Origin of the sequence: Salegentibacter sp. (assembly GCF_036568425.1) — a bacterium.
Classification (GTDB): Bacteria; Bacteroidota; Bacteroidia; order Flavobacteriales; family Flavobacteriaceae; genus Salegentibacter.
Genome location: NZ_DATCSO010000122.1, coordinates 1 through 57,252, shown reverse-complemented (window position 1 = coordinate 57,252; position 57,252 = coordinate 1). Strand labels below are relative to the sequence as shown.

General features: G+C 39.6%; 60 protein-coding genes and 1 tRNA gene (1 of these 61 only partly in view). 26 read left to right on the top strand and 35 right to left on the bottom strand.

Going from position 1 to position 57,252, the window contains the following annotated elements:
• The 4 genes from aceE to VIM94_RS12480 form a co-directional block, all read right to left on the bottom strand.
• On the bottom strand, nt 1-1,466 hold the 5' portion of the coding sequence (aceE, locus tag VIM94_RS12495; RefSeq protein ID WP_332039634.1) for a pyruvate dehydrogenase (acetyl-transferring), homodimeric type. It extends 1,195 nt beyond the left edge of the window; the window shows 1,466 of its 2,661 coding nt (coding positions 1-1,466); the start codon lies at nt 1,464-1,466; its stop codon lies beyond the left edge, outside the window.
• Nucleotides 1,467-1,582: 116 nt separating this feature from the next.
• Nucleotides 1,583-1,786, bottom strand: coding sequence for a dodecin family protein (locus tag VIM94_RS12490; RefSeq protein ID WP_332039633.1), 204 nt, complete (start codon nt 1,784-1,786; stop codon nt 1,583-1,585).
• Between the two features lie 242 nt (nt 1,787-2,028).
• Entirely contained in the window at nt 2,029-2,694 is a 666-nt protein-coding gene (locus VIM94_RS12485) for a hypothetical protein (RefSeq protein ID WP_332039632.1), read from the bottom strand.
• 242 nt (nt 2,695-2,936) lie between these two features.
• Nucleotides 2,937-3,008: transfer RNA gene (locus VIM94_RS12480), tRNA-Arg, on the bottom strand.
• A 114-nt stretch (nt 3,009-3,122) separates the two neighbouring features.
• Here VIM94_RS12480 and VIM94_RS12475 point away from each other — a divergent pair.
• From VIM94_RS12475 to VIM94_RS12465, 3 genes are all read left to right on the top strand, one after another.
• Nucleotides 3,123-3,428: a hypothetical protein gene (locus VIM94_RS12475; protein WP_332039631.1), complete on the top strand. Its 306-nt coding sequence runs from the start codon at nt 3,123-3,125 to the stop codon at nt 3,426-3,428.
• A 102-nt stretch (nt 3,429-3,530) separates the two neighbouring features.
• Nucleotides 3,531-4,517, top strand: coding sequence for a DUF1028 domain-containing protein (locus VIM94_RS12470; protein ID WP_332039630.1), 987 nt, complete (start codon nt 3,531-3,533; stop codon nt 4,515-4,517).
• A gap of 57 nt (nt 4,518-4,574) precedes the next feature.
• Nucleotides 4,575-4,940: a hypothetical protein gene (locus VIM94_RS12465; protein ID WP_332039629.1), complete on the top strand. Its 366-nt coding sequence runs from the start codon at nt 4,575-4,577 to the stop codon at nt 4,938-4,940.
• Between the two features lie 70 nt (nt 4,941-5,010).
• Here VIM94_RS12465 and VIM94_RS12460 read toward each other — a convergent pair whose 3' ends face one another.
• The gene (locus VIM94_RS12460) at nt 5,011-6,552 is read right to left on the bottom strand and encodes a M20/M25/M40 family metallo-hydrolase (protein ID WP_332039628.1); all 1,542 of its coding nucleotides are present in this window, start codon (nt 6,550-6,552) and stop codon (nt 5,011-5,013) included.
• Nucleotides 6,553-6,744: 192 nt separating this feature from the next.
• Here VIM94_RS12460 and VIM94_RS12455 point away from each other — a divergent pair, with 192 nt between their 5' ends.
• Complete coding sequence (locus VIM94_RS12455; protein WP_332039627.1) at nt 6,745-9,111, top strand: S9 family peptidase; 2,367 nt, start codon at nt 6,745-6,747, stop codon at nt 9,109-9,111.
• Entirely contained in the window at nt 9,111-10,337 is a 1,227-nt protein-coding gene (locus tag VIM94_RS12450) for a cysteine desulfurase-like protein (protein WP_332039626.1), read from the top strand. Before VIM94_RS12455 ends, VIM94_RS12450 begins: the two co-directional genes overlap by 1 nt.
• Before the next feature lie 60 nt (nt 10,338-10,397).
• Here VIM94_RS12450 and VIM94_RS12445 read toward each other — a convergent pair whose 3' ends face one another.
• Nucleotides 10,398-11,540, bottom strand: coding sequence for a cystathionine gamma-synthase (locus VIM94_RS12445; RefSeq protein WP_332039625.1), 1,143 nt, complete (start codon nt 11,538-11,540; stop codon nt 10,398-10,400).
• Nucleotides 11,541-11,629: 89 nt separating this feature from the next.
• On the opposite strand from VIM94_RS12445, the gene VIM94_RS12440 reads away from it, so the two are divergent.
• The 3 genes from VIM94_RS12440 to VIM94_RS12430 are packed head-to-tail and all read left to right on the top strand — an operon-like array spanning nt 11,630 to nt 13,636.
• A complete protein-coding gene (locus tag VIM94_RS12440) occupies nt 11,630-12,382 on the top strand; it encodes a DUF3298 and DUF4163 domain-containing protein (protein ID WP_332039624.1) in 753 nt (250 codons plus the stop codon).
• A gap of 11 nt (nt 12,383-12,393) precedes the next feature.
• Nucleotides 12,394-12,747: an arsenate reductase family protein gene (locus VIM94_RS12435; protein ID WP_332039623.1), complete on the top strand. Its 354-nt coding sequence runs from the start codon at nt 12,394-12,396 to the stop codon at nt 12,745-12,747.
• Nucleotides 12,740-13,636, top strand: a complete 897-nt coding sequence (locus VIM94_RS12430; protein ID WP_332039622.1) for a DMT family transporter — start codon at nt 12,740-12,742, stop codon at nt 13,634-13,636. The genes VIM94_RS12435 and VIM94_RS12430 overlap by 8 nt, the downstream gene beginning before the upstream one ends.
• Here VIM94_RS12430 and VIM94_RS12425 read toward each other — a convergent pair whose 3' ends face one another.
• Nucleotides 13,637-14,125 carry an acyl-CoA thioesterase gene (locus VIM94_RS12425; RefSeq protein ID WP_332039621.1) on the bottom strand — a complete coding sequence of 163 codons (489 nt, stop codon included), beginning with the start codon at nt 14,123-14,125 and terminating at the stop codon, nt 13,637-13,639.
• Between the two features lie 85 nt (nt 14,126-14,210).
• On the opposite strand from VIM94_RS12425, the gene VIM94_RS12420 reads away from it, so the two are divergent.
• From VIM94_RS12420 to nadD, 4 genes are all read left to right on the top strand, one after another.
• A complete protein-coding gene (locus VIM94_RS12420; RefSeq protein WP_332039620.1) occupies nt 14,211-15,179 on the top strand; it encodes a YheT family hydrolase in 969 nt (322 codons plus the stop codon).
• Nucleotides 15,180-15,290: 111 nt separating this feature from the next.
• Nucleotides 15,291-16,148 carry a YicC/YloC family endoribonuclease gene (locus VIM94_RS12415; RefSeq protein WP_332039619.1) on the top strand — a complete coding sequence of 286 codons (858 nt, stop codon included), beginning with the start codon at nt 15,291-15,293 and terminating at the stop codon, nt 16,146-16,148.
• Nucleotides 16,149-16,742: a guanylate kinase gene (gmk, locus tag VIM94_RS12410; protein WP_332039618.1), complete on the top strand. Its 594-nt coding sequence runs from the start codon at nt 16,149-16,151 to the stop codon at nt 16,740-16,742.
• Entirely contained in the window at nt 16,735-17,319 is a 585-nt protein-coding gene (gene nadD, locus VIM94_RS12405) for a nicotinate (nicotinamide) nucleotide adenylyltransferase (RefSeq protein ID WP_332039617.1), read from the top strand. The genes gmk and nadD overlap by 8 nt, the downstream gene beginning before the upstream one ends.
• 4 nt (nt 17,320-17,323) lie before the next feature.
• Here nadD and VIM94_RS12400 read toward each other — a convergent pair whose 3' ends face one another.
• The 3 genes from VIM94_RS12400 to lysM all read right to left on the bottom strand — a co-directional run bounded on the left by VIM94_RS12400 (nt 17,324) and on the right by lysM (nt 20,093).
• A complete protein-coding gene (locus VIM94_RS12400; RefSeq protein WP_332039616.1) occupies nt 17,324-17,899 on the bottom strand; it encodes a hypothetical protein in 576 nt (191 codons plus the stop codon).
• Complete coding sequence (locus VIM94_RS12395) at nt 17,892-18,971, bottom strand: hypothetical protein (RefSeq protein WP_332039615.1); 1,080 nt, start codon at nt 18,969-18,971, stop codon at nt 17,892-17,894. The genes VIM94_RS12400 and VIM94_RS12395 overlap by 8 nt, the downstream gene beginning before the upstream one ends.
• Nucleotides 18,972-19,589: 618 nt before the next feature.
• Nucleotides 19,590-20,093 carry a peptidoglycan-binding protein LysM gene (gene lysM, locus VIM94_RS12390; protein WP_332039614.1) on the bottom strand — a complete coding sequence of 168 codons (504 nt, stop codon included), beginning with the start codon at nt 20,091-20,093 and terminating at the stop codon, nt 19,590-19,592.
• A gap of 348 nt (nt 20,094-20,441) precedes the next feature.
• Here lysM and VIM94_RS12385 point away from each other — a divergent pair, with 348 nt between their 5' ends.
• Nucleotides 20,442-21,437 carry an NAD(P)H-dependent glycerol-3-phosphate dehydrogenase gene (locus VIM94_RS12385; protein WP_332039613.1) on the top strand — a complete coding sequence of 332 codons (996 nt, stop codon included), beginning with the start codon at nt 20,442-20,444 and terminating at the stop codon, nt 21,435-21,437.
• 52 nt (nt 21,438-21,489) lie between these two features.
• Here VIM94_RS12385 and VIM94_RS12380 read toward each other — a convergent pair whose 3' ends face one another.
• Genes VIM94_RS12380 through VIM94_RS12365 form a run of 4 tightly spaced genes read right to left on the bottom strand, consistent with a single transcriptional unit; the run spans nt 21,490 to nt 23,541 of the window.
• Nucleotides 21,490-21,885: a hypothetical protein gene (locus VIM94_RS12380; protein ID WP_332039612.1), complete on the bottom strand. Its 396-nt coding sequence runs from the start codon at nt 21,883-21,885 to the stop codon at nt 21,490-21,492.
• Nucleotides 21,885-22,052, bottom strand: a complete 168-nt coding sequence (locus tag VIM94_RS12375; RefSeq protein ID WP_332039611.1) for a hypothetical protein — start codon at nt 22,050-22,052, stop codon at nt 21,885-21,887. The genes VIM94_RS12380 and VIM94_RS12375 overlap by 1 nt, the downstream gene beginning before the upstream one ends.
• Before the next feature lie 55 nt (nt 22,053-22,107).
• On the bottom strand, nt 22,108-23,127 hold the full coding sequence (gene pheS / locus VIM94_RS12370) for a phenylalanine--tRNA ligase subunit alpha (protein ID WP_332039610.1): 1,020 nt from the start codon (nt 23,125-23,127) through the stop codon (nt 22,108-22,110).
• A gap of 57 nt (nt 23,128-23,184) precedes the next feature.
• Complete coding sequence (locus tag VIM94_RS12365) at nt 23,185-23,541, bottom strand: hypothetical protein (RefSeq protein WP_332039609.1); 357 nt, start codon at nt 23,539-23,541, stop codon at nt 23,185-23,187.
• Nucleotides 23,542-23,587: 46 nt separating this feature from the next.
• Between VIM94_RS12365 and VIM94_RS12360 the strand changes: the two genes are divergently transcribed.
• Nucleotides 23,588-24,133 carry a CvpA family protein gene (locus VIM94_RS12360; protein WP_332039608.1) on the top strand — a complete coding sequence of 182 codons (546 nt, stop codon included), beginning with the start codon at nt 23,588-23,590 and terminating at the stop codon, nt 24,131-24,133.
• A gap of 30 nt (nt 24,134-24,163) precedes the next feature.
• On the opposite strand, the gene can is transcribed toward VIM94_RS12360, so the two are convergent.
• The 12 genes from can to VIM94_RS12300 form a co-directional block, all read right to left on the bottom strand.
• Nucleotides 24,164-24,799: a carbonate dehydratase gene (gene can / locus VIM94_RS12355; protein WP_332039607.1), complete on the bottom strand. Its 636-nt coding sequence runs from the start codon at nt 24,797-24,799 to the stop codon at nt 24,164-24,166.
• 42 nt (nt 24,800-24,841) lie between these two features.
• Nucleotides 24,842-26,404 (bottom strand): SulP family inorganic anion transporter, encoded by a 1,563-nt coding sequence (locus tag VIM94_RS12350; protein WP_332039606.1) that lies wholly within the window; start codon nt 26,402-26,404, stop codon nt 24,842-24,844.
• A gap of 165 nt (nt 26,405-26,569) precedes the next feature.
• Entirely contained in the window at nt 26,570-26,857 is a 288-nt protein-coding gene (locus VIM94_RS12345; protein WP_332039605.1) for a hypothetical protein, read from the bottom strand.
• A gap of 79 nt (nt 26,858-26,936) precedes the next feature.
• Nucleotides 26,937-27,683, bottom strand: a complete 747-nt coding sequence (locus tag VIM94_RS12340) for a tetratricopeptide repeat protein (RefSeq protein ID WP_332039604.1) — start codon at nt 27,681-27,683, stop codon at nt 26,937-26,939.
• Nucleotide 27,684: 1 nt separating this feature from the next.
• Nucleotides 27,685-29,439: a BatD family protein gene (locus VIM94_RS12335; RefSeq protein ID WP_332039603.1), complete on the bottom strand. Its 1,755-nt coding sequence runs from the start codon at nt 29,437-29,439 to the stop codon at nt 27,685-27,687.
• A 46-nt stretch (nt 29,440-29,485) separates the two neighbouring features.
• Nucleotides 29,486-30,337: a tetratricopeptide repeat protein gene (locus VIM94_RS12330; protein WP_332039602.1), complete on the bottom strand. Its 852-nt coding sequence runs from the start codon at nt 30,335-30,337 to the stop codon at nt 29,486-29,488.
• A 13-nt stretch (nt 30,338-30,350) separates the two neighbouring features.
• On the bottom strand, nt 30,351-31,400 hold the full coding sequence (locus VIM94_RS12325; RefSeq protein ID WP_414707182.1) for a VWA domain-containing protein: 1,050 nt from the start codon (nt 31,398-31,400) through the stop codon (nt 30,351-30,353).
• Nucleotides 31,401-31,405: 5 nt separating this feature from the next.
• Nucleotides 31,406-32,410, bottom strand: a complete 1,005-nt coding sequence (locus VIM94_RS12320) for a VWA domain-containing protein (protein WP_332039600.1) — start codon at nt 32,408-32,410, stop codon at nt 31,406-31,408.
• On the bottom strand, nt 32,410-34,059 hold the full coding sequence (locus VIM94_RS12315; RefSeq protein WP_332039599.1) for a DUF4381 domain-containing protein: 1,650 nt from the start codon (nt 34,057-34,059) through the stop codon (nt 32,410-32,412). Before VIM94_RS12315 ends, VIM94_RS12320 begins: the two co-directional genes overlap by 1 nt.
• A gap of 6 nt (nt 34,060-34,065) precedes the next feature.
• Entirely contained in the window at nt 34,066-34,932 is an 867-nt protein-coding gene (locus VIM94_RS12310) for a DUF58 domain-containing protein (RefSeq protein ID WP_332039598.1), read from the bottom strand.
• A gap of 93 nt (nt 34,933-35,025) precedes the next feature.
• Nucleotides 35,026-36,030 (bottom strand): MoxR family ATPase, encoded by a 1,005-nt coding sequence (locus VIM94_RS12305; RefSeq protein WP_332039597.1) that lies wholly within the window; start codon nt 36,028-36,030, stop codon nt 35,026-35,028.
• A 152-nt stretch (nt 36,031-36,182) separates the two neighbouring features.
• Nucleotides 36,183-37,016: a DUF4382 domain-containing protein gene (locus VIM94_RS12300; protein WP_332039596.1), complete on the bottom strand. Its 834-nt coding sequence runs from the start codon at nt 37,014-37,016 to the stop codon at nt 36,183-36,185.
• Between the two features lie 162 nt (nt 37,017-37,178).
• Between VIM94_RS12300 and VIM94_RS12295 the strand changes: the two genes are divergently transcribed.
• The 7 genes from VIM94_RS12295 to VIM94_RS12265 all read left to right on the top strand — a co-directional run bounded on the left by VIM94_RS12295 (nt 37,179) and on the right by VIM94_RS12265 (nt 43,943).
• Entirely contained in the window at nt 37,179-37,928 is a 750-nt protein-coding gene (locus tag VIM94_RS12295) for an SDR family NAD(P)-dependent oxidoreductase (protein ID WP_332039595.1), read from the top strand.
• 58 nt (nt 37,929-37,986) lie between these two features.
• The gene (locus tag VIM94_RS12290) at nt 37,987-39,123 is read left to right on the top strand and encodes an ATP-binding protein (protein ID WP_332039594.1); all 1,137 of its coding nucleotides are present in this window, start codon (nt 37,987-37,989) and stop codon (nt 39,121-39,123) included.
• Between the two features lies 1 nt (nt 39,124).
• Nucleotides 39,125-39,853 (top strand): metallophosphoesterase family protein, encoded by a 729-nt coding sequence (locus VIM94_RS12285; protein WP_332039593.1) that lies wholly within the window; start codon nt 39,125-39,127, stop codon nt 39,851-39,853.
• 163 nt (nt 39,854-40,016) lie between these two features.
• Nucleotides 40,017-41,021 carry an acyl-ACP desaturase gene (locus VIM94_RS12280; RefSeq protein ID WP_332039592.1) on the top strand — a complete coding sequence of 335 codons (1,005 nt, stop codon included), beginning with the start codon at nt 40,017-40,019 and terminating at the stop codon, nt 41,019-41,021.
• A 109-nt stretch (nt 41,022-41,130) separates the two neighbouring features.
• Complete coding sequence (locus VIM94_RS12275) at nt 41,131-42,072, top strand: EamA family transporter (RefSeq protein WP_332039591.1); 942 nt, start codon at nt 41,131-41,133, stop codon at nt 42,070-42,072.
• Between the two features lie 30 nt (nt 42,073-42,102).
• Nucleotides 42,103-42,675: a Crp/Fnr family transcriptional regulator gene (locus VIM94_RS12270; protein ID WP_332039590.1), complete on the top strand. Its 573-nt coding sequence runs from the start codon at nt 42,103-42,105 to the stop codon at nt 42,673-42,675.
• A 149-nt stretch (nt 42,676-42,824) separates the two neighbouring features.
• Entirely contained in the window at nt 42,825-43,943 is a 1,119-nt protein-coding gene (locus VIM94_RS12265; protein ID WP_332039589.1) for an alkene reductase, read from the top strand.
• Between the two features lie 80 nt (nt 43,944-44,023).
• Here the strand turns inward: VIM94_RS12265 and VIM94_RS12260 are convergent, their stop codons facing one another.
• Both VIM94_RS12260 and VIM94_RS12255 read right to left on the bottom strand, forming a co-directional pair.
• A complete protein-coding gene (locus VIM94_RS12260; RefSeq protein WP_332039588.1) occupies nt 44,024-45,577 on the bottom strand; it encodes an aldehyde dehydrogenase family protein in 1,554 nt (517 codons plus the stop codon).
• A gap of 61 nt (nt 45,578-45,638) precedes the next feature.
• A complete protein-coding gene (locus VIM94_RS12255) occupies nt 45,639-46,181 on the bottom strand; it encodes a 3-hydroxyanthranilate 3,4-dioxygenase (protein WP_332039587.1) in 543 nt (180 codons plus the stop codon).
• 176 nt (nt 46,182-46,357) lie between these two features.
• Here VIM94_RS12255 and VIM94_RS12250 point away from each other — a divergent pair, with 176 nt between their 5' ends.
• From VIM94_RS12250 to VIM94_RS12235, 4 genes are all read left to right on the top strand, one after another.
• Complete coding sequence (locus tag VIM94_RS12250) at nt 46,358-47,431, top strand: isoaspartyl peptidase/L-asparaginase (protein ID WP_332039586.1); 1,074 nt, start codon at nt 46,358-46,360, stop codon at nt 47,429-47,431.
• A 371-nt stretch (nt 47,432-47,802) separates the two neighbouring features.
• On the top strand, nt 47,803-48,102 hold the full coding sequence (trxA, locus tag VIM94_RS12245) for a thioredoxin (protein ID WP_332039585.1): 300 nt from the start codon (nt 47,803-47,805) through the stop codon (nt 48,100-48,102).
• A gap of 191 nt (nt 48,103-48,293) precedes the next feature.
• Entirely contained in the window at nt 48,294-49,421 is a 1,128-nt protein-coding gene (locus VIM94_RS12240) for an adenylate/guanylate cyclase domain-containing protein (protein ID WP_332039584.1), read from the top strand.
• Between the two features lie 18 nt (nt 49,422-49,439).
• Nucleotides 49,440-50,297 carry a phosphatase PAP2 family protein gene (locus VIM94_RS12235; RefSeq protein ID WP_332039583.1) on the top strand — a complete coding sequence of 286 codons (858 nt, stop codon included), beginning with the start codon at nt 49,440-49,442 and terminating at the stop codon, nt 50,295-50,297.
• A 240-nt stretch (nt 50,298-50,537) separates the two neighbouring features.
• Here VIM94_RS12235 and VIM94_RS12230 read toward each other — a convergent pair whose 3' ends face one another.
• Together VIM94_RS12230 and VIM94_RS12225 are read right to left on the bottom strand one after the other, a co-directional pair.
• A complete protein-coding gene (locus VIM94_RS12230) occupies nt 50,538-51,005 on the bottom strand; it encodes a CYTH domain-containing protein (RefSeq protein ID WP_332039582.1) in 468 nt (155 codons plus the stop codon).
• Nucleotides 50,998-51,663 carry an NAD-dependent epimerase/dehydratase family protein gene (locus tag VIM94_RS12225; protein WP_332039581.1) on the bottom strand — a complete coding sequence of 222 codons (666 nt, stop codon included), beginning with the start codon at nt 51,661-51,663 and terminating at the stop codon, nt 50,998-51,000. Before VIM94_RS12225 ends, VIM94_RS12230 begins: the two co-directional genes overlap by 8 nt.
• A gap of 144 nt (nt 51,664-51,807) precedes the next feature.
• Here VIM94_RS12225 and dinB point away from each other — a divergent pair, with 144 nt between their 5' ends.
• Complete coding sequence (dinB, locus tag VIM94_RS12220) at nt 51,808-52,896, top strand: DNA polymerase IV (RefSeq protein WP_332039580.1); 1,089 nt, start codon at nt 51,808-51,810, stop codon at nt 52,894-52,896.
• Nucleotides 52,897-52,954: 58 nt separating this feature from the next.
• On the opposite strand, the gene pyk is transcribed toward dinB, so the two are convergent.
• The 5 genes from pyk to VIM94_RS12195 all read right to left on the bottom strand — a co-directional run bounded on the left by pyk (nt 52,955) and on the right by VIM94_RS12195 (nt 57,236).
• A complete protein-coding gene (gene pyk, locus VIM94_RS12215) occupies nt 52,955-54,385 on the bottom strand; it encodes a pyruvate kinase (protein ID WP_332039579.1) in 1,431 nt (476 codons plus the stop codon).
• A complete protein-coding gene (locus tag VIM94_RS12210; RefSeq protein WP_332039578.1) occupies nt 54,385-54,873 on the bottom strand; it encodes an IPExxxVDY family protein in 489 nt (162 codons plus the stop codon). The genes pyk and VIM94_RS12210 overlap by 1 nt, the downstream gene beginning before the upstream one ends.
• A gap of 115 nt (nt 54,874-54,988) precedes the next feature.
• Nucleotides 54,989-55,720 (bottom strand): ribonuclease III, encoded by a 732-nt coding sequence (gene rnc / locus VIM94_RS12205; protein ID WP_332039577.1) that lies wholly within the window; start codon nt 55,718-55,720, stop codon nt 54,989-54,991.
• Nucleotides 55,721-55,731: 11 nt separating this feature from the next.
• A complete protein-coding gene (gene fabF / locus VIM94_RS12200; protein ID WP_332039576.1) occupies nt 55,732-56,985 on the bottom strand; it encodes a beta-ketoacyl-ACP synthase II in 1,254 nt (417 codons plus the stop codon).
• A gap of 14 nt (nt 56,986-56,999) precedes the next feature.
• Nucleotides 57,000-57,236, bottom strand: a complete 237-nt coding sequence (locus tag VIM94_RS12195) for an acyl carrier protein (RefSeq protein WP_013069791.1) — start codon at nt 57,234-57,236, stop codon at nt 57,000-57,002.
• Between the last annotated feature and the right edge of the window lie 16 nt (nt 57,237-57,252).

The following is a 57,252-nucleotide window of genomic DNA, read 5'->3' as shown; positions in this document are numbered from 1 at the left end:
ACTTCATCTTCGCCCGATCCTTCTAAAAAACTTTCAAAAATTTTCACATCAGGAGCCTTTAATTTTGAGCTTCTGTCTTTTCGCTGCGGAATATAACCCCCAAGATTTTTTCTTTTTTCCTCAAGGTATTTTAACTCTTCACTATCCTTCTTTGGTTTTATAAAAGGAATTTTTTCCAGGTCTTTATCTGAAACCGGGACTTTGAAAAAATCTCTAAATTGCTCGAGTTGCTCTTTGTTGAATTTTTTAGTTTTATGCGATACATTACTGGCCTCGCCTGCACTGCCCTGCCCATAGCCCTTAATGGTTTGTGCCAACACGATACTGGGTTTTGCTTTGGTATCTAATGCAACTTTATAGGCATTGTATATTTTCTCTGAATCGTGACCGCCGCGTTTAAAGTTTCCTAATTCTTCATCAGAATAGTCTTCAACCAGCTTCTTCAAATCCTTATCACTTTCAAATAAATCCTTCCGCAGAAATCCTCCGCCGCTATAAGCATATTTTTGAAGTTGTCCGTCAGTAAGTTCATCTAGTTTCTTTTGGAGTTTTCCGGTTTTATCCCTTTCAATAAGTTTGTCCCACTCTTTACCCCAAAGCAGTTTGATTACATTCCAGCCGGCACCTTTAAATAGCCCCTCCAATTCCTGGATAACCTTAGCATTACCACGAACGGGGCCGTCTAATCGTTGTAAATTACAATCTACTACGAAAATAAGGTTGTCTAATTCATCTCTGGAGGCAATATTAATAGCTCCACGGGCTTCAACTTCGTCCAACTCACCATCTCCTAGAAACGCCCAGACTTTACTCTTATCTTCGTCTATTAGCCCGCGGTTATGTAGGTATTTATTAAAGCGGGCACGGTAAATCGCCTGGATGGGACCTAAGCCCATAGAAACCGTAGGATTACTCCAAAAATTCGGCATTAAGTGCGGGTGCGGATAAGAAGTTAGACCTTTTTCAGATTGTACTTCGTGCCGAAAATTCTCCAGGTTCTTTTTTGTTAAGCGTCCTTCCATATAAGCCCTCGCGTAAATACCCGGAGATGCATGGCCCTGAAAATACACCTGGTCTGCTATATCATCTTCAATTTTAAAAAAATGATGGAAACCTACTTCCCAGAGTTGAGCTATAGATGCATAAGTAGAAATATGCCCTCCAATACCACTATCGGCTTTATTGGCTTTTACCACCATAGCCATGGCGTTCCACCTGATATAAGCCAGGATTTTTGCTTCCAGCTCTAAGTTGCCCGGATATTCCTTCTCTTCGTTTTTGGAAATGGTGTTCAGGTAAGGAGTTTTGAGGGTATTGGGAAGTTGAACATTATGTTTCTTCGCTTCTTCCTCCAGGATACTCAGCAACTCCTCTGCTCGTTTTGTAGAATTATTCTCAATGATCCAGGTAAGGGAATCTATCCATTCCTGATTTTCCTGTTGGATGCTATCTTTACTATTGGCCATAATTTAAATTATAAATTTTAAAAGTGACATTTAAAGCCCGAAGCGGCCATAAAAAAAGGAAGATAAACCCAAAAAAATTCATCTCCCTCTATCAATAATTTTCCATTTAAACGAAACTATTTTTTAACAGTGAATGAGACTTTCGCGTTTACCGCATAGGACGTTATTTGATTATTATCAACATGGGCATGCATCTCTTTAACAAAAATAGATTTTATGTTTTTCACCGATTTACTTGCTTCTTTAAGGGCGTTTTTAACAGCATCATCGAAACTTGTTTCTGAAGAGGCAATTACCTCAATTATTTTCACAGTACTCATAATTTTATTTTTGGTTCAACTACATCCTTAATTTAAAAAATAATAAGCTTATCCTCAATTGATTAACACAAGATTATAGTGAGGTGTTAAATAAATAAAATTTCAGTCTATTGTATTTTTCAAATTTTCGTTTACACTGAAAAATTGGGGATGAAATTTTACCGAATAAAAATCAAAAAAAAATGCTGTCTATTTACAGGCAGCATTTGGTATTCTAGGCATTTTTCACTTCAGTGGTTTATCTAATCTGTCTCATCATCTATTTCCTTTTCCCATTCTGAAGCTATCACCTCTTCTTTTTTAATGAGGTTCCCGGAAGTTGTTATTTTGAAATGATTATTTTCTGAACTTTCCAGGCTCCAGATAATATTTTCAGCCTCCGGAAATTCAGCATCACCATTCATTTGCTCTTCAAACAATCTTTTAACGATATTCCTGTCTGAAAGCCCATCATTCAGCAACCTCAACACTGATTTTTTACTTAAATTAAAATCGGTATCCGTATTTGCGGGAGTAATAGAACAATGGATAATTGTGGCACTAGAACTGGGAAATTTGCCATTGAAGGCTTTAAAAAGCAATTGATTTACGTGGAATAAAGTAGATTGCAATTCCATCTCTGGATATTCTTCACAAACCGTATCAATAAGCATATCGTTGGATATCTGGTCAATTTGTCCTTCAGATAATAGTTCTCCCAGCTTGTACTCTAAAACTAATTTAGCCGCTTCAGAAGGCTCAAAATCTGATATAGCCATAAATAATAACTCTCTTAAATTTTCAGGATCGGAATCTTCCGCATCTGGAAAATCGAATTTTTTCAGCAATTGGATGTAATCTTCGTTCGTCCAATAATCCCTGATTTCATCTACATTATGAACTTCTTCTATGTTTATTTTATATTTCATCTCAATATTTTATTCGGTTATTAAACCCTATTATAACACATTTAGCATGATAATCAATTTTAGCTCGTGAAAATATGATACCATATTGCCGAACATTCTTAAAATAAATCTCTTTTATAAATTTTTATGCAGTAAGGAAAGCCTCTTAAAAGAAACGAGAAAGAGAAATTAGAAGATAGGAACCAATTATTCTATAGAGTTCCGGTTAAGATTTTTCGAAATTAAACTGAGAATTAAAAAAGTAGCCTCGCCAGGAATCGAACCTGGATCTAAAGTTTAGGAAACTTCTATTCTATCCATTGAACTACGAGGCCGTACAAGGGCAACAAAAATAATAATGTTTTGAGAAAAAAATCAAATTACCTCTTAAAACTTCGCAAAGCATCTGGAAACTTTGTAATTTCAGGTTGAAACCTAATTTTTACAATATGAAATTACTCGCAACATTAAGCAGCTTAATATTTTTATTTGCCAACACCTGTAATTCTCCCGAAGGTCAGGAGGAACTGCTTCAGCTTACCGGAACCCTTAAAGCAACAGGGATCACATCTTACCAATACGGTAGTCACACGCTCACCACCAAAGATACTTTTTACGCACTTCGAAGTAATAAGGTAGACCTTAGTCAATTTGAAGGAAAAACTGTAAACATTGAAGGTGAAAAAGTAGAAGGGTATCCTGTAGATGGAGGACCCGATTATATTGAAGTAAAAACTATTGAAGAGAAAAAATAGCAATCTTCTATATTTCTCATCTTTTTTAAGAGAAGCATTTTTCTATACTCCGGCAAGGCATCTAATAAGATTGCATATCTTTAATATCTAAATACTTAAATAATGAAAACAATTTTATTATTAGCTCTGACTGTTTTTTTAAGCCTGACGGTTTTTTCTCAAAATCCAGGAATTGAAAAAGAGGCATTTGCCCATACTTATTCTATCGTAGCCCGGGATACTGTTACCGGAGAAATGGCGGTAGGTGTACAGAGTCATTGGTTTTCAGTAGGGCCATTGGTGGCCTGGGGTAAAAGCGGCGTTGGGGTGGTTGCCACCCAGTCTTTTGTAAACCCGGAATACGGGCCTCGAGGCCTGGAATTAATGGAAGAAGGGAAAACTGCTGTAGAAGCTTTAGAAGAAATCGCCAATTCAGACAGTGGACGGGAATACAGGCAGGTGGCTTTTTTGGACAGCCGCGGAAATACTGCCGCATTCACCGGCCAGAATTGTGTAGAAGCCGCCAGCCATATCACCGATGAAAATTTTTCGGTACAAGCTAATATGATGCTAAACGAAGAGACTGTGCCAGCAATGGCAGAGAGTTTCAGTAGGAACTCCCATCTGCCGCTGGCAGAAAGAGTTCTGGAGGCCCTAAGAGCCGCCCAGGAAACAGGTGGGGATATCCGCGGAAAGCAGTCGGCAGCTTTAATAGTAGTAGGAGCGAATAAAGTTGATGAAAGCTGGAAAGATAAAAAAATAGACCTTCGGGTAGATGATCATGCTGAACCTATCAAAGAACTAGAACGACTCTTAAAAACTGCCCGGGCTTATGAATATATGAATCGTGGTGACCTTGCCATGGAAGATGGAAACGTAGACAAAGCACTTGAAGAGTATGGTGCAGCCGAGAAAATGTTTCCCGATAACCTGGAGATGCAATTCTGGAAGGCTGTGGCCCTGGCCAATGCAGGTGAAATCAAAGAAGCAAAGCCTGTGTTTGATAAAATCTTTAACAAGGATGAAAACTGGCGTGAAATGTTAAGAAGATTGCCAAAAGCCGGTCTCTTAGAGGTTAGTGACGAGGAATTAAAGCAACTTACCGAATAGATTATTAATTCATTGTCTTTCTTCTTATCTTGGCAATTCAGGAAAAAATCAAGCATTATGAAAAAAAGAGCAACAAAAATAATACTATCTGTCCTGGTGATAAGCCTCGGGTTCCTTACCTCATGTAAGGATGAAGAAAAAACATCTGAGACCACTAAAGAGACACCAGCAGTAAATTCCACCACCCAGCAGAGCAGTACCAGTAACTCTGAAGCTCCTGAATTAAATCCGAAACATGGAGAACCTTACCACCGTTGTGATCTACCCGTAGGAGCACCTTTGAGCCAGGCAGCCTCTACCCAGCAAAGTACGAGTACACAATCTCCAGTAAGATTGAAAAGTTCAACCCCAAAGATTAATCCGCCACACGGGGAACCAGGTCATTCCTGTTCAGTTCCGGTAGGAGCACCTTTGGACGGTTAGAAAGAATTTCAGAACAAAAAAATCCGTAGCTCTATAGAACTACGGATTTTTTTTGTTCAATTTTATATAATTAATCTAATCCTCCTCTTCGGGTTGCGTCTCTTGGCTCGGGCCAGGTCATTTGCTCTCCTGTTCTTCTGCTAACGGGAAGCACACTTTTTTCACGGGAAGTTGTTTCAGGATCTTCACTCGCCATATAGGTCATAATCGCGGTTAAGATCACGTTGCTGCGCACATCATCGAAAACAATCTTATCATAAGTATCTAAATTGGTATGCCAGGTGTAATTCCAGTAATTCCAGCTAAGAGAACTCAGCATAAAACCCGGGGCACCTGCGGCTACAAAAGAAGAATGATCTGATCCTCCTCCGGAAGGAGTTCCGGGGAAAGTAGTTTCGATATCATACTTGATCTCATCGGGCACCGGTTCCATCCATCTTCCAAGATAGTCGTATGAATGGAGAAAGCCCTGTCCATTAATCCTGGCAACTCTTCCGGTTCCGTTATCCTGATTGAAAAGCGCCTGAACATTATTCACGATCCCGGGATTATCTTTAACGAAGGCTCGCGAACCGTTTAAACCTTGTTCTTCACTTCCCCAATGCCCGGCAATAATAGTTCGCTTAGGATTAGGATAAAGTTTTTTGAGAATCCTCATCGTTTCCATCATTACCATGGTTCCTGTCCCATTATCGGTAGCGCCGGTTCCACCATCCCAGGAGTCGAAATGAGCGGAAAGGATAATATATTCTTCCGGTTTTTCGGTTCCTTCAATTCTCGCGATGGTATTAAAAGTCGGCACTTCACCAAGATCCTCCGATTCAGCTACAATTCTCAATTCCGGTTTATCCCCATATTCCGCAAGACGGTAAACCAAACCGTAATCTTCCAGGTTCATATCTATGGTAGGAATATTTTTGGTGTAAGCTCCAAAAATTTTGTTTGCTCCAAACCCGCGTGACCAGTAAGAAGTCACAATACCTACTGCACCTGCTTCTTCAAGAGCAAGGTGAAGGCTTTTATTATTATGGCCTGTTTTCTCAATTTTTTCTCTCCAGGCCTCTTCCTGTTCATCGCGCTCATCTTTCATTTTCTGAAAAGACTCCTCCGTGGCCCATTCTTCCCAGTTTTCATCGGGTCTTCCGGTGGCCTGGTATATGGAGGCCAGGACAATCTTCCCTTTTACTAAAGACAATTTATTCACAAAATCAAGAGAATCTGAAGCTTCCGGAAGCAAAACCACCTCTGCAGTAACCCCTTTCTTTTTAGTGGAAGGACTCCAGGCCAGTTGGCGTGCCTGCAAGCTCTGCACTCTTGGTTCGATAAGGTCTACGTGGGTTATCCCTCGCTCCCAGCCTTTCCAGGTTCCCCATTGCTGCTTTTCAGCAGAAATGCCCCAACTCTCATATTTTTCAACTGCCCAATCATGAGCATTTCCCATTTGCGGAGTTCCCACCAGGCGCGGCCCAACCACATCCATTAACTCATGCCCAAGTTGCTCAAGTTGTGAATTTTCATTGGCTTCCTTAATAATATTTTCAACAATCTGATCCTGGGCGGTAACAGATATAGAAACCAGAAGAAAGCAGACTAATAGTAAATTATACTTCATGGTAAAGTTTTAGATTGTTAATAATTTATGCTCAAATATATTCTATTTAGCTTAAAAACCTGCCCAGCTACTCTGCCGGAAAAAGGAAAATCCAGGCTTCAGGAAAGTTTTTTCAGAATTTGAGTATCTTGCCTATCAGCAAAACAACCCTCTAAGGTTTCATATTATTTAACCTGACAATAAATATTACTTATGAGAAAAACTTTACTTCTTTTATTCATTTTCAGCCTCATCTCTACAAATGGATTTACTCAGGAGAGCAAACTATCCGTAGAAAAAATAATGCAGGACCCCTCCTGGATGGGGACCTTTCCCGAAAATATAAAATGGGGTTACGATAGCCGGAATATCTATTTTGACTATAATCCGAATGCTAATCCGGGCGATTCCCTTTATAAGATCAATGTTCAGAATAAATCTGAAATTCAGAAAGTGAGGCTCGAAGAACGCCAAAAAATGATTCCTGGCGCCGGCGATTTCAATAAAAAAAGAACAAAAAAGCTCATTATAAAGAACGAAAATCTAGCCATAGTCGATCTAAGATCAGGCAAGATTACCCAGTTGATCGATCTTTCTGAAAGAATCGAAGATCCACAATTCCTGGCCGATGAGAATCTGGTAACTTTTACTTCAGGAAATAACGCCTATCTCTTCGACTTAAAAAATGCAAGACTAGATCAGCTCACTAAGATTCAAAAAGGAAAAAAGAAGGAAGAAAAAGCTGAGGACATTTCTGAAAAGGATGAATGGATAAAGGAAGAAAACCTCGAACTTCTCGGGGTGGTGAATGAAAGGAAAATAAAAAAGGAAGAAACAGAAGCTCACCGCAAAGCGGTAGGTGAAAAAGAAGATTTCACTTTTTATCTCGAAGACCGCAGCATAAGCAATCTGCAGGTGGCGCCCAATGCTAAATACGCCACTTTTAACCTGATCTCCCGTAAAAACGGAAAAAGCACCGATGTACCTAATTATGTAGATGAATCTGGTTACACGGTTAATTTACCCGCCCGATCCAAAGTAGGAGAAAATGAAACTACGATTGAAATGGCCATTTATAATTTTGAGAAAGACACTGTAATCATGCTTAATACAGCAAGTCTTCCGGGTCTGGAAGACCTGCCAGATTATACCGAAGATTATCCCGATCGCAACTGGGAAGAGATGGAAAGGGAAGTGATTCCTTCCAGGGCCTACTTTTCTGATAACGGAGAGAAGGCCGTAGTAAATATCCGTTCTAAAGATAATAAGGACCGCTGGATCGCGGCAATAGACCTTGAAAACGCTGAAGTAAAAAACCTGGACCGCCAGCGTGATGAAGCCTGGATCGCAGGTCCCGGCGTGGGTTATACCTTTTACGGTGGAGGCACCTTCGGCTGGCTTCCCGATAACAAGCACATTTATTTTCAAAGTGAAGAAACAGGATATTCTCACCTTTATTTACTCAACGTAGAAACCGGAAATAAAAAAGCCCTTACCAGTGGGGAATTTGAAGTTTTTGATCCCGAATTGTCCAATGATAAAAAACACTGGTATTTAACCACTTCTGAAGTCGGTCCCGGAGAACGTCATTTTTACAAGATGCCGGTAATGGGTGGAAAAATGGAAAAATTAACCCAGATGGTTGGAAATAATCAGGTTTACCTCTCTCCGGATGAAAAGTACATGGCTATCAGGTATTCCTACAGCAACCAGCCCTGGGAGTTATACCTTAAGAGAACCCGTGCCAATGCTGAAGCTGAAAAATTAACCGAAGGACAATCAGAAGACTTTGCCTCCTATCAATGGCGCGAACCTGAAATGATCAAGTTTGAAGCCGAAGATGGGGCAATGGTTCCTGCCAGACTTTACACTCCAACCGAGGAAGCTAAAAACAATGCTGCCGTAGTTTTTGTGCATGGTGCAGGTTACCTCCAGAATGTCCATAAATGGTGGAGCAGCTATTTCAGGGAATATATGTTCCACAATCTTTTAACCGATCTTGGTTACACCGTGATAGATATCGATTACCGGGGAAGTGCAGGTTATGGCCGTGACTGGAGAACCGGGATCTATCGTCATATGGGCGGAAAGGATTTGAGTGACCAGGTAGACGGAGTTAAGTATCTCATCGAAAACCACGACATCGACCCTGATAAAGTTGGGATATATGGAGGAAGCTATGGAGGTTTCATCACTTTAATGGGAATGTTCAATGAACCTGAAACTTTCAAAGCTGGAGCGGCTTTACGCTCGGTAACGGATTGGGCTCACTACAATCACGGATACACTTCCAATATTCTTAACGAACCTTCCAAAGACCCAATCGCCTATCGCAGATCCTCGCCTATTTATTTTGCTGAAGGTCTGGAAGGCCACCTCCTTATCGCTCACGGAATGCTTGATGTAAATGTTCATTTTCAGGATGTGGTAAGACTTGCTCAACGTCTTATTGAACTCGAGAAAGACAACTGGGAAATGGCCGTTTACCCTGTAGAAGATCACGGTTTTGTAGAACCGAGTAGCTGGACCGATGAATATAAGCGTATTTTGAAACTATTTAACCAAAGCCTTCTGGAATAATGGAAATAAATTTTGTGCGCCGGCAATTTCCGGCACTGGAACAGGACTTCACTTATATGGATAATGCAGGCGGCTCCCAGACCCTTGCCAAAGTAGCCGAAAGAATAAGTGGTTATCTTTTACATCATAATGTACAATTGGGAGCTTCTTATAAAGTTTCCAGGGAAGCCGGAGAAAAACTGAAATACGCAACCAACGGAGTCTCAAAATTCATTAATGCCTCGCGACCGGAAGAGGTAGTGATAGGTCCATCTTCGAGTATGCTTCTTCGAATTTTAAGCCTGTGTATAAGCAAACAATGGCAGGAAGGTGACGAAGTGATTGTCACCAACACTGATCATGAAGCCAATGTTTCTCCCTGGACCGATCTGGAAGAAAAAGGTATTAAGATAAAGATCTGGAAAGTAAACCCCGAAACCCTGGAACTGGAGCTTTCCCAACTTGAAAAATTGCTTTCTAAGCGTACCAGGCTGGTTGCAGTAACTCACGTTTCAAATGTACTTGGGACGATAAATCCAATAAAAGAAATCACTGAAATCGCTCACAAAGCCGGAGCCCTGATTTGTGTTGACGGAGTAGCTTATGCGCCTCACAGACAGGTAAACGTAAAAGAATTGGATGTAGATTTTTATGTTTTTAGCTGGTACAAAACCTATGGCCCTCACCTTGCTGTGATGTTCGGAAAATATGACTTGCTATACGAAATGGACGGGATAAACCATTATTTTTTTGGCAAGAAGGATGTGCCTTATAAGTTTCAGCCGGGAAATTTCAATTTTGAGCTTACCTACAGTCTCCTGGGAATCACCGAATACTTCGAGGAATTCTACCGGGAACATTTCCGCAGTTCAAAAAAATTAGACACTTCGGAAAAACTGGCCAAAAGTTTCGATCTTATAGCACGATATGAAGAAAGGATAAGCACACCACTCTTGGCTTTCTTGAGGGATAATCCTAATATAAGAATTATAGGACATCCTGAAGCCGATAAAAATAAAAGGGTGCCTACCATTTCCTTTGTCCATTCCAGGATGAAAAGCGATCAGATCGTAAAAAAAGTAGATGAACATCGCATCGGCATCAGGTTTGGGGATTTTTATGCAAAAAAAATCATCCAGGACCTGGAGCTGGCAGAAAAGAATGGAGTAGTAAGAATAAGCCTGGTACATTACAATACCACCGAGGAGATAAAAAAACTGATTGGAGTATTGAGAACGATACTTTAAAAATATTAGCCACGAATTCTTTTTCAGAATTTGTGGCTAATAGTTTATAAAAGCTGGAATCTAATCCAAAGCTTGTTTTAAATCTTCAATGAGATCTTCCTCATCTTCTACACCTACACTAAGGCGAATAAGGGAGTCTACAACCCCGGTTTTTACCCTTTCTTCTTTTGGAATGGAAGCATGGGTCATACTCGCCGGATGTCCCGCAAGAGATTCAACTCCACCAAGGGATTCTGCCAGAGTAAACACTTTAAGATTCTCCACCATTTTAATCGCACTTTCCAAGGTATTTTTTTTAGTAGTAAAAGAGATCATTCCGCCAAAACCTGTCATCTGTTTTTTGGCGACATCATGATTGGGGTGATCTTCAAACCCAGGCCAGTAAACCTTTTCGATTTTTGGATGATTCCTCAGAAATTTAGCCACTGCTTCTCCGTTCTCACAATGTCTTTGCATACGCAAGTGAAGCGTTTTAATTCCGCGTAACACCAGAAAACTATCCTGCGGGCCACAAACCGCACCACTGGCTTTCTGAATAAAATATAGTTTTTCAGCCAGCTTTTCATCATTTACCACAAGAGCGCCCAATACCACATCACTATGACCGCCAAGATATTTTGTCGCGCTGTGCATCACGATATCAGCACCCAGCTCCATAGGTTGCTGTAAATATGGAGTAGCAAATGTATTATCTACCCCGAGCAACAACTCATGTTTTTTGGCAATTTTGGAAACCGCTTCAATATCGATGATATTCATCATGGGATTTGTTGGTGTCTCTACCCAAATTAGTTTTGTCTTCTCATTAATATATTTCTCGATTTTCGAAGCATCCTGCATCCCGATAAAATGAAATTTTATCCCGAAATTCTCGAAGATTGAAGTAAAAAGCCTGTAAGAACCACCATAAAGATCGCTGGTAGAAATAATTTCATCACCAGTTTTGAACAGTTTTATCACAGCATCTATCGCCGCAAGACCGGAGCCAAACGCCAATCCAAACTTTGCATTTTCAATACTGGCAAGTGACTTTTCTAAAGCCGTTCTGGTGGGATTAGCGCTTCGTGAATATTCAAAACCTTTGTGTTCCCCAGGGGAGCTTTGCGAATAGGTGCTGGTTTGATAAATTGGCGGCATCACCGAGCCATAGGCAGGGTCGGTATTTTCCTGCCCCCCGTGAATTGTTTTGGTATTGAATTTCATATCAGCTGAGTTTAAAGCAAATCTAGGATACCTGTTGGGCAATAGCAAAATTGGCTGTACCTTTATATTTCAATTTAACAGCCAAAAAATTGAAAAAATTACTTTCTATTTTCAGTCTAATCCTTCTTTTTTCTGCCTGCGAGCAGGAACCGGAAAGTCTCAAATTTTCAAATTTTTCTGTAGAAAAAAGTGCAGATAATTGTGACCCCGAAACAGAAAAATGCAGCTTTATAGACCTGAACTTCCCTGAAGCTTCGGGTGATGGAACCCGGGAGAAAAGGATAAATGAAGAGATCGAGAATCATCTTAGTTATATTTTGGGTTATGAAGATGACCCCAATATCGAATCGGTGGAAGATATGGGAGATATCTTCATCAGGAATTACGAAAAAACCACAAAAGATTTTCCGGGATATAATACTCCCTGGGAAGCCACGATTTATGGTGAAATTAGTTATGAGTCTGATAAACTTGTTTCTATCCAGTTTAATTCTGAAGTTTTTGAAGGTGGAGCCCATGGCTACAGTAGTATTACCTGGCTTAATTTTAATCCTGAGACGGGAGCGATCTATTCTCAGGATGAACTTTTCACTGAAGATTTCAAGAACTTCATAGAGAAAAGATTCAGGAAAGAACAGGGAATTCCTGAAGGCGAATCTATAAACAGTACAGGATTATTTTTCGAAAATGATGAATTTCACCTTCCACAGAACATAGGTTTCAGCAGCACTAAAGTTATTCTCTACTACAATGCCTACGAGATTGCGGCCTACGCCGATGGCCCTTACCGGATGGAGCTCTCTCAAACTGAAATTTCAGAATATATAAAGATTGAATTATAAAGTATTTCAATATGAAAAAGATTTATCACCTCTCAACCTGCGATACAAATAAAAGAATCCTTAAAGAACTGAATCCTCCTGCGGCTTTTAAACTTCAGGATATAAAAACGGAAGGGATCACCGAAGAGCAGATCGAAGAAATGAAGGAGCTTGCCGGTAGTTATGAAGCACTTTTCAGTAAACGGGCACGGCTCTACAGAGAAAAAGAGCTCCACCTGGAAGAACTCACCGAAGACCAATATAGAAATCTTATTCTGGAACACTATACTTTCCTGAAACGGCCTGTGATTATTAACAACGATGATATCTTTATTGGGAATTCCAAAAAAATGGTGGAGGCTGCAAAAAAATCAATAAATGAGTAACAGAGTACTGGCAATTATTGCAGCAACTATTGCCAGTGCTATTTACGGGGTAAACCATACTTTGGCTAAAGGGGTGATGCCCGTTCACATTGAGCCTTTCGGATTTATATTCCTTAGGGTTTTTGGCGCAGCAATCCTTTTTTGGTCAATTAGTTTCCTCGGGCCACGAGAGAAAATAGCGACTTCAGACTGGCCAAGATTAATGGGGTGCGCTGTTTTTGGGATGGTTATAAATATGCTTTTCTTTTTTAAAGGCCTCAGCCTTTCCACTCCTATTAACAGCTCAGTTATCGTAACACTATCTCCGGTAATGGTGCTAATCCTGGCTTCCATTCTGATTAGAGAACGTATCACCTTGTTAAAAAGTATCGGAATAATCATTGGACTTGCAGGAGCACTAATTTTGGTTCTCTTTAGCGCAGAAACAGGCAGCAATGCACCTAATATTCCAATGGGAAATGTACTTTTTATTGTAAACGCCTTTTCTTACGGACTATACCTGATTCTTGTTAAACCCTTAACCGCAAAATACCATTCCTTTACTCTTATGAAATGGCTTTTTCTCATTGCCGTTTTCATAAACTTCCCTATCACTATTGGCGAGTTCACCGATGTTCAATGGAGCAGTTTACCGTTCGACGCCATGTGGAAAATGGCCTTCGTTGTATTAGGCACCACCTTTTCTACCTATTTGCTCAATATTTATGCACTAAAACAGCTTTCAGCATCAACCATAAGTGCCTTTATTTACCTGCAACCGCTTATCGCAATTGTTTATGCTATAAGTACCGGCGCCGATTCGCTGAATCTAACCAAAGTAGTTGCGGCATTGTTGGTGTTTGCCGGAGTTTATATGGTCACCAAAAAGAAAACCGAATTAAGGAATTAATTAAAGCTGGTGTGGCTCAACATGCTGGGGACGTTTACCATATTTCCGGGTATCCTCTTTAGTCAGTATCCTGAAATCTTCAGTGTGGGAAAAGCTGTCCAGATTTTTATACAATTTGGGTGGAAGTTTTGTGAGCTTACGTTCTTTAAGATCAATCCAGCTTCCCATCATTTCGCAGCTTGCAAAGTTTCTGCCTTTGTGATCATAGAAATTATGGAGGAATTCAAAATACATCCCGTCTTTGGACAGGCCTTTTAATTCGAGAGTAACTTTTACCGGATGACCGGCAAAAACTTCTTTAAAATAATAAACATGCTCATAAAACACTACAGGTCCCAGGTTGTATTTAACCAAATCTTCCTGCCCAAAACCATTCTCCATTAAAAAGCTCATTCGGGTATGGCTCATAAAATTTATATAGGCCGTGTTAGCCAAATGGCGATTGGCATCTGTATCGCTCCAGCGGATATCGAATTCTTTGATGTACATCACAAATTTTTTAATAAAACTAAGAATAAATATTATGCGTGCATAATTATTGCGCTTAAAATTAAATTACTGAAATTAGCCGCAAATGCCATTGATAAAAAGCACATATAGCGCCCCGCCAATATTTCGTAATGCCCATTTCTCGACCATTTATGCGTCCAGTCTTAGAAAAGTAGCCTTTAGTAGTTCACAGCGTGACCGTATAAAACTGGAAGACGGAGACTTTCTTGATCTGGACCGCAACTTCTCTTCTGAAAGAGCCAGTGAAAAACTGGTAATTCTACTCCACGGACTTGCCGGGAATTCCCGGAGACCATATATGAAAGCCATGGCACGAATTTTTGCTGAAGCCGGTTGGGATACAGCCGCAATGAATTTTAGAGGTTGCAGCGAAGAGATGAACAGGCTTTATCGCAGTTACAATGCTGGAGCCACCGAAGATCTCGAAGCAGTGATCAAGCATATTTTGGCTGAAAAAAGATATACTGAGATCACTTTAGTTGGTTTCAGTCTGGGCGGGAATTTAATGCTGAAATATCTGGGTGAGAATTCTGATATTCCTTCAGAAATAAAATCGGCGGTAGCGGTGTCTACTCCTTGTGATCTGGGAGCCTCATTAGAGGAGCTCAGTCAAACCAGAAATATTATCTACTCCAAACGTTTTGTACGAAAACTTAAAAAGGAATTATTCCGGCGCCATCTGGCTTTTCCAGAGAAAATCACAAAGGAAGAGATCGCCGGTTGCAAATCCTTACGTGATATTGACGAGCTTTATACCAGTAGGGCGCATGGTTACAAAAATGCGGCAGATTATTACCAGAAGTGCAGCTCGCTTCAATTCTTACCCAATATTCAAATCCCTACCTTACTCATAAATGCAGCAAATGATTCTTTTCTGTCAGAAACTTGCTATCCGGTAGAAGTCGCAAAAAATTCTGAAAATTTCTATTTGGAGATTCCGCCCTACGGTGGTCACGTAGGATTTATTCAGAATAATAAAACCTATTATCACGAGGAACGGGCCCTGGAATTTATACAAAGCTTTTCAGAATAAATCTTGATTTAAACTTGAAAATCTTCAGAAACGGGGAATTTTAAAATAGCCTTTAGGTCGCTTTGCGCTGCTTTAGAATTGATTATCTTTGCGCAAGTTTAAAAATCACCTATGATTCAGTCAATGACAGGTTTTGGAAAAAGCGTTACGCAACTTCCGGCCAAAAAGATTACCGTAGAGATCAAGTCTCTAAACAGTAAAAATCTTGATGTAAACGCACGCATCCCATCACAATATCGTGAGAAGGAACTTCAACTTAGAAATACCATTTCCAAATCGCTCACCCGGGGAAAAATAGATTTCTCTCTTTTTGTAGAGATTACCGGGGAGGAAACCACGGCTTCGGTAAACCCTGGAGTGGTAAAAAAATACATTCAGCAGTTAAGAGGAATTGTTGATGGCGATGAGACTGAATTACTGAAAATGGCTGTGAGAATGCCCGATGCTTTAAGTACCGCTCGTGAAGAAATTGACCAAAGCGAATTTAAGGCTATCGAAGAAGCCGTAATAGAAGCCCTGGAAGAAATTAACGACTTCAGGAATGCCGAAGGCAAAGCCCTGGAAAAAGACCTCAAGCTTAGGGTTGAAAATATTGACCGATTGCTCCAGGAGGTGATTAAAATCGACCCCGAAAGAGTGGAAGCTGTAAAGGAGCGCCTGAAAAAAGGCGTAGCCGACCTAAAGGAAAATGTAGATGAAAACCGCTTTGAACAGGAACTGGTTTATTATATCGAAAAATTCGATATTACCGAAGAGAAGGTAAGGCTGGAAAACCACCTCGATTATTTTAAGGAAAGCATCAATTCTGAAGATTCTAACGGGCGAAAACTCGGCTTCATCTCCCAGGAGATGGGCCGTGAAATCAATACAATTGGCAGCAAATCTAATTACGCTCCAATGCAACAACTTGTTGTGCAGATGAAGGATGAGCTGGAAAAGATAAAAGAACAACTCTTAAACGTACTCTAAATGAGCGATGGTAAACTTATCGTGTTTTCGGCGCCTTCAGGCTCGGGAAAGACCACGATAGTCCAACATTTATTAAAGCAAAAAGAACTTAACCTGGAATTCTCCATATCGGCGACTTCACGTGCCCCACGGGAAGGTGAGATAGACGGACAGCATTATTATTTTCTTTCTACTGAAGACTTCAAGAAAAAGATAAAAAACGATGAATTCCTTGAATGGGAAGAAGTTTACCGCGATAACTTCTACGGAACTTTAAAAGCCGAGGTAGAACGCATCTGGGCGAAAGGGAAGAACGTGATCTTCGATATTGATGTGGTTGGAGGCCTGGATATAAAAAATATCTATCCGGATAATACTCTGGCAGTCTTTGTAAAACCGCCAAGTATCGAAGAATTAAAGATCCGACTTAAAAAGCGCAAAACCGAGAGTGACGACAAGATTAATATGCGGGTGGCAAAAGCCTCGATAGAGCTTGCAACCGCACCTCAATTTGATTTTATAATAGAGAATCATCATTTGGGAACAGCTCTTAGAGAAGCTTACGATTTGGTTGCAAGTTATGTAGATGCGAAAAAGCCGGCGGAAAATGAATAGAAAGGTAGGCTTGTTTTTTGGTACTTTTAATCCGGTCCATATTGGTCATTTGATAATCGCCAACCATATGGCCGAATTTTCTGATCTGGATGAAGTCTGGTTGGTAGTTACCCCTCACAACCCTTTTAAGAAGAAAAGCAGCTTGCTGGAAAATCACCATCGACTGGAAATGGTTTATAAGGCTTGCGAAGGCTACGAAAATTTAAAGCCCAGTGATATCGAATTTGGCCTTCCTCAGCCTAATTATACTGTTACCACTCTTGCCCATCTTCAGGAAAAATATCCTACCAACGAGTTTTGCCCGATTATGGGAGAAGACAACCTGAAAAGCTTTCACAAGTGGAAGAATTATGAGGTTATTTTAGAGAACCACCAGATCTATGTGTACCCGAGAATGGCCGTTGGGAAACCGGCAGAAGAGTTTATGGATCATCCAAAGATCACCCGCATTGCCGCCCCGGTCATGGAAATTTCTTCCACCTTTATAAGGCAGGCGATAAAAGATGAAAAAAATATAAAACCTATGCTCCCTTCTGCGGTTTGGGATTATATTAAATTGATGAATTTTTACCGGTAAATCTTTAAGAAACCTCTACATTCTTTTTATAAATAATTTTCCATTTTCCGTTTTCTTTCCTCAAAAGATAAAGATTCATAAAACCTGCCCGTTCATGGGTTTTGTGGCCAGCAAGTAGTACTGCCTTATTAAATTCAGAATTGAAGGAAATTCTTGAAAATGTAACCATTTGAGAGTATTTACCAACATAATCGTCCAGGGATGCGCCAAAAATTAGATGATGACCTTTTTTACTTTCAATCAAATCTTTATTAATTGATTTTTCAGGTAATTTTTTTAATTCATTTTTTAAAGATTTATATTTATTATAACCTTCGGGCAGATTATGATTGATTTTAACCTGAAACATTGTGGTATCAACTATTAACCGCACTTTTACCTTCTCCAAAGAATCTATATTAATTTTCTTCGCCGGCGTTCCATCTTTAGGGGGCGGGGGGGGTACTGGTAATGGCATCGCCAGCTCATCTATTAATAATGATATTATTCTACCTTCTTCTTGTTGAGTTTTATTTTGGGAGAAGAGCTCACAAGAAAAGAATAGAATGGACAGAAAAAATAGTAAAAGAAATTTATTCATCGCAGGTTATATTAAAGTTAAGAGTAACCTCATTCCGATATTGGCCATAATCCTCATCGATACTCCCTAATGAATTATTAGGATCAAAATCTCTTAAACCATCCCAAGCAAATGTTTTATAATAATCAAGAGAATATTGGTCGTTATCTAGTTCTCTTAATGCTTCAGCAATGGGAGTTATATAATATTGAGTCATGTAAGGATGATCGATATGTTCTTCATCTACAGCTAATTTATAATGCTGATAATATTCAAACAACTGCGGTTTATCATTAGGATCTATATTCCCATCATGATGTTCCTTTACAAAGCGATAAATTTCAGCATGTATACCTTCGTGTAAAATTGTCGAAGCTAAATCTATAGGGTTCTGATTAGGATCTTCAAATTTTATTAATATCTCCCCTGTTTCTTCAAGGTTTGTGTCATCGGTACAGGCGATGTCAGTAATTCCACATTCTCCTATTGTAAATTTTAAATCATATTTAGGGTTGTCAATAAATCTTCCTATTGTTTCCTTGAACAATGCACTATTAGAGGCTAGAATAGCATTTATAACCTCTTCCAGGCAGGGATAACCTTCAATGGAAGAATCAATCAGAACCTCCACTGCATGATTATCGCTTCCAATAGCAGGACCGTGAGAATAATCAAGGTGGTTATGATAAACATCTCCATTATTATCATAATAGGAGGTATTATCAGGATTAGAACCTCCCACCCAAACATATTCAGAGGTGGTGTATTCGTTCCCGGAACCAATATAACCTCCATTTTGGTCATAGTAATCAGTCCAATGCTGAGTAATCATTAAAACATAACATCCATCTAAACAAGGATCTTTTGGGGCATATTTATAACCACTGTTAATTTTAGTATTTGTATGTTTGTCAGGGGTTTTTCCATTTTTGTACACTTCTGTTCTTAATGGTGTGCCTTGCATGTCATAAAATATAACGGTACCCGAAAAATCTTTTTCTTTAATATTTGAATAGCTTATATCTCCTATAGATTTAGAGCTTAAAAATTTAATGATTTCATATTTAGGAATTTCATTTGTGGTATTATCCACTAGCACCTTATAATTAGAATAGATTGTGTCATTGGAACCAATTAAAGTAGATTTTAAATTTGTAGCAAATTCAAATTTCTCGTTTTCAAAGCTTACATAATCATCCCACTCTACCTTTAGATGATCTCTTACATGTTCTTGTTCAAACCCTGATAAATTAAATTGTGATTTTAAAAGAGTTAATTCATTTTCATTATTTTCTATAAGCGTCTCCTTTTGACAGCTACTAATTAACAGAAATATTAGACCTAAAAACAGGTAATTTTTATTTCATACCCTCATTTTAAAATTTGCAAATTATTAAATAAAATAGTGTTTTTCAACCTCTTTACAAGCATATATAATAATAATTTTATCAAAAAAAATAAATTGTATTATTTATTAAGAATCATTTTTTAAAAAAATTTCCAAATTCATATCGGACGTCTAATTAGAGCAAAAAAAAATCCCTCCATTGAGAAGGGATTAGTTGTTAAAAAAGAAAGACTGTTTAAAAACTTTTTTTGGCCGTTCAGTTTAGCTGATTGAACCTACTTTTTTCATCGTGGAACTACAAGCTGTAGGACGTCGACTGCCCTCAATGTAACTTCCTCAAAATTTTTAAACAGTCTTAAACTTTTATTTCTTTTCCAGGTGTGGCACTCTAAGTACCTGCCCGGGATATATCTTGTCAGGATCTTTAAGCATTGGCTTATTAGCTTCAAAGATCACAGGGTATTTCATTGCATCACCGTAATGTTCTTTAGCGATCTTGCTTAAAGTATCTCCGCGTTCAACCGTGTGAAACTTGGCTTCAGGTTCGGTTTTATCTACCGTCATCCGGTCATCAACTTTTGCTATTCCCTCTGAATTTCCTACTACCAGCATCACTTTTTCTTTGGTGCTTTGGTCCTCAGCCTTTCCGGTAATGGTGGCGATATCATCCTCAATCTTAATATTCAGGTTTTCTACCTGTAATTTAAGATCCCGTAGTGTAGTCTCTAATTTTGAAGCCGCTCTAGCATTTTCACGTTCCGCTTTTTCGCGGGTATTTTCTGTTTTTTCAGTTGGTTTTTCAGCCTCTTTCTTATCCCTTCCAAAGATTTTTTCTCCGGCATCTTTTATAAATGAAAACACACCCATTTTTCTTGATTTATTAGTTTACAGTAAATTACAAAAGCAAAAGCATTCTAATTCCAAAAGTCATCCTAAAATTTTGTTAGATTTCTAACCAAAAAACGCCGGAAGATCATAAGATCCAACGGCGTTTTTCAAACTAAATAACCAACCAAAAAAACTAAGAAAATCCATTCTTTTCCTTTTTGGAATAAAGAACAGGTAAATAACGGACTGCTTTTCAGAAGATTGCTTCCTAAGTTTATTTTAACATGTTAAAGTTTAAGCCAGTACTCATTCTCCCTTATTACATCTAATTTCCAAGGTTTATTTATCCTTTTATTTTGTTTATTTTTGGCAATAGAAAATCTAATTATGGAAAAATCTCCTTCTTTTGCCGTTATCGGCGGAGGCAGCTGGGCGACTGCAATTGTAAAAATGCTTAGTGAAAACGTAGACACCATCCATTGGTATATGCGAAGTACTTATGCCATTGAGCATCTAAAGAAACAGGAACACAATCCTAATTATCTCAGCTCGGTAGAATTTGATATCAATCAACTCGATCTTAGTCCTGACATCAACGAAATCGTGAAGGCAGCCGATTATCTCATCTTTGCCATTCCTTCAGTCTTTCTCAAAAGGGAGCTCGACAGGCTGGATGTTTCCCTGGAAGGGAAAGTGATCTTCTCGGCAATTAAAGGGATCGTTCCCGAAAGCAGCCTCATTGTTGGAGAGCACTTCGAGCAATTCCATAATGTGCCCGCCGAAAATATAGGAGTGATTACCGGACCTTGCCACGCTGAAGAGGTCGCCCTGGAGCGGCTTTCTTATCTCACCATTGCCTGTAGCGATGAAGAAAAAGCAAAGGTTGTTGCTAAACATCTCAGCAGTGAATACATAAAATGTAAAATAAGCGATGATGTTACCGGTACCGAATATGCCGCGATGCTTAAAAACATTTATGCAATTGCCGCAGGGATAGCACATGGACTGGGATACGGAGATAACTTCCAAAGTGTGTTGATGAGTAATGGCATTCGTGAGATGAAGAAATTCATCAAGAAAGTACATAAGATGAAACGTAACATCAATGACTCTGCCTATCTTGGCGATCTTCTGGTAACAGGATATTCAGTATTTAGCCGCAACCGTATGTTTGGAAATATGATTGGAAAGGGCTATACCGTAAAAAGCGCCCAGATGGAAATGAGTATGATAGCAGAAGGTTATTACGCCACCGAAAGTGCCTACAAGATCAACCAGGAAAAAGGGGCGAGAACTCCAATTATCAATGCGGTTTATGGCATTCTTTACGAGGGTAAAAATCCAAAGAAAGTATTTAAAAAGCTGGCAGAAAAGCTCAATTAGGATCCATTGTACTCTAATGTCTTCTGGAAAGACCTTAATTATTTTTTAGAATCTATTTCACAAGAATCCCTTTTTCAGGGATTAAAGGGATTTCACGCAATGCCTTTTCGTTAATGGTGTTTTTCCTAAAGACAAACTTCTTTTCAAACATCTTATTTTCTGTAAAGAAAGTTACCTGAAACTCATTATTTAAGGCCAGCACTTCTTCCTGAAGAAATTCAACCTTGGCAAAAGATTTAGGGGGAAGTTTTTCAATCTTATGCCTCATCACTGAAGTTTGATCTTTGCCTGAAAAACCCCGACTAACGATAAGCACCATTTCAAGGGTATCATCCCGGTCGTTAATGAGGTAAGCATTCCATTCTTCAGCCCGGAAATCTCTGTTGAATTGTTTGACAGCTGCCAGATAAACTCCTTCAACTTCAGGTATATTGATATCTTTTTTCACTACTCTTTAATCTTATTTTTAGCCCAGATATATAAACCCCAAAGCGCGAGTGCAGCAATTCCCAATAGAATAGCTCCTAAGGCCAGTTCAATAATTTCTACAACTACTAAAATAATAATAACTGCAAGGGCAATTATTCCAAAGATGACTAAACCAGCTGTTTTCATAGGTATTTATTTCTTTACAAGTTAATCAGCCTGGGAGAATTTCAGAAGAATTTTTTTAAATCGAAGATTTAAACTGCTCCAGGAAGCGCACATCATTTTCATAGAACATCCTGATATCACCGATTTGGTAGAGTAGCATTGCGATTCTTTCTATCCCCATTCCAAAGGCAAAACCTGAATATTCAGTAGGATCAATATTACAATTTCTTAGCACGTTTGGATCTACCATTCCGCAGCCCATAATCTCCAGCCAGCCGGTACCTTTAGTGATTCGATAATCGGTTTCTGTTTCAAGGCCCCAATAGATATCAACCTCGGCACTGGGTTCGGTAAAAGGAAAATAAGAAGGTCTTAGTCTTATTTTTGATTTCCCGAAGAGTTGCTTTGTGAAATACAATAAAGTCTGTTTAAGATCGGCGAAGCTTACGTCCTTATCAATATAGAGCCCTTCCACCTGATGGAAAATACAGTGGGAACGAGCTGAAATTGCTTCATTTCTAAAAACCCGCCCGGGAGAAATCGTCCTGATTGGGGGTTTATTCTCTTCCATATACCTTACCTGTACTGAAGAGGTGTGGGTACGCAATAAAATATCTGGATCTGTCTGAATAAAGAACGTATCCTGCATATCGCGGGCCGGGTGATATTCCGGCAGATTCAAAGCAGTAAAGTTATGCCAATCGTCTTCGATCTCGGGTCCTTCAGAAACATTAAAGCCAACATTTGAAAAAATCTCTATAATCTGATTTTTCACGATAGATATCGGGTGGCGCGCCCCTATTTCAATGGGTTCCGCAGGACGGGAAAGATCACCATACACGCCTTTTTCTTCCTGCTTGCTCTCCAGCACCTCTTTTAAAGAAGTCACTTTGGCTTCAGCAGATTGCTTTAGCGCGTTTACTGCCTGCCCGAAATCTTTTTTCTGCTCATTAGGAACCGATTTAAACTCGGCGAAAAAACCGTTTAAAATTCCTTTTTTTCCCAGGTATTTTATTCGGAAAGCTTCGATCTGGTCAGCGGTTTCAGCATTAAAAGCTTCAACTTCAGCAATATGTTCCTTTATTTTATCTATCATGGATACATTTCTTTATCAAAAGGGCAAATTTAGTAAAAATGAATTTTTCAGCAGGGATTAATCTATATAACCATTGTGAATAAAATATTGCACAATGGCTTCTTTCATCAATACACTTTGTTCTCCTGCTTTAAGCACAGGTAATTGTTCCAGGGTTTTATAATGTGGCCAGCCTTCTTCATCATAAAAATCGAATTCATAATACCCATAAGGTTCCAAAAGTCTGCAAATAGCTATATGCATTAGATCAATTTTGTGATCTTTTTTAAACTTACGGTGTACCTGTCCTAGTTCCTGTACCCCAATCACGTATATTATAGCGTCAAGGTCCATTAATTCTCCATCTGCAAACTGCGCTGAAAGCTTCTGTTGCAATCCTTCCCAGCGTTCTTTTAATTGTTCGTCTCTTGCCATGGCGCAAAGATAATATCTTACTTATTGAAATTACTATATTTGAAGTATGAATACAATAGATATTGTGCTTGCTCTTATCCTGCTTTACGGCCTGGTTAGGGGATTTTTTAGAGGTATCCTGGCAGAAGTCGCTTCTTTGGTAGGAATTGTATTAGGAATTTATGCCGCAATTCATTTCTCCTATATTCTGGCTGATTTCTTTTCAGAAAATATGGGATGGGACACACAGTATGTAAATCTTATTGCTTTTGCAATCACTTTTGTTCTAATTGTTTTTTTAATCTCCCTGGCAGGTAGAATACTTACTAAAATAGCTGCTTTTGCAGCTTTAGGACTGGTGAACAAATTCCTGGGAGGCGCCTTTGGATTAATTAAAGTAGCTTTCCTGGTTAGTGTGATAATAATGTTCTTTAAAGCTACTAATGAAAAAATTGACCTTGTTTCTGAAGAAATCCTGGAACGGTCTGTACTCTATGCACCTATCGAAAGTATTGCTCCAATGCTGTTGCCATCTATATTAAGAGAGGCCAAAAAACAAGACCTTCTCGAGGGATTTGACGAACTCACTGAAAAAAAAGAGGCCCGGAATTAACCGGGCCTCCAATAAAATATTTAAGAAAAATCAGATATTCAACTGGTAAATGCTTTCCAACTGATTGTTGTTCTCTACAGTTACTTCAAGGTCTTTAATAATCCCCGAACCTACTCCGTACACCCAACCGTGCAACTGCAGCCCCTGACCTTTTTGCCAGGCATTCTGTACAATTGAGGTCTTGGAAAGATCGTAAACCTGTTCCTTCACATTTAATTCTACATACCTGTCCTGACGCTCTTTTTCATCTTCAATGGCATCAAGCTCATCCTTATGAAGCCTGTAAACATCTTTAATATGTCTTAACCAGTTATCGATAAGTCCAATGCTTTCATGGCCCATAGCCGCCGCTACACCACCACAACCGTAATGCCCGCAAACAATCACATGTTTTACTTTAAGAGCATTTACGGCGTAATCAAGCACGCTAAGCATATTCATGTCGCTGTGCACCACCATATTGGCGATATTACGATGTACAAATACCTCACCCGGTTGTGCGCCTATAATTTGGTTTGCAGGCACACGACTGTCTGCACAGCCTATCCAAAGCACCGGAGGTTGTTGCCCCTCGGCAAGTTTTGTAAAATAATCAGGGTCTTCTTTTAGCTGGCTTTCAACCCACTTCTTATTGTTCTCTTTTAGTTTTTTATAAAATGCATCCATAGCTAGAAATATATTTTAAGTATTTAAATTAGTGTAATTAGTTTAAACCGGCATATCCAGACCAAAGAATTTTCTATAACTATCGGGATTCTCAAAAATGCCCCGGTCTGAAATTAGTTTAATAGTGATATTTTTTCTTTTTGCTTTGATAGCAAATTCATCGAGAATCTCCAGGATATCATAATCCAGCACCCTGGTCTTGGAAACATCCAGACGCACTGTTGCACCTTCAGGCAGCGCGTTAAGTTCCCTGATTATAGCTCCTTTATTCAGAAATGTAACTTCTTCTGCCAGGGTGATCTGATATTGTCCATCAGGAATATCAAAACCTTCTTTATGGAGAAAGTGGGAGTTTTTATAACTGTTTATTAGAATTACAGACACTCCTACTAATAGTCCCAGTCCAATTCCCATAAGCAGGTCGGTAAATACTACTCCGGCTACTGTTATCACGAAAGGTAAAAACTGAGATTTACCTAAAGTGTACATTTGTTTAAACAAAGCAGGTTTTGCGAGTTTGTAACCTACTATCAATAGAACGGCTGCCAGCACAGCAAGAGGAATCATATTAAGCAGGCTGGGAATTGCAATGATAGAACCAAGAATTAGAAAGCCGTGCATTATAGTTGACAGTTTTGTTTTACCTCCAGATTGTGTATTTGCTGAACTTCTAACAATTACTTGTGTGACAGGCAGTCCACCAATCAAACCTGAAACCATATTCCCCGCTCCCTGGGCAAAAAGCTCCCTATTGGTAGGTGTGGTCCTTTTTTCAGGATCGATCTTATCAATAGCCTCCACACTTAAAAGTGTTTCCAAACTGGCAACAATAGCGATGGTAATAGCCACAATCCAGATTTGGGAATTCCAGATTTGAGAAAAATCGGGTAGGGTGAATTGTGCAAAGAATGAGGAAACATCATCTGGCACAGGAACAGCTACCAGCTGGCTGTCAGCTATTCCATATGTTCCGGCAGGTACAAGAAGATAATACAATACTCCAAGCGCGACCGCCACAAGAGATCCAGGCACCAATTTAAATACTTTATGTTTATGCACCAGGATGTTTTCCCATGATAAAAGAATAGTTAAAGCCACAAGAGTTAAGATAACAGCCCCGGGGGAAATCATTTGTGCCAATTGCCCAAATGCGGCCATTATTCCCTCACCGTAGTTAAAAAATTCAAGGTTTTCGCCATTAAGGCCAAATACATTAGGAATTTGTGAGAGGGCAATGGTAATTCCAATTCCGGCCAACATACCTTTGATCACAGAAGAAGGAAAATAATAACCAATGATTCCGGCTTTTAGTACCCCAAGAACAATTTGGAAAGCTCCGGCAATTACGACTGCCAGTAAAAAACTTTCGAATGCACCCAGGCTTTCAATAGCACTAAGTACAATTACTGCGAGGCCGGCCGCAGGACCACTTACTCCAAGCTGTGCTCCGGAGAGAGCACCTACCACTATTCCTCCGACCATACCGGCTATCAATCCGGAAAAAAGTGGCGCGCCACTTGCCAAAGCGATGCCTAAACACAAAGGAAGAGCAACGAAAAATACAACAATACTGGCAGGGAAATCTTTATTAAAATGTTTGAACATATATACAGGTTTTGTAAGGAGGATTAAAAATCTCCTTAAAGCTTACTTTCTTTAATAATTGAATAATGAAAATGAGAGGATCAATACAATCGCAAAAGATCATATCAAATCATTTATTCCCTTTCAAAAACGGGAATACAAGAAAATCCTCAAAAATTAGTAAGATTAGACCTGTTGGGGTGGTGGCGATATCACATCGAGAAAAACCACCGGATAAGCCTCGGTATAAAAGTGCCCGGGGTTCTTTTGTTCCTGTAGGAAATGAATACTTAGGTAATTGGAATGAGTTTCCTCCAGATTATATTCAAGATTTATCTGAGTTTTAGAACTTTCCTCTTCGTTTACACTAAAAGCCATAGAAACATCTGCCGATTTATCTATCAAAACCACAAAACTGGGAGTGGCCAGGAAGGCCACAAATAAAAAGGCAAGTATATAAGCTGTTTTTTTCACTCCCGGCAAAAATAAGTTTCTTCTATTAGAAACCAGACAACTTACCAATAATTTATTATTAAGAGGATATCAACTTTTCTTATAGTTTCCTAAGGTTATCGTCAAGTGTCCAACCTTGAGTACCATTAGCAAGTTCCAGTTTAACCCAGCCCTGATAATCTTCAAGAACCCGGGCCTTGGTGCCTTCGTGAAGAGTAAAAGCATTCCCGGCCCTTTGGCTTGGTTCATTCCTTATCTCTGCCTCTTCCACATAAATAATAGCAAATTTATTATTTAGCTGGATTTCCTGTTGCTGGAAGGCAAAAAACACTGATGCGGCCATCAAGATGAACATAAAAACAGCTCCACCAAAAAAGATTCGCTTTACCAATGGTTGGCTATGGAAATAATAAATCACGAAAAAAACTGCAAGCAGGACAGAAAAAATAATGGCCAAAACTCCCCAGGTATTATAGGAAAACATAGAAACAAGTTCATTAATAAACCTGGAAAAGCCTCTGGTTTCTGCCTCTGGAATAGCGTCCAAAGTCATATTACGGGCAAAAGCAAGATTGTTTTGCACATCCTCATCGTTAGGATCAAGCTGTAGGGCTTTTTCATAATAATAGATACTGGGTCCTACATTATTAAGCTTATAATGTGAATTTCCTAAATTATAATAAACCGCAACCGATGTCTCATTGTTCTCAATAATCTGTTCGTAAAGAGAGATTGCTTCCTCATAATTCCCCTCAGCATATTGAGTATTGGCCTTCTCAAAAAGTGCATCGTTCTGAGCCGGCATTAGCCAGGAAATAAAAAATATAAGGTAAATCAGATTTTTCATATCAAAGCTGTTTATCCAGGGTTGAAATTACACCAACGGCCTTATTGTAATCCTGCTCCATACTTACCTGAGAAGCCGGGGTATATCGCGCAAATTCGCAACTTTTCAGCAAATCGGTAAACGCCATAATATCTTCATCATTTATACCTTTTTCCTTTAAAATAGCACTTATTTTCTCTTTACTCATCTCTGAAGTTTGAATATGGAGTTTAGCCTTCAAATAATTATGTAGAGAACGCTCCAGTGCTTCATAGAATTCCTTCTGATTACCTAATTTTTTCTTAGCTTCTGAAAGGTACTTCCTTGCAAGCCTGTCAGCTTTTTTTATGCGTTGGCCTTTTTCATCACCTGCTATTTCCCGTCTTTTTCTTCCGAAGAGAATAAGCAAAGGAATTGCCAGAATTGGGAGCCCCAGGCTAGCCCAGAATACCGGCGAATTAAAAAATGAAGACTGTCCTATTGCCTGTAAATCTGGTTTTAATTTTATATACCTGAATTGATCTGAAGGCAAAGTCACTCCGCTACTGCCCCCCTGTCTGCCTGTAATTGAAGAAGCCGCAGGACCGCGTTTTACATCTATCAGGATTTCTTCAGAAGTAAGTCTGTGATAGGATTCTGTTTTAGGATCAAAATAGGAAAAACTCACAGGTTTAATAGGGTATTTCCCCTTCTGAGTGGGAACTATCGTATAATTTTCTGTAATAGTTCCTTCCTGCCCTCTTAGACTAACACTTACATTTTCGCTGCGTTCAGGTTCATAAACCTCAAGGGAGGAAGGTAATTCAAGTACAGGAAGTTCAAAGAGGTTTAAATTTCCATTTCCCTTCACCTCAACAGTAGCCTGTAAAGATTCAGAGGCATCTAATTCGGTTTTGCTGGCTTTCACATTAAAACTAAATTTCCCTACGGCCCCGGTAAAATCAAGGGGTTTACCCTCATTAGGAAGGTTTTTTACATTTAGTTTTCTGGTGCTGGAACTCACGGTTTTATTAATGGTTTTATACAACCTGCGTCCAAAGAGGTCCCTGCGCTCCCCCGGAACGTCCACCGAAATGGAAAGGGTTAATGGCTCTATATCCAGCTCCCCTGTTTTTTGAGGATAAAGAATACTTTTTCGTAGCTCTACATAGCGATAAGGTTCACCCTTATAATCACCGTTTTCTACACGCAATTCCCTGATGTCTATATTCTGGCTCCAGAAATCGGTGAAATTAGGACTATCTACCTCGTGCCAATCACTAACACTAATGTTGGGACTCACATACAACTTATATACTACAGTAACTGCCTCATTAAGATAAGGATCACTTTTTGATACTTCAGCAACGAGGTGAAGGTTTTCAGCCGCCGCAATTTCAGCATCATTGCCATCGGTAGGTTTGTCTACTGCTGCTGTTACTTCAATATCTACCGGGGAGGTTTTATAGGTAGTTTCATCTATTATAATTTCTGCCTGTCCAATAGTTTTATTCCCTCTGGATTTGGGCTGTAAAAAGAAGGAATAGGTCTTGGAATACGAGCGCTTTCCATTAACAAAGCTTTGACTCACCGATTGATTTGGACCGCCCACCACAGTAAACCCCTCAAATGACGGCGGCCTGAAGTTATCGCCATCTTTATTCATTTCAAAATCAACCCTTAAGCGTTCGTTGACTCCAAGCTTGTTTTTGCTAACCTTAGCTTCAAACTTCACCTGGGCCTGCACGCCTGCGGCCATAAGAAACAATATGCTTATTAATAGATATTTTAATTTCATATAAATGTAAAACCCTTCTTTGTAGGCATTCTCCTCTGCAAAAATTTTACCAATCTTTATCAGTTTTCACTTTGGCACCTTTTGCCTTTTCGGCATTTATCTTATCCTGAACTTTGCGTTCTTCATTATTCATCGCTTCCAGTAAACTTTTTATCTGCTCAGGAGACAATTTTCCCTGCTGAGGCTGAGGTTTAGGCTGTGGCTGTTCCTGCTCATCGCCGCCTTCGTCCTGCTCCTTTTCCTGGTCTCCTTCGTCCTCATTTTCATCTTCCTGCTTGTCCCCTTCATCTTTCTTTTCTTCCTGTTCGCCTTCATCATCAGATTCCTGCTCGTTTTCACCATCGCCTCCCTGGTTTTTCTGGTCTTCTTCCTGTTCCTCATCTTCTTCCTGTTCCTGATCCTGATTGTCGCCTCCTTCACCATCATCCTGTTGCTGCTGTTCTTCTTCCAGCATTTTCTTAGCTAAAGCCAGGTTGTAACGAGTCTCCTCATCACTGGGATTATTTCTAAGAGCATCTTTGTAAGCATCTACGGCTTCCTTATATTTTTCCTGCCGCATAAATGAGTTACCTAAATTATGGAAGGCTTTATGTTTCCTTTCTTTCGACTTGGCGATTTCCGCCGCCTGATCGAATCGTTTTACGGCTTCAGCAGGTTTTTCTTTGTTATAATAAAGGTTTCCCAAGTTATATTTAGCTGTAGGGTTGTCTGGATCTTTAGCAATAGCTTTGCGGTATGATGCTTCCGCAGATGCGAAATCATTTTCTTCGAGAGCATCTTCGGCCTCCTGTAAATATCTTTCAGCATCACGCTGGTCTTTCCTGTTGTTTTCCTGAGCCTGCGCCTGAGATCCGAAAAATATCATCAGCAGTAGCAAAACAGGTTTGATTATTTTCATATTGCAGCTCATTCTATTTCTCCTCCTTTTTCTTTCGCTCATTAAACAAATTAAGCTTTCTAACCCAAGCGGTTTTTCGCTCCAACAGAAAGATATCAAATAAGAGCAAAATGACGGCTAAACCTAAAAACCATTGAAATTGTGATTTATATTCGGCAAATTGCCTCGCCTCAAATTCGGTTTTCTCAATATCCTGTAGGGAATCCATCACCTGGCTTATCACCTCTGATGTCACTTTGCCGTCAATATATTTTCCATTAGTCGCTGAAGCTATATTCCTTAAGGTTTCAGGATCCAGTTTGGTAATAACGGTTTCTCCCTGAGCATTCTTTTTGTAATTCTGAATTACATTATTCCTTTTAATAGGAATAGGGCCACCTTTTTCTGTACCTACCCCAATGGTAAAAACCCGAATTCCTGCTTTGGCAGCCTCCTCAGCAATATCTGCAGTATTACCTTCGTGGTCTTCTCCGTCACTTAAAATAAAAAGCACCCTATTGGTTTGGCTTTCCTCATCATAAAAAGTGGTTGCCAGTTTGATCGCCTCACTAATTGCAGTACCCTGTGAAGAGATCATATCGGTATTTAGGGCTTGCAGGAACATTTTCGCCGAAGCATAATCGGTAGTAATCGGCAACTGCGGAAATGCGCTTCCGGCATAGGCTATAAGCCCCACGCGGTCACTTCCCAGGTTATCCAGAATCTGCCGTACCAATTGCTTTGATTTATCAAGACGGTTAGGAGCAATGTCTTCAGCTTCCATACTCTTGGAAACATCTATAGCAAAAACAATATCTACTCCTTCGCGCTTCACAGTTTCCATTTGAGAACCAATCTTTGGATTCACCAATGCAATCACCAGGCTTCCTAGAGCCAAAAGAATAAGTAATATCTTTAGCCAGGGCTTAAAAGCCGACCGGTTTGGGCTTAACTGAGAAAACATGGCAGAATCGGCAAATTTTCGGCGGGTGCGCTTTTGCCAGATCCTGTAAGCCACGAAAATGAACAGCACCACAGGCAAGGCCAGCAATAACCAAAAATATATTTTCTCCTCTAATATCATATTCATTAAATAAAACTCCTGAACAGGGTATACCTCAGCAATAATTCAAACAATAGCAAAGCTCCTGCCAGCAATATCAACGGGCGATATTTGTCATCATAATTATAATACCTGAATTCTTCTATTTCTGTTTTTTCCAGACTATCTATTTCATCATAGATCTCTTCCAGCTTTTCATTGTTGGTAGCTCTAAAATATTTACCGCCGGTATCGGCCGCTATTTGTTTTAGCAGCTCTTCATCAATCTCTACCTGGACATTCCCATATTGGAACCTGCCATTTGGCAAAACTCCAATGGGCGATAGTGCAGTGCCATTGCTCCCCACACCAATGGTATAAGTTTTTATCCCATATTCTACAGCGAGTTCGCTTGCAACTTTTGGATCTATAAAACCCGAATTATTAACTCCATCGGTTAACAGAATAATCACCTTGCTTTTTGCTTCACTATCCTTTAGCCGGTTTACCGAAGTGGCTAAGCCCGAACCAATGGCAGTTCCGTTTTCTAAAACATTGTTATATTCTATCTCTTCCAGCGCTCGCATTACAATACCCTTATCACTGGTGACGGGAGTTTTGGTGTAACTCTCTCCGGCATACAAAACCAGGCCTAATCTGTCGGCAGGTCTGCCTTTTACAAATTCTATCGCTACCGCTTTGGTAGCCTCCAGGCGGTTAGGCTGAAGGTCCCGTGCAAGCATACTTGCCGAAACGTCTACCGCAATTATAATATCTATTCCCTGGGTACTACTGGATCTTGTGGACACATCTACCGTTCGTGGGCGTGCCATTCCAAGGATAATTAATGCCAGAGCAAGAACCCGAAAGACCAGAAGTATTGGTTTTAATTTTGCCAAAACAGAACTTTTAGCCTTAAATCCCCCAAGGCTGGAAATCTTCAATTCGGCTGTTTGGCGGTTTCGCTTCCATACATACCAGGCTATGGCCGGCAGCAGCAGAAGCAGTAGCCAGAAAAACTCAGGGTTTTCGAAAGTGATATTATTAAACATTACTTGCCTTCTTCATTAAATTCAACCGAATCGATTATACGTTGGGTAATTTCTTCAGCATAGGTATCTCCTTCGTTATGGATTACCAAAATTTGTTCGAAGCCGCTATTTTCTATGAAATTCAGAATTTCATAGGCATTGGTGACGGCCCGGCCGGTTACCGGATCCTCAATTTCCAGAGTACCGAAAATCCTGATTCCCTTAACACCACTTAAAGTACTGAATTCCTCTTCCTTCATTATGATATTCCGGGCGCCCTGTTGTTCCAGCATGGTGTAAATACCATCTACCGATCTTTCCAGATCAAAATCCACCTCTCCACTGAATTTAACGGTAGTAAGTGCAGTGTAAAAATTACTTACCGGACTACCATAAACAAAGGTTTCGCTGCCCAGCATCATTTGTTTTGTCTCCTCCGGGAGTTCTAATTCTTTGCGTATTAAAACTTCGGGGGTAGTGATCATCACCGACGGATCGCCATATTCACTACGAATCCATTCACCTTCTAACAATTCTTTTGTAGGATGTCCAAGCAGGCTATCTCTCACCTCCTCAAAACCTTTAGAAATAATAAAAGCTGCACCCGCTCCAATAATTAAAAGGGAGGCCAAAACGGCAGCGATAACCACTCTTTTTTGTTTTTTCTTTCTTTCCCGCACTTCCCTGTACGCTTCATCCTCTCTTATTTCTTCTTCGGAAGGTTCGGGGATGGAAGCCTTTACTTCTTCTATAATATCACCTATCCGGGACCTATCAGATTTAGCGGTAATTATATCAGGCCTGGAATTAGCGAATTTTGCCAGATCGGCACGACTAAGGATGATTTTTAGATCCTGAATGGTCTTTTCGTCCAACTCAAGTTTACCCGCATTTTTATTCAATTCGAGATAAGTTATTAACTCTGAGGTAGTGCTTTCAAGGGCACGGTCATAGACTTCCCGATCTAAATATTTTCTGGCAGAAAATGTAAGTTGCGAATAATACTCCTTAACTTCTCTCTGCTCCAGCAGGCTTGAATTATCAAGATGCTGCAACTCAAGAATTACCTGTTCATAAGGTGGAAGCTCTTTTTCTGCCTCTTTCTTTTGTCTTTTTCTGTAGAGATAAAATACCAGCCCTGCTAAAACAAGAATTACCAAAAGCCACCATATCCAGGCAGGTATTTTGAAACTACCGGGGACTTCTACCGAAGGTTTAATTGGATACATCTTCTGTCTGGTTGTGTCTACTAACACATCGGCCACCTCAATCAGCAAAGAATCGGTAAGGTACTCCCTATTATTAATCAATACTTTTTGCTGTGGAATCACATATTTTCCCGAGTCGAATTGGGTAAGACTGTATTCCTTAAGCAACCTGAAACGATCCTCCAGTCTTATGGTATCCGCTTTAAAGCTTTCAACTACTTCCAGAGGAGAGAAACTATCTCCTTCAGGAAAAACAATAAGGTTTGATGAATCTGTTTCAACCTGAATGCTATAAAGGATCTGTTCCCCGATCTTTATCGTTGAAGTATCAATTTCAGCATCAACCCGGCTTTGCTGGGCATAGGAAAAAACAGAAATGAAAAGCATGAAAAAAAAGAGGGCACCCGAAAAGCGGGTTTTCCCTGATTCATTTCTATATTTTTTGGAGAATATTTTCTTCATAGTTTTCTATCCCCTGCGTTTAAAATAACCCAGTAATTTGGTTACGTAACTTTCATCAACCCTTGTATCTATCGTTCCCGCACCACTTAACCTGAAACTCTCTGTGAAATAATTCTTCCGCTTCCTATAGAATTCAGCATAATTGTTTCTAACTGATTTTGAACCTGTATTCACAGTAAGATATTCTCCTGTTTCTTCATCTTGCATTTGGACGATTCCCAGGTTTGGAATTTCCTCTTCCCGGCGATCGTACACCCTTATTCCTGTAAGGTCGTGTTTATTCGCTGCGATCTTCAAAGTTTGCTGATATTCATCAGCAATAAAATCTGACAGGAGAAATACAATTGCTTTTCTCTTCTGTACATTGGAAAAGTATTTCAATGCCCCGGCAATATCAGTTTTCTTACCTTCCGGTTTGAATTCTATCAGCTCTCTTATAATTCTCAGCACGTGAGAGCGACCTTTTTTAGGCGGAATATAAAGCTCAATCTTATCGGTGAAGAGCATCAGACCAATCTTATCGTTATTCTGAGTAGCAGAAAAAGCCAGGGTTGCCGCAATTTCTGTGATCACCTCCTTCTTGAACTGAGATTGTGTCCCGAACATTTCAGAGCCCGACACATCTACCATAAGCATTAAGGTGAGTTCTCGCTCTTCTTCAAAAACCTTTACAAATGGCTCGTTATAGCGGGCGGTAACATTCCAGTCAATACTTCGCACATCATCACCAAACTGGTATTGCCTTACCTCACTAAAAGTCATCCCCCTACCTTTAAAAGCCGAGTGATATTCCCCACCAAACACGTGATCACTCAACCGGCGGGTTTTAATCTCTATTTTTCGTACTTTTTTTAGTAGTTCTTTGGTATCCATTTTAGTCCTTTCCCGAGCCCGCTTTAAGGAAAGCAGAATTTTGAAAGTTTTTAATTAAGTGAATCAGAAAAAGTCCCAAACGGGAATAGAAGTCTAAGGCACTTCTATTTCGTTTACAATTTTATTGATAATATCCTCTGAAGTAACATTTTCAGCCTCGGCCTCATAGGTGATTCCAATTCTATGGCGCAATACATCGTGTACGACGGCACGAACATCTTCAGGAATCACATAACCACGCCTTTTGATAAAGGCATAACATTTTGCTGCCATTGCCAAATTGATACTACCTCTTGGAGATGCACCAAAATTAATTAATGGTTTAATCTCCTCCAGCTTGTATTTTTCGGGAGTACGTGTGGCAAATACGATATCGAGAATGTATTTTTCAATCTTTTCATCCATATAAACTTCCCTAACCGCCTCCTGGGCACGCAAAATTTGATCCAGACTAACTACGGGGTTAACCTTTGGGAAAGCTCCTTTTAAATTTGATCTTATAATGAGCTGCTCCTCGGCCATCTGAGGGTATTTAATAACCGTCTTAAGCATAAAACGGTCTACCTGAGCTTCTGGCAGCGGGTAAGTTCCTTCCTGTTCTACCGGGTTTTGGGTGGCCATTACCAGGAATGGTTTATCCAGTATAAAAGTTTCATCTCCAATGGTCACCTGCTTTTCCTGCATGGCCTCCAACAAAGCCGACTGCACTTTGGCAGGAGCTCTGTTAATTTCATCGGCAAGGACAAAATTAGCGAAAATCGGACCTTTTTTTATGCTGAAATCATTCAGTTTCATATTATAGATCATAGTACCTATAACATCCGCCGGTAAAAGATCGGGAGTAAATTGAATTCGGCTGAAATTACCATGTACAGCCTGGGAAAGAGTATTTATGGCCAGGGTTTTAGCTAAACCAGGAACTCCTTCCAGCAGGATGTGTCCCTGACCTAAAAGTCCGATAAGCAAGCGTTCCACCATATGCTTTTGTCCCACAATCACCTTGTTCATTTCGGTGGTGAGGATGTCTACAAAAGCACTCTCCCTCTCAATTCTCTCGTTCAAGCTAGCAATATCTACTGATGCTTCATTATCTATCATTCTAAAATTTTTTAACGGGAGTGAATATACATACTTCCAAATACGCGCGCAAATTGAAAAATCTTTGCCATTTTGGCTGTTAAGAGATGGTTAAAAAAGAGCGGCCACAGTGGCCGCTCCTTCAGTTAAATCAATAAAGCAAAATGTTTTTTTTACTCTGTTCCATCAAGAAAAACGGTTTCAAGATCGGTAGTACCATTAGCTTCAACTACTACATCATTAATGGTAATCATTGGATAGCCACTGGCTTCTTCAGGAGTAATGGTTACTTTATAAATTCCAGCTGGCAAAGCGTGCAAGACGAATTCACCACTATCTGAAGTATATGCAGAAATAGTATGACTCCCATTAGTTGCTTTAACTAAGGTACTGAATTCGGTAGGATGCACATCCCCTACGATCTCTCCGGTATTCGCATAGGCTGAAAGCCTAATAACAGGTTTAAGGATGTAGCCACCATTTCCTGTATTCACAACAGATTCTTCCACATCAAAATCAAGAAGGAATTCATAGTGCTCTCCGGCTTCCAGTTCCTGATTTAGATTTAATTTTAATCCTGACTGTTCGGCGCTAGGTGTAGCTAATGGTATCAGATCTCCATCAATCTCAACAAAATTATCTGGTCCAAGTACCAGTCTCATCTGACTAACAAATCCCGCAGGGATTTCAGAATCTGCAAGTAATTGAGTCATGCCTCCTGTTAACTGAAGTAAGTCATACTGTCCAGCCTCAACATCGTCAAGGCTTAACCAACCTTCTTCATCGGTAACCCCCTGTTCGGCTTCCACCTGCACCATTACATCCAGTACATCAACCAGTACAGCGTCATAATCGCCGGGAGCATCTGTCATCCTCACGGTCACTCTTGCATTTTCTTCAGTAATAGCATCATCAGTGTCGTCATCGCTACAACTGGTAAAGCCTAAGGCTAAAACCGCCAAAAAAATTGCCGGTTTAAGGCTCCATTTTCTAAAAGATCTTTTCATAAGTAGAATTTTTTTATTGTTCGTTGGTTCGATAACGGATAGGAAGATATTTCATTTTGTTGATAATGTATAATTAACGAAATTTAACAGGGTTTAACCCTATGTTAAAATACCTCAAAGGATTATTTAATTAGTTAGTACATTAGATTAAAATATTTCAAAATGAAAACAGCTCTTATAACAGGCGCTTCCAGCGGAATAGGCCGCGCCACAGCAAAACTTTTGGCCCGAAAAGAAATTCGATTAATCATCTGCGGAAGGAGAGAAGATCGTCTAACCGAACTCAAGGAAGAACTCGAAAAATTAGTTCCGGTGCATATGCTCCTTTTTGATGTTCGGGATAAAGATGAAGTCTCTAAAAATATAAGCCAACTCCCGGAAGCATTCCAAAAAATTGACATCCTCGTCAATAATGCGGGTAATGCGCATGGCCTGGACCCAATTGAAAGCGGTAATACCGATGACTGGGATGCGATGTTGGATATTAACGTAAAAGGACTTTTATATGTAAGTAAAGCAGTGATTCCCGGAATGGCGGCAAGAAAAAGCGGACATATCATTAATATTGGTTCTACTGCAGGAAAAGAAGTTTACCCCAATGGGAATGTGTATTGTGCCAGCAAACACGCGGTTGACGCACTTAACCAGGGTATGCGTATAGATCTGAATAAATACAAGATTAAAGTTGGGGCGGTAAATCCCGGTCTCACCCAAACCGAATTCAGCGAGGTACGTTTCAAAGGAAATACAGAAAAAGCCAAAAAAGTCTACGAAGGCTATAAAGCTTTGCAAGCTCAGGATATTGCCGAAATAATCTACTTTATGATTAGCCGTCCCCTACATGTAAATATTGCAGATCTCACGGTAATGCCTACAGCCCAGGCAAGTAGCACTATAGTAAATAAAGATTAATATTTTTAATGATATTAGAAAAATAAAAGGATATCAGACTTCGCGGAAATGACTGTTTATGATCAACAAACGCCTCCTAATTAAAAATCTCCTTGCGCATAGCAATGAAAACAGCTTCTACGACAAAAAGCTACGACTCAATATTGGAGAAAGAGAAGGAAAGGCTAAATTTTTAAAACATGTTTGTGCCCTGGCAAATTCAAACCCCAAGAACAATTCCTATATTGTGATTGGGGTAAAAGATGCCGACAACTCTATTGTAGGCGTAGATTTCTTTGATGATAGCAAGATCCAGAATCTTGTAAATGCTTATCTCCATAACCCGCCCTTGATCTCCTATGAAAATATTCCCTTTCCACACCTCCCCTCGCACCTGGTTGTTGGCCTGGTCACCATTAGACCAAACTATGGGAAGATATGCTCTCTGCAAAAAAATATCTGGAAATATTACAGAGGAGCCGTCTTCAAAAGGGAGGGAAGCATAAGTATGCCTAAAACTGCCGAAATAGAAATAGAGGATCACAATTTCGAAATAGTGAATTCTATTGAAAATCACTCTCATAATAATATTAAACTTACCTTGGATGGGGTTTTTGATTTTTTGAACAAGCGCCAGGATTTTAAAGCCACCTACAAGGTCTTTAAAGAATATTTTGTAGTGTGCTGGGCAGGAAAAGAGAAAAAGGGAAAACAAGGCACCTACTATTCAAGGGTGGATATTGAGCTCATCAATGAACAGGTAAAACTTTTTTATTCAGAATTAGATGAGGTTAGCATCACAACTACTAAAGACAAGTTTAAAATTCTGGAGTTCGTTCATCTGGGTTTGCACGATAGTTTCAAGTATTACCCGCTTGAAGAGGTAATTATTAATTTTAAAGATAATATGAGTTACGAGATTGAAAGCCGGCTGCTTTTTGAACCTCCTAAATTTGACAAAAAGGTTTTGTATCACATCTACAACAGTAACAATAGCCTGCTGGAAAAAATAAAACAAGACAGGCCATTGAATAAAAACGAAGAAAAAGATCTAATTAACCTTCCTTCAACATATCTTCTCTGCTATTTTAATAATTTTGAAAACGCAATTAATAAACTTGAAGAATCCAGGTTGCATCTAAAAAAATACAGCCAGGAAGCTTATAATAATTATAAAGAAACCAGCCGAATCTTAAGAAAAGTAAAATATAATTAATATGGGCAGAAGTATAACCATTGGAGATATTCATGGAGGCTTGAAAGGCCTGGTACAATTACTTGAACGAATAGATATAACTCCGGATGATGAGCTTATTTTTTTAGGAGATTATGTAGATGGCTGGAGTGATTCGGCGAAGGTGGTTTCTTATCTTATAAAACTCGCCCAACAAAACACCTGTATTTTTATTCGGGGAAATCATGATGATCTCACCTACCGATGGCTTAAGACAGGAGAATTCAAAGAGCAATGGTTGCAGCATGGCGGACAGACAAGCATTGATGCTTACAGGAATTTTTCAGAAGAAGAGAAAAAGCAGCACATAGAATTTTATGAGCAAATGCTGAATTATTATATCGATAAGGAAAACAGACTTTTCGTACATGCCGGTTTCACCAACCAGCACGGTCCCGAAGCCGAATACTACGAATCAGCTTTCTATTGGGATCGCACCCTGTGGGAAACAGTGCTTTCTCTGGATAGAAACATGCATGTTAGCGATAAGTATTACCCAAAAAGGCTACAGCTTTTTAAAGAAATTTATATTGGTCATACCCCGGTTACCCGAATTGGGGAAACAACTCCTGTTCACAGGGCAAACGTCTGGAATGTAGATACCGGTGCTGCCTTTACCGGCCCAATTTCCGCAATAGAAATAAATACCAAAGAAATTTGGCAAAGTGACCCTGTTTTTGAACTATATCCTGAGGAAAACGGCAGAAATTAAGACTTCTTTATAACAAATCCACATCTTTGAATTATATATTTGTGATTCAAGGATTTTAGCTTTTATTTGTTGGCTATTAAAAAAACATGGAATTCAGCACAATTCTTGTTGATAAGATTTTAACCAACAACATTGTCATGATGTTTGTATAAATTGTTTAGAAATGGCCCTTAGTAATGTTAGATTAGAAGTAATGCAAACCATCGAAAAGGAAGTAGATGGTTTTATAGATCAATATCTCATTCCCGTAGAAGATATCTGGCAGCCTACTGACCTGTTGCCAAATTTGCAAAAAGAAAATTACGCCGAGGATATAGACCAAATCCGTGAAGAGGCAAAAGAACTTGGATACGATTTTTGGGTGGTTTTGGTGGCCGATATGGTGACCGAAGAAGCCCTGCCAACCTACGAGTCCTGGTTAATGGATATGGAAGGGGTAGAGCAACACGGAAAATCCCGGGGAGAATCAAACAGTTGGGCTAAATGGGTTCGCCACTGGACCGGGGAAGAAAACCGGCATGGAGATACCCTAAATAAATACCTCTACCTCTCTGGTAGAGTGAATATGAAGGAAATTGAAAAAACCACCCAATACCTCATAAACGATGGTTTTGATATTGGAACCGGTAGAGACCCCTACAGAAACTTTGTTTATACAAGTTTCCAGGAATTAGCTACCAATATTTCTCACAAACGGGTAGGGCAACTGGCCAAGAAAAAAGGAAATAAAATGCTTGCAAAAATGTGTAACATTATTGCAGGAGATGAGATGAGGCATTACATGGCCTACCGGGAATTTGTAAAGACTATTTTTGAACATGACCCCAGTGAAATGATGCTGGCTTTCCACGATATGATGAAGAAAAAGATCGTGATGCCCGCGCAGTTCATACGGGAAAGCGGCGAAGGCATAGCCACGGCCTTTGAGAATTTCTCTAATGCAGCACAAAGATTAGGAGTTTACACCACCGAAGATTATATCAACATCCTGAAAACCCTTAATAATTACTGGGAAATCGATAAAATGCGTGGCCTTACCGACGAGGCTCAAAAAGCACGCGATTACCTGATGAAATTACCGGACAGAATGACCAGAATTGCCGGTAGAATGGCAATCCCACAGGATCAACATAAATTCAAATGGGTAGAGCCAAACGGTACCCTTTAAAAAATTTGAAAAAATTATAATATGAACCGCTTTAATTGATAAAGCGGTTTTTTTATTGCCGCACTAAAAGAAGTTTATTCCTAATATTGTAGATAATAAACATTCTATAATGAGCAATTCATCAAAACCGCTGCTGGTTATTCTGGCCTTCTTTTCCATCTACTTCATCTGGGGTTCTACATACCTTTTGAACAAGATCGCGGTTACCGAGTTGCCTCCTTTTATGTTAGCTTCTATTAGATTTATCATCGCCGGATTGCTAATCTTTTTTATTTGCAAAATTCTAAAAATTAGCCTGGCTATTACCCGAAGACAACTGTTAAATACCATTATTGCCGGTTTTCTATTTCTTGCCTTCGGAAACGGAGTTGTGGTCTGGGCCTTAAAATATGTAGACAGCGGTTTTGCGGCCCTGGAAATTTCAGCACAACCTCTGGTGGTTCTACTGATGATGAGGGTTTTACAGGGGAGAAAGATCCTGCCTATGTCTATGGTGGGTGTTGTTTTGGGAATTATTGGAATTTATCTGTTGGTGAGTCAAAATCAGATCATCAATCAGGAGAATTCCTGGTTAGGAATAGGAATGATCTTCCTTTGTCTCCTTAGCTGGTCCTATGGAAGTCTTTTTGTAAGCACAGCAAATTTACCTAGCAATCATTTTGTAAATACCGGATATCAAATGTTTACCGGTGGGATAATCCTTCTTCTTGGGAGTCTGTCTTTAGGAGAGAGTTGGAGCTGGCCAACCACCTGGAGCCAACCTACCACCTATTCTATGGTACTACTTGTTATCTTTGGAAGCATTGTAGCCTTTACCGCATTTAATTATTTACTGAAAGTGGTTTCTCCCGAAAAAGTAGCCACCTCAACATATATCAACCCGATTATAGCTCTTTTTCTTGGGTGGTATTTTTTAAATGAGCAAATCACCGCGCAATCTGTTATGGCTGCTATTGTACTGCTCACGGGAGTTTATTTTATAAACACAAAAAAGAAACTGGTTATTTTTTCAAGATTTTCACCGCGTTTTGGTAAAAAACTGAACCAATAAAGATTAAATTGCCTCAAAAATTTCTTTAATATGTATTCCCAAATCCTCGATCATATTTCCAGAGATATATCGTTAACCCCATCTGAAAAAGAGGAATTCACGGGGATACTTTCAGAAAAGAAAATTTTAAAAAAAGAATTACTAATCCTACCCGGAGACAAGGTGAATTCAGAATATTATGTAGTGAAAGGCTGTCTTAAGGCATACTACCGGGATCATACGGGCGAAGATCACATCATCCAGTTTGCTATTGAAGACTGGTGGATAAGCGATTTTGAAGCCTTTTTCCAGGAAAACCCCGCCGAGCTCTATGTAGAGGCCATAGAAGATTCGGTGCTACTCAAATTAGACAAGGCGGCCCTGGAATTACTTTACCGGCGCATCCCAAAGTTTGAACGTTTCTTCCGGTTAAAGATTACCAATGCTTTTGTGGCTTTGAGAACCCGCATCCTCTCTTCCCTTCAAAAAACCGGAAAAGAACGCTATCTGGAATTCTGTAGAACCTATCCACAGATCGAAAAACGCGTGCCTAACTATCATATTGCAAATTACCTTGGCCTCAAACCCGAAAGCCTGAGCCGGATTCGAAAAGAATTGACATAGCTTAACATTTTTTAACCTACCAGCTTAACATACATCAAGCATTAGTAGAACATGTAAGCCTTACCTTTGTCCATCAGTAAAATGAACGGAATTTTTCTTTCATTCTGCTAAAGCTGTGAAAATGAAAATTTTAATTTAAAAGTCACATAATGAGCAAGAAACAAGCTTTATTACAATCTTATAATTTAAACGGACTGGCTTTACCAAACCGTGTTGTTATGGCGCCCATGACCAGAAGCCGGGCTGCTAACCCCCAAAACAAAGCTACAGGGGAACTCCAGGGAGAATATTACAAACAAAGGGCCAGCGCCGGACTTATTATTGCTGAGGGCTCACAGGTTTCAAAACGCGCGGTGGGCTACGTGAATACTCCCGGGATTTATTCCAAAGAACAGGTTGAAGGCTGGAAAGAAGTTACCGAAAAAGTTCACGAAGCCAATGGAAGAATATTTCTTCAGTTATGGCATGTGGGTAGGATGTCTCACCCCGACTTCCATAACGGAGAATTACCTCTGGCACCTTCAGCAATAAATCCCAACGACAAATCTTTTACTCCTGAAGGTTTTAAAGATACCGTTACGCCAAAGGAAATGAGTATCGAGGAGATCAAAGAAACTGTGCAGGATTTCAAAAATGCTGCAAAAAATGCAATGGAAGCTAACTTTGATGGAATAGAAATTCACTCGTCCAATGGTTACCTTTTTCACCAGTTCTTTAACGCGACTTCAAACCACCGCACCGATGAATACGGCGGAAGCACTGAGAATAGAGCGAAAATTCTTTTTGAAGTGATCGATGCGATAAAAGAGGTGATGCCTGAAAATAAAATAGGTCTTCGTCTTAATCCATCCCTAAACGGAATTTTTGGGATGACTATGGATGAGGAAACCATTCCTACCTTCGATTATATCATCAAAAAACTAAATGAATACGACCTGGCTTACCTTCATTTATCTGAGCCATTCAATGATGTTTCAGACATTCCTTATGCTGAAACTGAGATAGCTAAACGCTATCGAAAGATTTATAAAGGCACGATTATCATCAATGCCGGCTTTGACCAGGAAAGTGGAAATAAGGTAATTGAAGAAGGAAATGCCGATCTTGTAGCATTCGGAAAACCATTCATTTCAAATCCGGATCTTGTGGAACGTTTCGAACAAAATGTTGAATTAAGCGAATACGACCAGGAAACTTTCTATACTCCGGGAAAGGAAGGTTATCTGGATTATGAAGCAAAAACAGAAAGAGCTGAAGCTTTAAAATAAACTGAGAACCTTTTTTTAAATGAAAAAATCCCGCGATCTGCGGGATTTTTTGTTTCCTGTTCTTATTTCTAAACAGTAGTTTATAGATCAAATTTAATTCCCTGGGCCAATGGCAGCTCGGTTGTATAATTGATTGTATTGGTTTGGCGTCTCATATAAATCTTCCAGGCATCAGATCCACTCTCGCGGCCTCCACCGGTATCTTTTTCACCACCAAAAGCTCCACCAATTTCAGCTCCTGAAGTTCCAATATTCACATTGGCAATTCCACAATCTGAACCTTCAACAGAAAGGAATCTTTCGGCTTCTCTCAGATTGTTGGTCATAATTGCTGAAGAAAGTCCTTGCACCACACCATTTTGGAGTTCAAGGGCATTCATTACATCCCCTGAATATTTCATAATATAAAGCACCGGTGCAAAAGTTTCATGCTGTACGATTTCAAAGTGATTTTCTGCTTCGGCGATAGCCGGTTTAACATAGCAACCACTTTCATAACCTTCACCTTCCAGCACTCCGCCTTCTACAAGAATTTTCCCACCTTCTTCTACAACTTTATCGAGGGCGTGTTGATAATTTTTCACCGCATCTTTATCGATAAGTGGCCCCACATGATTGTTCTCATCCAGTGGATTCCCGATTCTCAGCTGTTTGTAAGCATCTACAATGGCACCTTTCACCTTATCATAGATAGATTCGTGAATGATAAGCCTTCGGGTAGAAGTACATCGCTGTCCACAGGTTCCAACCGCCCCAAATACAGCACCGATAACCGTATTTTTAATATCTGCATCAGGAGTTACGATAATAGCGTTGTTCCCTCCTAATTCAAGGAGTGATTTTCCAAGTCTTGCGGCAACGGCCTGAGCAACAATTTTCCCCATTCTTATGGATCCGGTTGCTGAAATTAAAGGTACGCGTTTATCATTGGTCATCATTTCTCCTACACGGTAGTCGCCGGTGATCAAGGATGAAATTCCAGCAGGCACATTGTTTTCTTCAAAAACTCTGGCTGCTATATTCTGGCAGGCCACAGAAGTAAGCGGAGTCTTCTCTGATCCTTTCCAAATACAAGCATCACCACAAACCCAGGCCAAAGCCGTATTCCAGGACCATACGGCTACCGGAAAATTAAAGGCTGATATTATTCCCACTACACCAAGCGGGTGATATTGTTCATACATTCTATGTCCCGGACGCTCTGAATGCATGGTAAGGCCGTGCAACTGCCGGGAAAGTCCTACTGCAAAATCACAGATATCAATCATTTCCTGCACTTCTCCAAGACCTTCCTGGTATGATTTACCCATTTCATAGGAAACCAGTCTTCCGAGAGGTTCTTTGAGGCGACGAAGTTCATCGTTAAATTGTCTTACCACTTCCCCGCGCTGTGGTGCAGGCCAGGTTCTCCATTCTTTAAAACCTTTTGTAGCAGTTTCTATTACTTTTTCATAATCTTCCTTAGTGGTCGCTTTCACTTTACCAATAATCGCTCCGTCTACAGGAGAGTAAGATTCAATAATCTCTCCATTACTAAAAAAGTCGGTACCGGTTGAAGTACCGTTATTAGTTTCGTTTAAGCCTAATTCCTTCATGGCATCCTTAATGCCAAATTTTTCTGCTATTTCACTCATTAATCTTGTGTTTTTATCTGTTCTTTTGTGTGTTGTTTGCGAAAATAATAAAAATAAAGCGCTAATCCTCATCAGATGTAAAACGCTTATCCACCGGCATTACTTCCCCACATTTATTGCATGTTCTTAAATCCTTGCTTCCGTAGAAATGTTTGAAATGCTTTAAAAAATCGGTTTCAATATCGTTAAGCTGAAAATAAACTTCATATAATTTATTATTGCAGTTATCACAAAACCAAAGTAATCCGTCCTTTGCATCGGGGTCGGTTCTTTTGCGTTCTACTACCAAACCTATGCTGTTTTCATGTCTTTCAGGAGAGTGTGGTATTTTTCCGGGGTGCAAATACATATCGCCCGGACCTAGCTTCATTGTTTTCTTTTTTCCGTTTTCCTGGATATGCACCTCTATCTCCCCTTCAAGCTGGTAAAACAATTCCTCGGTTTCATTATAATGATAATCCTTGCGAGCATTCGGCCCCGCTACCACCATTACGATATAATCTTCAGATTCCCGGTAAAGGTTTCGGTTGCCAACAGGCGGCTTCAGGCTTTCCCGATTCTGTTCAATCCATTTATTCAGATTAAAAGGTTTATTTACAGCCATAATTTAGTTTTTTGCAAGCTTAAAATTACACATTCTACCTCACAAAGCCGGCCGATTAGTTTCTTTTTTAAGATAAACAGATTTCCATTTTGGTTTGAAACCAACAGGCTTGACTGATCTTCTACTGGCGGACTGACTCAAAATTTCTTATCTTCGGAATAAAATAACCAACAACGATGAAAAAAATATTTCTACTACTCAGTTTAAGCCTGTTTTTTGCCTGTAATTCATCAGAAGAAAAGCAACTACCAGAAGAAGTTTCTGAAGAAGAACTAAGCAGCATCCCCGATAATTTCGGAATTGTAATTCACGGTGGTGCCGGAACCATTGTTAAAAAAAACATGACCGATTCCCTGGAAAAGGCATATAAAGACAAATTGGAGGAAGCCATAAGGGTGGGACACGAGATTCTTGCCAATGGCGGCACAGCGATGGAAGCCGTACAGCGCACCATAAATATTATGGAAGATTCCCCTCTTTTTAATGCCGGAAAAGGAGCCGTTTTCACCAATGCTGAAACAAACGAACTTGATGCCTCAATTATGGATGGAAAAACGCTGAATGCAGGGGCTGTAGCCGGAGTGACCACGGTTAAAAATCCGATAAACCTTGCCTGGGAAGTAATGGAAAACTCAGAACACGTAATGATGGCGGGAAAGGGCGCCGAGCTTTTTGCGGAAGAACGCGGGGTGGAAATTGTAGATCCTGAGTATTTTTATACAGAAAACCGATTTCAAAGCCTTCAGCGCTTAAAGAACATGGACACTGAAGAAACCGAGCTTGACCACGACCAAAGCGCGGCATTTGTTGATCCCTTTATCAAGGATTCAAAATATGGTACAGTAGGTTGCGTAGCCCTCGATAAGGACGGAAATCTCGCTGCCGGAACCTCTACCGGAGGTATGACCAACAAAAAGTGGGGGCGTATTGGAGATGCTCCTATAATTGGTGCAGGAACTTATGCCAATAATAAAACATGTGCTGTTTCTGCTACAGGTTGGGGTGAGTTTTTTATTCGTGGAGTGGTCGCTCATGATATTTCGGCCTTGATGGCATATAAAAGATTAAGCCTTGAGGATGCCGCAGACGAAGTGATCCAGAATAAAATTCCAGACCTTGGAGGAAATGGCGGAATTATCGCAATAGACTTCCAGGGAAATGTTGCTATGGAATTTAATACTGCCGGAATGTACAGAGCACATATGAACAAAGACGGTGATTTGGAAATCGGTATCTACGGCGAAGAATAACAATATTCAGAATTAAAAATTCAAGGAAGCCTCATTTATGTTAATGGGGCTTTTTAATGAAAAATACGTGGAGGAGAATATAATACCATTTTAGATTAGCTCTGGTTTCCCCAAACTAATTATAGTTTTGCAAGCTTAAAATCACTGGAAAACAGTTTCCATCTTTACTGGGACAAGGGCGTATAATCAATTGCCTTTGACCTATTTAAGAGCAAGAGATCAATACTCCATTACATACAGGAGTGCCATCCCGACTCTAGTTCTTGGTTAACCAGCGCGAAAAATTCCTGGCTATTTTTAAACAGAAGTTATGTTTCAGCAAAGAATCCGACTAAGCTAAAAAATTTTTAAATTTATAGGAAAACAGAACTATGAAAAGCAATTTCAATGATATTATAAATGGTGACAAACCGGTATTGGTAGATTTTTTTGCTGATTGGTGTGGCCCCTGTAAAATGCTGGGACCGATACTAAAAGACGTGAAATCTGAACTGGGAGACCAGGTGAAAATTGTAAAAATAGATGTAGATCGCAATCAGGAACTCGCTGCCAAATACCAGGTTAGGGGTGTGCCCACTATGATACTTTATAAAAACGGGAAGCAACTCTGGCGTCAATCAGGCGTATTACAAAAACATCAACTTACCGAAGTTATCAAATCACATTCGTAAAAACCATCCCGGGATTTAAAATCCCGGGTTTTTATACATTCTATCTTAATTAACTTCCTGTATTACACGTAACAAAGGTTACTGTTAGAAGGTCACTCCAGCAGTAATTTTGCAACATAATTAAGTATTAATAACACGAGATAATTTAATTGCCTTTTACCCTGGATATTTACCAGAAAAAACATGAAAGTATGATGAAAAATTACCCTATATCCTTCGGCATTAATAAGCAAAAGTTATTAAAAAAGACATTACGCCAACTTATGTTTTGGGGAATAGCTTACTCACTTTTATTCTTCACTATACATCTACATACCATATCAATTTTTGAAACCTTTTTCGCAGACCTGGAAAACTCTACAGCGACACTGCCTCTTATTGTCATGTTTTCGGTTTTGCTCTTTAGTCCTTTGTTAGGTTTAATTGATATAATTCTGGAAGAAGATAAATTCAGAAATTATTCTCTTGGCCTGAATGTGCTAACTGCCGGCGCCCTATACACGATATTGTTAATGGGAGCAATTAGCCTGATAAGGTTATATTTATTGAGCTATGGAAAAAGTTTTTTACTAAATGAAATGAGCTTAAACCTTCTTACTCAACATTGGAGTAATTATTTTATGATTTTAAGTATCCATACCGGATTTATGAGTCTCATTATCGGATTTGTAAACCAGTTAAGTAAGAGGTTTGGCCCCGGAATGCTTCTTCCGCTTTTTTCAGGGAAATATAAGTATCCAAGAGAAGAAGAACGCATATTTATGTTTTTGGATCTTAGTTGTTCCACAAAACTTGCAGAGCAACTTGGACATATTAAATACTCTGCCCTAATTAAAGATAGTTTTTTGGATATTGATAAAATGGTTAAGAAATACAATGCTGAAATATACCAGTATGTGGGGGATGAAGTTGTACTTAGCTGGCCCCTGGAAAAAGCTAAAAATCTGGAATATATAGATTTCTTTTATGGAGTAGATCAGCTTTTCAGGGAAAAAGAAGCCTACTATAAAAGCAATTACAGCATTGTACCAATTTTTAAAGCCGGGGTTCACCTTGGAAAAGTTACGGCGGTAGAAGTAGGAGATCTCAAAAAGGATATCGCCTATCACGGAGACACTCTCAATGTAGCAGCAAGATTAGAAGGTTTATGCAAAATTCATTCTCAGCCTCTTTTAATTTCTGAAGCTGTTTATAACCTGGTTAATATTGAGAGTAAATATTATTCTACTTCCCTGGGACCACAATATTTAAAAGGTAGAAGTAATCCCGTAGAGGTATATAGCATTACCAAGACCTTAAGGAAAGTAGTCGCTGCTTAACCAAAACCCCATGATGATTTGATTTCATTAATAAGAAACTTATTAACTCTTATAGTTTTACTTTTTATCTCTATAAATTCCATTGGACAGGAAGCCGATGTAAATGACCAAAAAGATAGGCTCCCCAGTACCTGGGAGCTTCTTAAGTACGACGGAGCCAGTGCATTTGGAGGAATGAAATATACCTATTCCCGTCCATTACAATGGAAAAAAGACGATTTTATCACAGCCGGAGCAATTGTTGCAGGAACTGCTGCCCTGTATATATTTGATGAAGAAACCAGCGATTATTTTATTGAGCAGGACCATGAAATGCCACAATTAATTAAAGATATAGGCTGGTATTATGGAAGCCCCCAAAACAACTATGCTATAAACGGGGCGGTTTATCTCTATGGACTTTTTACCAAAAATGAAAAGGTGAGAAAAACAGGGGTATTGCTCATCTCTGCTGCTTCTACTGCAGGATTAATACAAACAATTACCAAGACTGCCGTTGGCCGTGCAAGACCATCAACAGGAGAAGGAAAAGCCAGTTTTGACCCATTCAGAGGAATTGGACCTTATCATTCATTTCCTTCGGGACACACTATCCTCTCCTTTACAACAGCCTATGCTATTGGAAAACAATTTGACAATCCTTTTGTTAAAGCGGGAATCTATGGGTTAGGAATGATCGCCCCGGTATCAAGACTTTGGGCTGGTGCACACTGGCTTACAGATGTAGGATTGAGCCTGGCTATAAGCGTTCTGGTAGTTGACAGTATTGATAATTATTTAAACGAAGAACGTCTCTATGGCCCGGAGGAAAAAAACAAGATAAGCTGGGAATTTAATGTTGGGTTGGGTAGAGTTGGTCTAACCGGAACTTTTTAATTAAGGGAGTTTCCCTCCTGTGACTGTCTATCCGGAATAGGCCAGGTTTTCAACTTTTTTCAGAAAAACCAGGTAATACTATGGCAAACAACAAGTGGTTTCTCCTTCCGCATACCTGAATTCCTGAAAAGCTTCACAGTAACTTCTTCTGGTTACGGAATACCGCGATCCTATTCAGGAATTTCCTTAGGAAAAAAATAAAACCGAACGACGAACTAAGTTATTTTTCCCTCTTAAGCTTTACCAGTTTTTAAATGGATTTTTACTCAATTGAGAATTGTAATACTTAAGTTCCCCCGTTATTTCTTTCCCTAACCAAATGGGTTTTTGAAAAGTATCTTTTTCATCTTTAAGCTCAATTTCTGCTATAACCAGACCCTGGTTTTCACCATAAAACTCATCCACTTCAAAGATAAAATCTCCGGCTTTAATAAGATATCTAGTTTTATCTATAATTCCCGGTTTACAAAGTCTAAAGAGTTCCCCGGCTTCATTTTTATCGATTTCTTTTTCCCATTCAAACCGGCTTAACCCATTCTCTTTAGATTTTCCTTTTATTGTAAGATAAGCGGTTTCATTGGTAATCCTGAGCCTTACGGTCCGCTCTGGATCGGTACTTAGAAATCCCTGTTTAATCGCGATTTTTTTAAAAGCCTGCTTTTTATACTTTTCAGATTTTACAAGGAATTTCCTTTCAATTTCAATCATGGTCTTTAGCTAATTTCTTTATCTCATCAGATTCTATCCTTATCTTTTCGTAACCATCTACGGCTACTTTCTGCATGGCTTTGGCTATAGAATCGGGATGAATGCTCTGATATTTTTTAAGCGGACCGAACATAACAAAATTAGCCGCTTTCATCAATTGTTTTGAGATAAATTCTAATGGCCGCTTCTCTTGTCTTTCTCCTCCTATTAATGACGGTTGGAAGATAAAAGTATTCCTTATCTCCTGCTGAAGTACTGCCTTTTCCATTTCCCCTTTAGTTTGGTTATAGAAGAATCTGCTTTTTGGATCGGCACCCAGGGCAGAAATCACCAGGAAATTTTCGATTTTATTTTCTGCACAAAGTTTGGCAGCGGTTACCGGAATCCCGTAATCCACCTTACGGTAGATTTCTTTATTTGGGGTTTTATTCTGTGTAGTCCCAATGCAACAAAAAACCACATCGGCTTTAAACTTATCCCGATGCCTGCCGAGTTCAAAAAGGTCTATAAGGTGCTCTTCAATTTTAGAACTCCTTATTGCCGTAGCGCTTCTGGAAAAAAGAATGATCTTACCATATCTTTTATCGGGAATCAATCTTTTTAGCAGATAACTGCCCGTAAGCCCGGTAGCGCCTAAAATGATTGCTGTTTTTGACATTTAGTGAGTTTTAAAGTCTTTTAAAGATACAGATTAATTATTTCTGTTAAAAAGAAAAACCTGAGCTGCAATCAAAACCTTTATCAGGGCTTGTAACCATGCAAAGTGAAGTTTCATTAAATTTACATCGTGGAAAAGGAGTTGATGCAAAGAAAGATTATCCATATTGACATGGATGCGTTTTATGCCTCTGTAGAGCAGTTAGATAATCCCGATTTAAAGGGAAAAGCCATAGCTGTTGGCGGAAGTTCCCAACGAGGTGTCGTAGCGGCTGCAAGTTATGAAGCCCGAAAATATGGTGTAAAAAGCGCTATGAGCAGCGTAATGGCCAAACGCAATTGTCCGCATTTAATTTTTGTAAAACCCCGATTTGAACGTTACAAGGAAATCTCCCAGCGCATAAGAGAAATTTTTTTTGAATATACAGATTTGGTGGAACCACTTTCGCTGGATGAAGCTTACCTGGATGTAACCGAAAATAAAAAGGGCAATCCCAGTGCGACGCTTATAGCAAGGGAGATCAGGAAGAAAATCAAGGAGAAAACCGGCTTGAATGCTTCTGCGGGGATATCCATCAACAAATTTATCGCGAAAATTGCCAGCGATTTCAATAAACCCAACGGACAAAAAACGGTAAACCCCGAAGAGGTTGAAGAATTTTTAGAGGTACTGGATATTCGTAAATTTCACGGCGTGGGAAAAGTCACTGCCGAAAAAATGTACCTGCTTGGAATTTTTACCGGCAAGGATCTAAAAACCAAAAGTCTCGAATATTTATCTGAAAAATTTGGAAAAAGCGGAGCTCATTATTTTAATGTGGTTCGAGGTATTCACCTTAGTGAAGTTAAACCCAACCGGATAAGAAAATCACTTGGAGCGGAACGTACTTTTAATGAAAATATCTCTTCGGAAATTTTTATGCTGGAAAGGCTGGAAAACATCGCGGAAGAAATAGAACGCCGACTGACAAAAAGCAAGGTAGCAGGAAAAACGGTAACTCTGAAAATAAAATACAGCGATTTCAGCTTGCAAACCAGAAGCAAAACTATCTCCTATTACATCTCCAGTAAAGACCTGATTCTGGAACTTGCCAAAGACTTGTTATATCAGGAGAAAATGAAAAATTCGGTGCGGCTTTTGGGAATTTCCCTTTCGAATTTAAACACCGATAAGAACAATAAACCTTCTGAAGTAAAAAAAGAAGTGGAGGTCCAGCTTAAGTTTGAATTTTAAATAAAAAAAAACCACCATTTCAGAGAAATAGGTGGCTTTTCAGTACAAATTATCCCGATTATTTTATTTCAGAAACCCTAAGTGTATTCACCATCCCTTTATCTGAGATAGGCATCGCAGCCAGATTAATGGTATAATCTCCATGTTGCACAAAGCCTTGTTCTTTGGCGATTCTGTTCACATCATCAATGGTTTCATCGGTACTTACGAATTTTTCGTAATTAAAAGCCTTTACCCCCCACAATAAACTTAGTTGGGAAAGAATTCTGGTGTTTGAAGTAAACACCAATATATGCGATTCCGGTCTCCAGGAAGAAATCTGGAATGCAGTATAACCACTATTGGTAAGTGTACATATGGCCTTGGCTTTAATCTCATTGGCCATATGTGCAGCGTGATAACATACAGATTTTGTGATATATCGTTTGGTGCGAATATGCGGTGGATCGTGCGGAACTTTAATAAGCGGTGAATTCTCTACGCTCTCCAGGATCTGGGTCATTTTTTCAATAACCTGCACCGGGTATTGCCCTACAGAAGTTTCTCCACTAAGCATCACTGCATCAGCTCCATCCATCACAGAGTTTGCTACATCGTTTACCTCTGCCCTTGTTGGGGTAAGGCTGGTAATCATGGTCTCCATCATCTGGGTGGCAATAATTACCGGGATTCTGGCTTTTTTGGCGGTTAGCACTAATTTCTTCTGAATAAGGGGAACTTCCTGCGCAGGAATTTCTACTCCCAGGTCCCCCCGTGCTACCATCAATCCGTCGCAATAGGCAACGATCTTTTCGATATTGGCAACACCTTCAGGTTTTTCGATTTTCGCAATGATTGGAATTTTATATTCGCTATGTTCCTTAATAAGATTCTGAAGTTCAATCAAATCCTCGGCGTGACGCACAAAAGATAGAGCCATCCAGTCTACCTGCATTTCACAGGCAAATTTAGCATCCTCAACATCCTTTTCGGTTAAAGCCGGAAGGGAAATATTGGTGTTGGGAAGGTTTACACCTTTTTTAGATCTTAAAGGTCCCCCCTGGATAACTTTTGTTACTACTTCATCTTTTTTGTTGGTTGAAACCACTTCAAAGATTAGTTTCCCATCATCAAGAAGAATACGCTCTCCGGCCTGTACATCGCTAGGAAAAGTATCATAATTCATATAGACACGTTGTGCCGTCCCTTTAAATTCCTTTCCGGTAGCGAATGTTATCTCGTCTCCATCAGAAACCACAACTTCATCCTTCATTACTCCAACCCTGAGTTTGGGACCCTGTAAATCGGCAAGTATTGCGGCGTTATAGCCTTTTTCTTTATTAAGTTCCCGAATCATGTTGATACGTTCCTTAACATCACTATAATCGGCGTGAGAAAAATTAATTCTGAACACGTCTACTCCAGCCTGGAGCATTTTATTTAGGGTTTCTTTAGAACTTGTTGCTGGTCCTAAGGTAGCAACGATCTTTGTTTTCTTATTTGTTGGCATTACTCAAAAATTAAATTTTGTCTAGATTTTAATTGCTCGACATCAATTCTATGCACCGCAATCACTTGTGGGATCTGGCTAATTATATTAACCAGTTTATTAAAATGTTGATCGGGCATATCTTCTTCTATTTTCAGAAAAAAATCTACCTTTTTATATTCGGGAATGAGGTTTAATTCCAGCGGCCTTACTTCGTCTTCTGCAAATAAAGAACCCTTATTCAGGACTTTTAAGGCTTGGCCTTTATATTTATTGGCCACCAGATTATAGCTGTGAAAGTTTGTAGGGTCTTTAAAAGTGAATCTTGAATAGTAGGCCTGAACGCTTTGATGCACAAAATCTACATCTTCTCTTTCTCTCTTTAAACCCAGTTTTAGATGCTTATTAAGCAAAAAAGCCATTCTAAAATCCTCTACGGAACAATAAATAGCAAGGAGCTTAAAGAGGTCTTCTTCAACCTCATCCAACAACATTTTATGCGCCTGCATAAGTCTTCTACTTTCTGGATAAAGATAAAATAAGAATAAGAAAAATGAAGCTTAAAGGGGTAAAAATTTCATAATTTTCTACGAAAACGTTATAGTTTAAGGCGATTCTCTGAAATTATGAAATAATATTTTGAAGTGCATAATATGCCCTTTTTGAAGCTTTCTCTTCAGCTTTCTTTTTTGATGTTGCTCTGGCCTTTGCCACCACCCTGTCATCAATACGGAGTTTTACAGCAAAATGTTTGGTTTCATCCTTTCCCGTATCATCATAAATTTCATAATTGAACTCCTTTTTCTCCTTCTGGCACCATTCGATTAAAAGACTTTTATAACTAATCACTCTCCCTTCCAACTGCTCGATATCTACATAGGGGTCTATAACCCTTTCATAAATAAAACGTTTACAATATTTATATCCCCTATCGAGGTAGATGGCCCCGATTAATGCTTCAAAAAGATTTCCGTGGATATTTACTCCAAATTGATCTACCGGGATATTGGTTTTGACGTGATTGATAAGATCCAGATCTCTACCTAATTCATTAAGGTGCTTTCGGCTAACTACTTTAGAACGCATCTTAGTTAGATAGCCTTCGTTTCCACTGGGTACAGCTTTAAAAAGATGGGAGGCAATAACTGCACTAAGGATGGCGTCGCCAAGAAATTCCAATCTTTCAAAGCTAATCGCGTTCCCTTTCTCGTCTTTAATATTTAAGGAGCGGTGAGTAAAAGCTTTACGGTAATGCGCCAGATTCTTGGGTCTAAAGCCCAGAATTCGGGATAGGACCATAAAAAAATTCCCGTCTTTAGAAGATCGGGAATTTAATATGTTTCGGATAACGCTCATTTTAGAAAATGTTACTCATCCAGTTTTTTAAAAATCACACAGGCATTATGACCACCAAAACCAAAGGTATTGCTCATTACCACCTTAACATCGCGTTTTTGAGCTTTATTAAGGGTTAAGTTTAATTCAGAATCAATATTTTCATCAGCATGTTCATGGTTAATTGTTGGAGGCACAATACCGTATTTCATAGATAATATTGCTGAAATAGCTTCTACGGCTCCGGCAGCTCCTAACAAATGCCCCGTCATTGATTTGGTTGAATTAATATTGATGGTTTTCGCATGTTCACCAAAAACCTTTCCGATAGCTTTAAGTTCGGCTACATCCCCAAGTGGAGTTGAAGTACCGTGTGTGTTTATAGCATCTATATCTTCTGGTTCAAGGCCGGCATTTCTCAAGCAGTTTTCCATTACTGCCACTACCCCATTTCCTTCAGGATGAGGGGCCGTCATATGGTAAGCATCTGAAGAAAGACCGCCGCCTATTACTTCGGCATAGATTTTTGCACCGCGTGCCTTCGCATGTTCATATTCCTCCAGAATCAAAGCTCCAGATCCTTCTCCAAGTACGAAACCGTCCCTGGTAGAGTCAAATGGCCTTGAAGCAGTTTCAGGGTTCTCATTACGAGTAGAAAGTGCATGCATAGCATTAAAACCTCCCATTCCCGCAATCGTCACCGCAGCTTCTGAACCTCCTGAAACGATAACATCGCTATATCCAAGACGAATATTGTTCAATGCATCGATCATAGCGTTGGCAGCAGAAGCACAGGCAGAAACCGTGGTATAATTCGCTCCCATAAATCCGTGACGAATTGAAATATTACCGGGGGCAATATCTGCAATCATCTTAGGAATAAAGAAGGGGTTAAATCTAGGAGAACCGTCTCCTTCAGCGAAATTTATCATTTCATTCTGAAAAGTTTCCAATCCGCCAATTCCGGCCCCCCATATTACACCAACCCGATACTTATCTACAGTATCCAAATCGATGCCGGAATCTTTAATAGCTTCGTCTGAAGCTACAATGGCATATTGGGCAAACCTATCCAGCCTTCTTACTTCCTTTCTGTCGAAATAATCCAGTGGATTAAAGTTTTTGAGTTCACAAGCGAATTTGGTTTTGAATTTTTCGGTATCGAAATAGGTAATGGGAGCACTCCCGCTTTTTCCATTCACCAAGCCATCCCAATATTCTTCAATATTGTTGCCAATGGGGGTTAGGGCTCCAAGGCCCGTGACTACAACTCGCTTTAACTCCATATAGTTCTGTTGGTTTATTTTTTTGCGTCTTCAATATAAGAAATTGCCTGACCTACTGTGGCAATATTCTCAGCCTGGTCATCAGGAATCTGGATATCGAACTCCTTCTCGAATTCCATGATCAACTCCACAGTGTCCAATGAATCAGCACCCAAGTCGTTGGTGAAGCTGGCTTCGTTTACAACTTCGTTCTCGTCAACACCTAACTTGTCAACGATAATCGCTTTTACTCTTGATGCAATGTCTGACATAATATTTTATTTTAAT

Bases quoted from the DNA above. Each gene is read 5' to 3' on its own strand.
- VIM94_RS12490 (WP_332039633.1), bottom strand. From the start codon at position 1,786: ATGAGTACTGTGAAAATAATTGAGGTAATTGCCTCTTCAGAAACAAGT.
- VIM94_RS12485 (WP_332039632.1), bottom strand. From the start codon at position 2,694: ATGAAATATAAAATAAACATAGAAGAAGTTCATAATGTAGATGAAATC.
- VIM94_RS12475 (WP_332039631.1), top strand. From the start codon at position 3,123: ATGAAATTACTCGCAACATTAAGCAGCTTAATATTTTTATTTGCCAAC.
- VIM94_RS12470 (WP_332039630.1), top strand. From the start codon at position 3,531: ATGAAAACAATTTTATTATTAGCTCTGACTGTTTTTTTAAGCCTGACG.
- VIM94_RS12465 (WP_332039629.1), top strand. From the start codon at position 4,575: ATGAAAAAAAGAGCAACAAAAATAATACTATCTGTCCTGGTGATAAGC.
- VIM94_RS12460 (WP_332039628.1), bottom strand. From the start codon at position 6,552: ATGAAGTATAATTTACTATTAGTCTGCTTTCTTCTGGTTTCTATATCT.
- VIM94_RS12455 (WP_332039627.1), top strand. From the start codon at position 6,745: ATGAGAAAAACTTTACTTCTTTTATTCATTTTCAGCCTCATCTCTACA.
- VIM94_RS12450 (WP_332039626.1), top strand. From the start codon at position 9,111: ATGGAAATAAATTTTGTGCGCCGGCAATTTCCGGCACTGGAACAGGAC.
- VIM94_RS12445 (WP_332039625.1), bottom strand. From the start codon at position 11,540: ATGAAATTCAATACCAAAACAATTCACGGGGGGCAGGAAAATACCGAC.
- VIM94_RS12435 (WP_332039623.1), top strand. From the start codon at position 12,394: ATGAAAAAGATTTATCACCTCTCAACCTGCGATACAAATAAAAGAATC.
- VIM94_RS12430 (WP_332039622.1), top strand. From the start codon at position 12,740: ATGAGTAACAGAGTACTGGCAATTATTGCAGCAACTATTGCCAGTGCT.
- VIM94_RS12425 (WP_332039621.1), bottom strand. From the start codon at position 14,125: ATGTACATCAAAGAATTCGATATCCGCTGGAGCGATACAGATGCCAAT.
- VIM94_RS12420 (WP_332039620.1), top strand. From the start codon at position 14,211: ATGCCATTGATAAAAAGCACATATAGCGCCCCGCCAATATTTCGTAAT.
- VIM94_RS12415 (WP_332039619.1), top strand. From the start codon at position 15,291: ATGATTCAGTCAATGACAGGTTTTGGAAAAAGCGTTACGCAACTTCCG.
- gmk (WP_332039618.1), top strand. From the start codon at position 16,149: ATGAGCGATGGTAAACTTATCGTGTTTTCGGCGCCTTCAGGCTCGGGA.
- nadD (WP_332039617.1), top strand. From the start codon at position 16,735: ATGAATAGAAAGGTAGGCTTGTTTTTTGGTACTTTTAATCCGGTCCAT.
- VIM94_RS12400 (WP_332039616.1), bottom strand. From the start codon at position 17,899: ATGAATAAATTTCTTTTACTATTTTTTCTGTCCATTCTATTCTTTTCT.
- lysM (WP_332039614.1), bottom strand. From the start codon at position 20,093: ATGGGTGTGTTTTCATTTATAAAAGATGCCGGAGAAAAAATCTTTGGA.
- VIM94_RS12385 (WP_332039613.1), top strand. From the start codon at position 20,442: ATGGAAAAATCTCCTTCTTTTGCCGTTATCGGCGGAGGCAGCTGGGCG.
- VIM94_RS12375 (WP_332039611.1), bottom strand. From the start codon at position 22,052: ATGAAAACAGCTGGTTTAGTCATCTTTGGAATAATTGCCCTTGCAGTT.
- pheS (WP_332039610.1), bottom strand. From the start codon at position 23,127: ATGATAGATAAAATAAAGGAACATATTGCTGAAGTTGAAGCTTTTAAT.
- VIM94_RS12365 (WP_332039609.1), bottom strand. From the start codon at position 23,541: ATGGCAAGAGACGAACAATTAAAAGAACGCTGGGAAGGATTGCAACAG.
- VIM94_RS12360 (WP_332039608.1), top strand. From the start codon at position 23,588: ATGAATACAATAGATATTGTGCTTGCTCTTATCCTGCTTTACGGCCTG.
- can (WP_332039607.1), bottom strand. From the start codon at position 24,799: ATGGATGCATTTTATAAAAAACTAAAAGAGAACAATAAGAAGTGGGTT.
- VIM94_RS12350 (WP_332039606.1), bottom strand. From the start codon at position 26,404: ATGTTCAAACATTTTAATAAAGATTTCCCTGCCAGTATTGTTGTATTT.
- VIM94_RS12340 (WP_332039604.1), bottom strand. From the start codon at position 27,683: ATGAAAAATCTGATTTACCTTATATTTTTTATTTCCTGGCTAATGCCG.
- VIM94_RS12335 (WP_332039603.1), bottom strand. From the start codon at position 29,439: ATGAAATTAAAATATCTATTAATAAGCATATTGTTTCTTATGGCCGCA.
- VIM94_RS12330 (WP_332039602.1), bottom strand. From the start codon at position 30,337: ATGAAAATAATCAAACCTGTTTTGCTACTGCTGATGATATTTTTCGGA.
- VIM94_RS12325 (WP_414707182.1), bottom strand. From the start codon at position 31,400: ATGATATTAGAGGAGAAAATATATTTTTGGTTATTGCTGGCCTTGCCT.
- VIM94_RS12320 (WP_332039600.1), bottom strand. From the start codon at position 32,410: ATGTTTAATAATATCACTTTCGAAAACCCTGAGTTTTTCTGGCTACTG.
- VIM94_RS12315 (WP_332039599.1), bottom strand. From the start codon at position 34,059: ATGAAGAAAATATTCTCCAAAAAATATAGAAATGAATCAGGGAAAACC.
- VIM94_RS12310 (WP_332039598.1), bottom strand. From the start codon at position 34,932: ATGGATACCAAAGAACTACTAAAAAAAGTACGAAAAATAGAGATTAAA.
- VIM94_RS12305 (WP_332039597.1), bottom strand. From the start codon at position 36,030: ATGATAGATAATGAAGCATCAGTAGATATTGCTAGCTTGAACGAGAGA.
- VIM94_RS12300 (WP_332039596.1), bottom strand. From the start codon at position 37,016: ATGAAAAGATCTTTTAGAAAATGGAGCCTTAAACCGGCAATTTTTTTG.
- VIM94_RS12295 (WP_332039595.1), top strand. From the start codon at position 37,179: ATGAAAACAGCTCTTATAACAGGCGCTTCCAGCGGAATAGGCCGCGCC.
- VIM94_RS12290 (WP_332039594.1), top strand. From the start codon at position 37,987: ATGATCAACAAACGCCTCCTAATTAAAAATCTCCTTGCGCATAGCAAT.
- VIM94_RS12285 (WP_332039593.1), top strand. From the start codon at position 39,125: ATGGGCAGAAGTATAACCATTGGAGATATTCATGGAGGCTTGAAAGGC.
- VIM94_RS12280 (WP_332039592.1), top strand. From the start codon at position 40,017: ATGGCCCTTAGTAATGTTAGATTAGAAGTAATGCAAACCATCGAAAAG.
- VIM94_RS12275 (WP_332039591.1), top strand. From the start codon at position 41,131: ATGAGCAATTCATCAAAACCGCTGCTGGTTATTCTGGCCTTCTTTTCC.
- VIM94_RS12270 (WP_332039590.1), top strand. From the start codon at position 42,103: ATGTATTCCCAAATCCTCGATCATATTTCCAGAGATATATCGTTAACC.
- VIM94_RS12265 (WP_332039589.1), top strand. From the start codon at position 42,825: ATGAGCAAGAAACAAGCTTTATTACAATCTTATAATTTAAACGGACTG.
- VIM94_RS12260 (WP_332039588.1), bottom strand. From the start codon at position 45,577: ATGAGTGAAATAGCAGAAAAATTTGGCATTAAGGATGCCATGAAGGAA.
- VIM94_RS12255 (WP_332039587.1), bottom strand. From the start codon at position 46,181: ATGGCTGTAAATAAACCTTTTAATCTGAATAAATGGATTGAACAGAAT.
- VIM94_RS12250 (WP_332039586.1), top strand. From the start codon at position 46,358: ATGAAAAAAATATTTCTACTACTCAGTTTAAGCCTGTTTTTTGCCTGT.
- trxA (WP_332039585.1), top strand. From the start codon at position 47,803: ATGAAAAGCAATTTCAATGATATTATAAATGGTGACAAACCGGTATTG.
- VIM94_RS12240 (WP_332039584.1), top strand. From the start codon at position 48,294: ATGATGAAAAATTACCCTATATCCTTCGGCATTAATAAGCAAAAGTTA.
- VIM94_RS12230 (WP_332039582.1), bottom strand. From the start codon at position 51,005: ATGATTGAAATTGAAAGGAAATTCCTTGTAAAATCTGAAAAGTATAAA.
- VIM94_RS12225 (WP_332039581.1), bottom strand. From the start codon at position 51,663: ATGTCAAAAACAGCAATCATTTTAGGCGCTACCGGGCTTACGGGCAGT.
- dinB (WP_332039580.1), top strand. From the start codon at position 51,808: ATGCAAAGAAAGATTATCCATATTGACATGGATGCGTTTTATGCCTCT.
- pyk (WP_332039579.1), bottom strand. From the start codon at position 54,385: ATGCCAACAAATAAGAAAACAAAGATCGTTGCTACCTTAGGACCAGCA.
- VIM94_RS12210 (WP_332039578.1), bottom strand. From the start codon at position 54,873: ATGCAGGCGCATAAAATGTTGTTGGATGAGGTTGAAGAAGACCTCTTT.
- rnc (WP_332039577.1), bottom strand. From the start codon at position 55,720: ATGAGCGTTATCCGAAACATATTAAATTCCCGATCTTCTAAAGACGGG.
- fabF (WP_332039576.1), bottom strand. From the start codon at position 56,985: ATGGAGTTAAAGCGAGTTGTAGTCACGGGCCTTGGAGCCCTAACCCCC.
- VIM94_RS12195 (WP_013069791.1), bottom strand. From the start codon at position 57,236: ATGTCAGACATTGCATCAAGAGTAAAAGCGATTATCGTTGACAAGTTA.